Raw genomic sequence first — 57671 nt, 5'->3', positions numbered from 1 at the left:
CGGTACCAGGTTAGAACCTAGATACGATCAGGGTGGTATCCCAACGTTGCCTCCACGCAAGCTGGCGCTCACGTTTCAAAGGCTCCCACCTATCCTGTACAGATCGTACCCAAATTCAATATCAAGCTGCAGTAAAGCTCCATGGGGTCTTTCCGTCTTGTCGCGGGTAACCTGCATCTTCACAGGTATTAAAATTTCACCGGATCTCTCGTTGAGACAGCGCCCAAGTCGTTACGCCATTCGTGCGGGTCAGAATTTACCTGACAAGGAATTTCGCTACCTTAGGACCGTTATAGTTACGGCCGCCGTTTACTGGGGCTTCGGTTCACAGCTTCGGATTGCTCCTAACCACTCCCCTTAACCTTCCAGCACCGGGCAGGCGTCAGCCCGTATACTTCGCCTTACGGCTTCGCACAGACCTGTGTTTTTGCTAAACAGTCGCTTGGGCCTTTTCACTGCGGCCCCCTCGTGCTATTCACACTACCGGGGCACCCCTTCTCCCGAAGTTACGGGGTCATTTTGCCGAGTTCCTTAACGAGAGTTCTTCCGCGCGCCTTAGAATACTCTTCTCGCCTACCTGTGTCGGTTTGCGGTACGGGCACCTTCACCTGGCTAGAGGCTTTTCTTGGCAGTGTGAGATCATGACCTTCGCTACTACAATTTTCGCTCCCCATCACAGCTCAGCCTTACAATGTGCGGATTTGCCTACACATCAGCCTTACTGCTTAGACGGACATCCATCAGTCCGCGTCACTACCCTACTGCGTCCCCCCATTGCTCATAACGGCTTACGGTGGTACAGGAATTTCGACCTGTTGTCCTTCGACTACGCCTTTCGGCCTCGCCTTAGGTCCCGACTTACCCTGAGCGGACGAGCCTTCCTCAGGAACCCTTAGGCTTTCGGCGGATCAGATTCTCACTGATCTTTTCGTTACTCATACCGGCATTCTCACTTGTATAATGTCCAGCGCTCCTTACGGTACACCTTCAACCCTTATACAACGCTCCCCTACCCCTGATGCAAAGCATCAAGCCATAGCTTCGGTGGTGTGTTTAGCCCCGTTACATTTTCGGCGCAGAGTCACTCGACCAGTGAGCTATTACGCACTCTTTCAATGGTGGCTGCTTCTAAGCCAACATCCTGGTTGTCTGTGCAACTCCACATCCTTTCCCACTTAACACACACTTGGGGACCTTAGCTGATGGTCTGGGCTGTTTCCCTTTTGACAATGGATCTTAGCACTCACTGTCTGACTCCCGGAAGTAAGTCTATGGCATTCGGAGTTTGACTGAGCTTGGTAACCCTTGCGGGCCCCGCACCCAATCAGTGCTCTACCTCCACGACTCTGTTTTCCGAGGCTAGCCCTAAAGCTATTTCGGGGAGAACCAGCTATCTCCGAGTTCGATTGGAATTTCTCCGCTACCCCCACCTCATCCCCGCATTTTTCAACATGCGTGGGTTCGGGCCTCCAGTGCGTGTTACCGCACCTTCACCCTGGACAGGGGTAGATCACCCGGTTTCGGGTCTACGTCCACGTACTATGTCGCCCTATTCAGACTCGCTTTCGCTGCGGCTCCGGCTCTTCACCTTAACCTTGCACGGGAACGTAACTCGCCGGTTCATTCTACAAAAGGCACGCCATCACCCCTAAAACGGGCTCTGACTTTTTGTAAGCACACGGTTTCAGGTTCTATTTCACTCCCCTTCCGGGGTGCTTTTCACCTTTCCCTCACGGTACTGCTTCACTATCGGTCGCTAGGAAGTATTTAGCCTTGGCAGATGGTCCTGCCGGATTCATACGGGGTTTCACGTGCCCCGCACTACTCGGGATCCGTCTCGGAGGGAACAGACTTTCAACTACAGGGCTTTTACCTTCTTTGGCGGGCCTTTCCAGACCTCTTCGCTTAACCGGTTCCTTTGTAACTCCATGTGAGACGTCCCACAACCCCAAAGAGCAAGCTCTTTGGTTTGGGCTTCTCCGCGTTCGCTCGCCGCTACTGACGGAATCACTATTGTTTTCTCTTCCTCAGGGTACTTAGATGTTTCAGTTCCCCTGGTATGCCTCTACACAACCTATGTATTCAGTTGTGAGTAACTGGAAATTACCCCAGCTGGGTTTCCCCATTCGGACACCCCCGGATCAAAGCTTGCTTACAGCTCCCCGAGGCAGTTTCGTTGTTCGCCACGTCCTTCATCGGCTCCTAGCGCCTAGGCATCCTCCGTGTGCTCTTAGTAGCTTAACCATATTGCTCCGGTTTTGACTGCTCGCTTCCCTTGTTTTGGACTACGTCCAAAGCCAAAAGTCGCTCCCACCCAATACCATCGCAAAAGCAATTAAGTACCAATTTATTAAACTTGTTTAACACAAGTTCAGCTAAAAAGGAATGTTCTAATTCGCGTTTGTTTCGTTTCGATATCTAGTTTTCAAAGAACAAGCTCCATGCAAAAGCAAGCTGTTTGAGAGTTTGAGCTCTCAAAACCGAACAACGAGTGAGTGTTTTGTAGCTTAGCTACATATTTGAATGTTTCCGTTGCAGGAAACGATTCTCCATAGAAAGGAGGTGATCCAGCCGCACCTTCCGATACGGCTACCTTGTTACGACTTCACCCCAATCATCTATCCCACCTTCGGCGGCTGGCTCCTTGCGGTTACCCCACCGACTTCGGGTGTTATAAACTCTCGTGGTGTGACGGGCGGTGTGTACAAGACCCGGGAACGTATTCACCGCGGCATGCTGATCCGCGATTACTAGCAATTCCGACTTCATGCAGGCGAGTTGCAGCCTGCAATCCGAACTGAGACCGGCTTTGTTGGGATTGGCTCCATCTCGCGATTTCGCAGCCCGTTGTACCGGCCATTGTAGTACGTGTGTAGCCCAGGTCATAAGGGGCATGATGATTTGACGTCATCCCCACCTTCCTCCGGTTTGTCACCGGCAGTCTATCTAGAGTGCCCACCCGAAGTGCTGGCAACTAAATATAAGGGTTGCGCTCGTTGCGGGACTTAACCCAACATCTCACGACACGAGCTGACGACAACCATGCACCACCTGTCTTGAATGTTCCGAAGAAAAGGTACATCTCTGCACCGGTCATTCAGATGTCAAGACCTGGTAAGGTTCTTCGCGTTGCTTCGAATTAAACCACATACTCCACTGCTTGTGCGGGTCCCCGTCAATTCCTTTGAGTTTCAGTCTTGCGACCGTACTCCCCAGGCGGAGTGCTTAATGTGTTAACTTCGGCACCAAGGGTATCGAAACCCCTAACACCTAGCACTCATCGTTTACGGCGTGGACTACCAGGGTATCTAATCCTGTTTGCTCCCCACGCTTTCGCGCCTCAGCGTCAGTTACAGCCCAGAGAGTCGCCTTCGCCACTGGTGTTCCTCCACATATCTACGCATTTCACCGCTACACGTGGAATTCCACTCTCCTCTTCTGCACTCAAGTCACCCAGTTTCCAGTGCGATCCGGGGTTGAGCCCCGGGATTAAACACCAGACTTAAATGACCGCCTGCGCGCGCTTTACGCCCAATAATTCCGGACAACGCTTGCCCCCTACGTATTACCGCGGCTGCTGGCACGTAGTTAGCCGGGGCTTTCTTCTCAGGTACCGTCACCTTGAGAGCAGTTACTCTCCCAAGCGTTCTTCCCTGGCAACAGAGCTTTACGATCCGAAAACCTTCATCACTCACGCGGCATTGCTCCGTCAGGCTTTCGCCCATTGCGGAAGATTCCCTACTGCTGCCTCCCGTAGGAGTCTGGGCCGTGTCTCAGTCCCAGTGTGGCCGATCACCCTCTCAGGTCGGCTACGCATCGTCGCCTTGGTGAGCCGTTACCCCACCAACTAGCTAATGCGCCGCAGGCCCATCCCCAAGTGACAGATTGCTCCGTCTTTCCAGTTTCCTTCAGGCGAAGAAAACAATTATTCGGTATTAGCTACCGTTTCCGGTAGTTGTCCCAAACTTGAGGGCAGGTTGCCTACGTGTTACTCACCCGTCCGCCGCTAACTATCAGAGAAGCAAGCTTCTCTTCAAGTCCGCTCGACTTGCATGTATTAGGCATGCCGCCAGCGTTCGTCCTGAGCCAGGATCAAACTCTCCAATAAAGTATTGAAAAGAGCGATAAGCTCATTTTGAATCTGACGAGATTAAAAATCTCATTTATGCTCCAGCCGATTCAAGCCAAGGCTTGTCTCAACTTTCGCGTTCATTCTGCAAGCAGAATGTTTACTCACTCGTTGTTCAGTTTTCAAAGATCAAACATGATTTGTTTCACTTCTTTTTCGTCTCAACCAAGTTTCGGCGGCGACTTAAATAATGTAACACATTTCGTTTGTTTTCGTCAAGAACTATTTTTGATTTCTTTTTTTGAAGCTTTAGTTCTTCACTTTTCCTCTGAAGAATTTATCGTTTGTTGACGATAATCTCGTTTGAGGAACGAAATATAATGTATCATATATCGTGAATCAGAGTCAACCTCTTTTTATAAATTATTAAACAAACAAAAAAGGAAGGTTTCCCCTCCCTTATGTGATCAATATAATGTCAGGCCTCTGGAGAAGGTTATGCCTCAATCCAATACCGAATTTCCCTACCCTCTCCTTCGATCGATGGCCATCCTGCCGATTCTTTTACAATAGAACGAAAGACCAGCTTACGTATAACCAAAGGCAGATCTTCTCGAACAAATCTTAACTGCGGATGATGAACAAGTTCATTCATGCTCCACGGCTCCTTGCGACTTCTTAACACACGCAGCAGCAGTTCTGAGCATTCACTCATTTTGGACATTACGGAAAACTCACAGGCAAGCAGGACAAGTTCTACTCGCTGCTCCAGCGTCTCCGAGCTTACGGTAAGCTCTTGATATAGTTTCCATAAAGCGCGATCCAGATTCTGCACATGTGTCCAGACGGCATGATCCGGGTATATCCCCTGTTCAATCAATACAATTCTTGCCCAGTTCCCCAGAGCCTCTAATACATTGTAGTAGGCGTCTACAACATGACCTTCCTGAATATGACGTTTGGCCTCCACATACATTCTCAAGAAACTGGTGAATTCATGAAGCAGCTTCTGCTCACGCAATTCTGCCCCAAAGGTAGACAGTTCTTCTCGCAAATCACTTAAGGCGCTATCCGCTTCCCAGATAATCTCACCTTCAATCAGACACTGGGTGAGATTATTATGATTCCCGGTTACTACACTACTCTTTAATTCATGACGGCTCGCATAGATCATCTGATAACGAAGATCACCATATCTGTAATGTCCCACCGCCGACTTCAATTGATCATCATTATGAACAACAAGTACTAATAATTCGAAATCTTGAATTAGGGAGCCGTGGAATCGCTCTCCCGGGTGGGAATAAGCGATAGCCCCAACTGCCCCTGTCTCTTCCGACTGTTCGGACAAAAAAGCAAGGTTCTTTAATTCCACGATTCCCTCCATACATTTCATGGCAGATAAGCGCCAAGTCAGTTATAATGTAATTCTACATCCAGACTGAAGTTTCCTTCTTTTCCAGGTCCAATACTACTCATACGATAGGAGCATTTTTCATGATTTTTAAATCAGCAAAAATTAATGCTTTTCGCACTTGGGGATTACTACTGACCATGCTAGGTATGGGCCTAATGATACTGGGAACAGCCGGGATTGTATTCTGGGGACATGCAGGCAAGGTATTCGCAGCTGTAGGACTTGTCATCGGACTGATTGCCATGATGGCCAGTCTAGCCATTTATTTCTGGGCGGGTATGCTCTCCACCAGCGCAGTACAAGTCGACTGTCCGGAATGCGGGAAGTTAACCAAAATGCTTGGCAAAACAGATCGTTGTATGTTCTGTCATACCATCCTCACCCTAGACCCTAATAAGGCCAATATGACCAGTCAACAACTGAAAGCGCCTTCTACACAAGCTCCCCCCACCGATGGTTAGCACAAAATGATCTCCAACGTTAAATGTTTTACCTTAATTTCATTGAAGAACAAAAAAAAGGCCCGGTATGTCTACCGGACCTTTTTTGACTTGGATTATAAATGTCACCCTTGTTACTGTTATGACTAACTATGTTACGAAGTTAAGTTATAAGTCCTATGGTCAATAAAGCATTAGATTGCACGTATGATGATATCAAACAGGAGAAACTTTTGGCTTTGCAAAGCAAAAACAAGGGAAGCGATGATTCGATATCGGCGCACAAGGACTTTATTTCTGGTAACCGGCCTGCTTTAATACCTCCCATGCAGAAGCATTAGCAAAACTCCGATTCCATGCTGCTACTCCGCCCAGCTTCAACGAAGCAATCAAATCCACTCGCGCCTGAAGGGACACGGCATCTTCGATCCATATTTTCTTGGTAGCTCCGTCTTCCTTATATTCCACATAGTTCTGTCCACTTGCCTGATCCAGTTCAGGTTTGAGTTTCTTTTCTTGGATCAGCTCCACGATGGTATTCATGCCCACCGCTTTGGAAGACACTTTAACCTCACCCTGATCATTCGTCTCTTCCGTCCATATCCGGGTATAGAGCGGAACCGCCATGATCAACTTGTTAGAAGGGACTTCATCCTCCTCAAGTATGCGTCTCATGGAAGCCTCGGTCCAAGGCAGAGATGCAACCGAACCTGCCTTAGGACTGGCCGCCCAATGTTCATCATAAGCCATCACAATAACATAGTCTGCAAAAGAACCTAATGCACGGCGATCCAGAAAGGCAGACCACATCTCACTGTTTGATTTTGGTGTTACATCGATTGATAACATCAATCCATGTATACGAGCCATCGCCTTGATCTCGCGCACAAACTGCGTAATATTCGGCCCGTCATCGGTATACACGTTCTCAAAGTCGATGTTGATACCATCCAGTTGATACGTCTGTGCATACTCTAACATCTGCTCAATAATATGCGTGCGTGTCTCGTAAGAAGCTACAGCTTCTTTGGTAACGTCAGGATCAAAGCTGTTATCCATGAGTCCCCATACTTCCATACCCGAACGGTGAGCCCAGTTCACATAAGCTTGGTTCCCCTTGCTTTTCACAGTGCCCTGTCCATCCGTAATATGAAACCATGTGGGGCTGACCACATTCACACCAGGCATTTTACCGATAGAGCCCACATCAGGCTGACGATTGTACACGGCTTCCCAAACCAGATTTACCGGTTTATTCTGCCACTTCTTCTCTGCTGCAGTCAGCGTATACTTGGGCAAGTCCACCTTCTTTTTCTCGGTGAGGACAATATAATCATTATCTACATATCCGGCATATCCATTATCGAGTTGAACAAAACTCTGTTTATCACCCGTCTGCCATACACGTACCCTTGCATCCTTTTCCATATCGGCAATGATTGGTGAGGATTCTCCCCCACGTTTATATAACGGTACCGTCTTGTCCGCTTTGGATGATAATGTATCAATCTCTGCATACTGAATCATGTCTCCTCCACGCATCAGCAGCACGGCACCTGTTACTGAATCTTCCTGTACGGTTATGCCATATACTTCTTTCAAAGGTTTGAGCGGAATATAGGCTTCTCCGTCCTTAACCTCAGGCTTAACTGTCATAGGATAATCTTTGTGGTTAAGTTCTGCTTGTGTGCTTCCATCTTTCATATGAAGGACTCGCTGAGGAGAGGCAATGATGATATCTCCCGATTCTGATTCATAACGTATGCCTGCATCAATCGCTTCTTGCAGCACATCTACAGGCAACTTGAGTTGATCTCCTGTACCCAGAGCGTCTCCATCCATCAGTTGCCCGTCTACAAAAATAGGCTGGCTTCTTCCTACCCAGTCGGGGTCTTCATGGGTCTGGTTCAACCATACATTTGTTATAAGCCAGTAAGCCCCCCCGGCGATCAGACAAGCCCCCAGAAAACCGGGCCAAAATGAACGTCGCTTCTGACGTGTATATCTGCTTTTTCTACCCAAACGTCTACCTCCGTTAATTATGCTGATCATAAGGATGTGCGCATAAGTTGTTATAAAGATGAGCCTTTTGCATAAATGCTAAAAAAAAAAACGTGAAGAATCCATACTGAATTCTGCACGTTAATATTGTAATTCAACTCTCTTAATCCCTGCAACTTTTGCAAACGCCGTATACTTCCAATCGGTGACCGTGTACTTCGAATCCTGTACTAGACTCCGCTTGAAGCTCTACACTTTTGAGTGAAGGATAGCTGAAGTCTTCAATCTTGCCGCATTGATCACAGATAACATGATAATGATCCGTCACATTGGCATCGAAGCGACTTGAATTATCTCCGTATGTCAATTCCCGGACCATGCCAGCTTCCAGAAACATCTTCAAATTATTATATACCGTTGCCACGCTCATACTGGGAAATTGGGGTTCAAGGGCTCGGTAAATTTCATCGGCTGTCGGATGCCCCATGGATTCCATCAGATAGTTCAATATGGCATGACGCTGGGGTGTAATACGGACACCGGTCGTTTTCAGATGCTCCAACGCATGTTGGACACGTGTTGCCATAAAACCCACCGCCTTACCTTTCATTCTCTGGTGAAGAGTAAGTTACTGTCTCCTCGCTCAGAGTTGATTCCCGGCCATTAAGAACGACAATCCATCTTTCATGCCGTGTAATCTTGCCAGTGTACATTTATTGTACGGCGATTACAAGTTTATTGTCAACGCGGCAGTCAAGGAACCTCTGTAGAATCCTCCTGGGAATTTGGTCCGTCCTCGGTAGTCTGTTCCAGATTCTCAGCCGTATCTTCAGAATCAGGTGTAACTGTTTCAGGCGTAGATACAGCAGGGTTGCTCTGAATGGTGAGATCACTGTTGCCTTCGATTTTCACCCTGTACTCGCCCTCACCGAGCTGGCCTTCTATGGTTTTATTCTGTACTTTGAACGGCAGATCCGTACTTAGATCTCCATAACTGCTGGAACCCGTAAGACTGTAGTCTCCACGATCAGGAAGTAATACGTTAATGGCTCCCACCGCACTGTACACATCCCAGTCCCCTCCGACTTTGGTAGATACGATGTTAATACTGCCATTAAGCGATTGGGCTTTGATTCCCAGATTGGCTCCATCCAGCGTAATATTGCCGTTGCGTGTCTCTGCGATGAATTCACCAACGGAGTCCGCAATACTGATACTTCCCACTTGTGTAGCAAGATCTACATCGCCGGAAATACCGCGAGCCTTCATATCTCCACGGTTACTGTCCAGATCGACATTACCAATGGCATTGGCTACAATGACATCTCCGTTCAACGTTTTCCCAGAGATATCTCCAACAGCATTGGTAATCCGGATACGTCCGTTACCCGTTTCGGCCAGTATGGTACTAATGGCTTCCGGACGGTTTAATAATATGGCTCCATTGGAAGTTCGAATATCCAGATTAAAACGACGATCATCCGGGATCGTAATGGTAAGATTCATCCGTGGCTGCGTTTTTTCATTGTCTCCATACGTCTTGCCTGTAGCTTTGATATAAATTACTTTTGTACCATCGGCCTCTACAAAAGAGGCTGCTGCAACGGCCTTTGCCTGTACTTCCGTCGTCTGATCTACCCAGATCACCGTCCGTACTTCAATCTCATCCGTATCTCCGCGTTGTACCGAGATATCTCCGTTAACACCTTCGACCACCAGATCTGACGTATCCATGCGAACAGGTACACGAATCGTGCCCTTATCCTCCATATATCCTGCCGCTTGACTATAGTCCATGGATGCCGCTCCGAGATTTAGACTCACTCTATTCCATAAATGCATGTAGTGATCCTGCTCGGTGACGATAAATACGGAAGCCGCCAAAATCAATGAGGTTAGAATGCCTTTGGCATCGGGTCTGAAACGTACTTTGATTTGCTCATCAGGATTGCTCGGGTTATCCGATTGCACCTTGTTTCTTCTGCGTGTCCATAGGAACAGTACAATATATTCAACACCTAAAACAACGAGCAAAAATGGCCACCAGTCCACCATCTCATATACATAGTCAGTTCCCCACCGTTTATCCAAAATCAACAGCACACCGACCGCTATGATTAAGGCGGCAGCCGTATAGCGGCCAACCCGGACTTTACGGTTCATCACGTTCCCTCCTTGTGTCGTTTCCACTACAATTTTTTCTTGTTCAACATAACCCAGAACTCACGACCAAACAGAAGCAAACCGCCTACGATCATGAGAACCGCAAATGAATATCCGCCGTACATGGCGAGAATCTCTTGAAACCAACGTGGTTTGCGAAAAAACAGCACCATCAAAGACCCTCCCACAATCAGAAGTAATCCAAACGATATGCCTCTCTCCCAAACCATCATTGCATCTCTCGTAGAACGTTCATTGGATATCGGCTTGTCCGAAGTTGCCTGGGTTACGGCTCTACGTCTGCGCATCATGACCCAATCTGCAGATTGCAACACATCATATACATTGTAAAAGTAAATAACCGGAATACACAAAGCCAGCAAGATGAGCAATGGCACATTGATCTGTATACCAATAGATGAGAAGTACAACACTGCTGACAGATCAAGCAAAACAAGCAGCATAAAGGTCAAACCCCTCATGTACAATCTCAGATAAATATGACCCAGACCAGGAATAATGGCACTCAGTAATCCCGCAATAAACTTGTGAGTCCGATTTCTGACCGGTTTGGTCTGAACTGTACGAGTCTTTTGGTTCAATTGACGTCTCCGTTTCATAACATACTCCTCTCTTCTGATCTGACCTTCCGCTCTTCATGCATTTGGTTAGATAGTACCCTAAAGAGCAAGGAGAGTAACTGGAAGAAATATGGATATGACCAAAAACCCTCCGGCACTACTGGCCTGGGGAGGGTTGTAATTCATTATTCGATCGACACCTTGGTAACGTGTTCCCATTGTCTTAACTTGGATACCAAGCCTACCGTTTGGAAATCATGCGGTACCTGAACATGTAACACAATCTCAATTTTGCGTTCAACTGACACCATCTCTGCATAAGCCAGGTCTTGTTCATTCACAGTGATTTTTCGAATTTTGATCTTCTCCTGCTCCATACATGAAGACAGTTGTTCGAGAAAACCGGGTTCTGACAAGGTATGAAGTGTAACGACATGCAGTTTATTCCCTCGTAAATACCTCAGCTCTAATTTGTTAAAGACCCAGAGATTAAGCAATACCAGAACGGTTGATACGATAGAGGCAAAAAAGAATCCCGCACCTGCTGCGAGCCCAATGGCTGCAACAACCCAGATTGAAGCAGCTGTAGTCAGTCCGGTAATGGATTTTCCCGTGAAGAGAATTGTCCCTGCTCCCAGGAATCCGACACCAGTAATTACAGCAGTAGCCAAACGCGCTGGATCAATCCTTACATTTAATTCATTAGCAAAATCTTTAAAGCCATAAACAGACAACATCATAATCAGTGCAGAGCCAAGACATACCAGGATATGGGTACGCAAACCGGCAGCATGATTGGACCGTTCCCGCTCCAGGCCTACGAGCCCTCCAAGCAGCATAGCCAGCAATAATCGTAATAAAATGTGCCACTCATCAATGAACCAGGGATCGCCCAAAGTCGGTATTCCTCCTCAAGTTGTTAATATTATTAAAGTTTATTCTTGTGAAAAGTCGTTAATTCCACTCCAGGTGCAATCTGTGTGACCTCCACGGGATTAAAACCAAATTTGGTGTACAGATTGACTGCGGGTTGGTTCAGCGTTCCTGTGGAGACGATATAACGCGGAAGATCCGCATGCTGTTCCAACACATACGTCATCAAAGATGCCGCAATTCCCTTGCGAAAGTGATCCGGGTGCACCATCATTCGTGTAATGGTCAGTGTATTCTCCTCTTCCTCTGCTACAGCAACAGCCCCGATAAGCTCTCCGTCATCATGGATACAACCATAAAAGCTCTCTCCACAATCCCGCAGTGTCTCCATCGTATCCATCAAAGGAGGAATCTCCTGAAATCCGATGATTTCGGCTTCCAATCGATAAGCTACATGTTGTAGTCTCCATAACTGTCCCAACATCTCCAGATCACTCAGTGACAATGGTTGAATGTTCATATCCGTTCCCCCGTCCGAAATACATTTGTATCTTTCAATACCAAAAAGAGGCTGTCACAGGGACGAGCCTCTTTCTGTCCGGCCTCACCGGAAGGATTAGCGGTTCAGTACATCTGCAAGCAGTTGGTTGGCTAGAGCAGGATTTGCCTTGCCTTTACTTTCTTTCATAACCTGACCAACAAGGAAGCCAATGGCTTTTTGTTTACCAGCTTTATAGTCTTCCACGGATTGAGGATTATTCGCTACAACCTGCTCAACGATGGCAAGAATGGCGCCTTCATCACTAATCTGCACAAGACCCTTCTCTTCAACGATCTGCTGTGGAAGCTTGCCGCTCTCCAGCATTTCCTTGAATACCGTTTTGGCGATTTTGCTGTTGATTGTGCCCTTCTCAAGCAGGCCAATCATCTCACCCAAGCCTTGACCTGTCAGTGGAACTTGAATCACTTCAAGGTTGCTCGTATTCAGGTAACCCAGCAAGTCGCCCATGATCCAGTTGGATACGGACTTCGCATCCTGAGTGTATTTCAGACTATCTTCAAAAAGATCAGCTATAGCCTTGGATGAAGTAATAACCTCTGCATCATAACTAGGTAATCCGTAATCAGCCGTGTAACGAGCTTTACGTTCGTCTGGGAGCTCAGGTATGGTAGCTTTGATGCGCTCTTTCCAGGCTTCATCAATATGCAGCTTCACCAGATCCGGGTCCGGGAAATAACGGTAGTCATGCGCCTGTTCCTTACCACGCATCGACAGTGTTTTTCCTTGCGCTTCGTCCCAGCGACGCGTCTCCTGAACTACTTCACCGCCATCATCCAGAATTTCAGCCTGACGATATTGTTCATATTCCAGACCACGCTGAACACCACGGAAGGAGTTCATGTTTTTCAGCTCGGCTCTTGTTCCCAGCTTCTCCTGTCCATGTGGACGCAAACTGATGTTGGCGTCACAACGCAGTGAACCTTCTTCCATCTTCACGTCCGATACATCACAGTACTGCATGATCGCGCGCAATTTTTCAAGATACGCACGTGCCTCTTCCGGAGAAGAAATCTCAGGTTCGGATACAATCTCCACGAGTGGAGTACCGACACGGTTAAAGTCCACCAAAGACGCGTATCCGCCATCGATATGTGTAAGCTTACCTGCATCTTCCTCCAAGTGAAGACGTGTGATGCCGATTCGTTTCGTTTCACCATTCACTTCGATATCAATCCAGCCGTTCTCACCGATTGGTTGATCGAATTGTGAGATCTGATAAGCTTTTGGTGAATCGGGGTAAAAGTAGTTTTTACGGTCAAACTTGCTGACATCAGCAATCGTACAATTCAGGGCCATCGCTGCCTTCATCGCGTAGTCTACCGCCTGACGATTCAGTACTGGCAGTACGCCCGGATGTCCGAGACAGACCGGGCAGGTATGCGTGTTCGGCGGAGCTCCAAAAGCTGTGGAGCAGCCACAGAAAATTTTGGAGTTGGTATGCAACTCCACGTGGACTTCAAGTCCAACGACCGTTTCATATTTAGATGCGGACATTTCTATATTCCTCCGTTCCGGGCAGTCTACAGCTGCGGACGCTGCTTGTGGAATTCTGTATTTTGTTCAAACGCATGCGCTACACGCAATACGGTTGTTTCATCAAAGGCTTTACCGATAATCTGCAGGCCAACAGGCAATCCATCCGAGAATCCACATGGAATGCTAACGGCAGGTACACCAGCCAGATTGACTGGAATCGTTAGAATATCGTTCAAGTACATTGTAAGAGGATCATCCACCTGTGAACCCAGTTTGAACGCCGTAGTTGGTGCAGTTGGTCCGATAATCACATCATATTTGGCAAATACATTGTCGAAGTCCTGTTTGATCAATGTACGTACTTTCTGTGCTTTCAGGTAATAGGCATCATAGTAACCCGAACTGAGTGCATACGTTCCGAGCATAATACGCCGTTTCACTTCGGGACCAAAGCCTTGGCTGCGGGACTGATGATACAGATCCAGCAAGTTGTCCGGATTGTCTGCACGCACGCCATAACGCACGCCATCAAATCGAGCCAGGTTTGAAGAAGCCTCTGAAGATGCCAGCAGGTAATACGTTGCCACCGCATATTCGGTATGCGGAAGGGATACTTCTTCCCATGTTGCCCCGAGTCCTTCAAGAACTTTCAATGCAGACAAAACCGTTTCTTTCACTTGTGGATCGACGCCTTCACCGATGTATTCTTTCGGAACAGCAATACGAAGTCCTTTGACATCACCTGTCAGTCCGCTCAAATAATCCGGGATTTCTACTTTTGCAGATGTCGAATCTTTGGCGTCATAACCAGCAATGGCTTGCAATACATAAGCAGAATCTTCAACATTTTTCGTCAAAGGACCAATCTGATCCAGGGATGATGCAAATGCAACCAATCCAAAGCGGGAAACAAGTCCGTACGTCGGCTTCAATCCAACAACACCACAATATGAAGCAGGCTGTCTGATGGAGCCACCTGTATCTGATCCAAGTGTGAAGTACGCTTCTCCCGCAGCCACAGCTGCTGCAGAACCACCGCTGGAACCTCCTGGAACACGATCAAGTGCCCATGGATTACGTACAGGGGAGAAACTTGAATTCTCATTGGAGCCGCCCATGGCAAATTCGTCCATGTTGAGTTTACCAATAGTTACGGTGTCCGCAGCTTTCAATTTCTCGACAACTGTCGCGTCATACACCGGGTCGAAATTACGAAGGAATTGGCTGCCACACGTCGTGCGCAGTCCATTCGTAACGATGTTATCCTTAATACCTACAGGCAGACCAAAGAGCAAACCTTTCTCCTCGCCGCTAACCAGACGATCATCCAGTTGACGTGCACGAGCGCGTGCTTGTTCTTCATCCAGTGCCAAATATGCCTTAACTTTATCATCATGCGCGCCAATGTTCTGATACGCCTGATCCACCAGATCGCTGACCGACAGCTCTTTGGCATGCAGCTTGTTATGTAACTCAGGCAACGATTGTTCAAATAAACTCACAGTTTTTGTCCTCCTTCCGGTTATCCGTTATTCCATTACAGCAGGCACTTTAAACTGCCCGTCTTCTTCTTCCGGTGCATTGCGCATCACCTGTTCAATCGACAGGCTTTCTTTGGTCTCATCTTCACGCATGACATTGCTTACGTGCAGAACGTGAGTGGTGGGTTCGATGTCTTCTGTATCCAGCTCATTCAGCTTTTCTGCATATTTTAAAATCGCGTTCAGCTGACCTGTCAGGGTCTGTTCTTCTTCAGCAGTCAAGTTGAGCCGGGCCAGCTTGGCCACATGCTGAACGTCATTATTCGAAATACTCATTAGCGGATGCCTCCTTCATTCGTTCTGATTCCCGAAACGACCTGAAACGAATCGCTCGTTTAACGGGCTAAAGTCTCAAGATAACTTTTTTCATTATAGGTGAGATAGTTCGACAATTCAATGCAAATGACCCGACTAGCTTCTGGGAAGCTAAAAACGAACTTATAAAATAAAAAAGAGCCGGCATCAGCCGACTCTTAAAATTCTAAATCCATGCACGCAGATTAACCTGCTTTATAAAATCCGCCTGTGACATAACATCGTTCGCGGTTTCCTCTTCCTCTTCCACAGCTTGAAAATCTCCGTTCATCAGATGATGAAACAGCTTCTCATTGTGTGTCGCAAGGGCGTAATCTATCAACGCTTCTCGCTCGACCCGCTCAGCTTCCTGCTTCAGCAGAACCTCTTCCAGATCGACGTCGCCGGATGGAACAAAAAAGTTCCGGTTTACCTGCGGCACTCGAAGCACGTAATCGAACGCATTGTCCGGATTCCGGTCATAAGCGATGATGAAACCATATTCCCCCACAGGAAGATTCTGCTCAAACGCATCCGCGACGATGACAACCTTCTCTCCTAATCGCAGCATCGTCTAACCTCCTGGTAGTCTATCATTAATATTTATTTGTATAGTCTACTAGAAAAGAATAACGATGTCTAGGAATACTAGAATTAAACAACATATTTGTGCAAAATCTTTTTTTCCATTTTTAAAATGATGTTATTTCTGATTTCGTGCACCTGGCTTGCGCTGTGATCGAATTACGACAAACCAATATATGATGAGTGGCGTGGGAAATCCTGTGATGCCCCATAATCCCCATAACCAAGGGAAATGTCCACGTCTGCGTGCGTCCCGAAAAATCCATGTGCCCTGAACCAGAAGAAAAATGCCAAGCAATGTAAGCCACAGTGGAGAAATTTCATCCAATGAATAATGCATTTTATTCATGACGAACCTCCTTACGGCGCCGTCCGGCCCAAATCACAGCTAAAATCACCGCAACAGCTGTACCAAGCGCCTGGATTCCCAGATAAAGAGCTGGAGCAGATACTAAAAATAATGCCCCGAAGGTAATGGCAAACAATCCAACCAACCAGAAACATATCATCTCGATCCAATTGGCTCGACGTCTAATCTGTCTCCGTTCCCTGACTTGGGCTTCAAGTGCACTCAAAGAAGGAATACTTGTCGGCTCAAATGCATCATCCAGCACTTTCATGTGTTGCTGTAATCGTTCTACAACTTCTTGTTCTTGTGCATCATCTGATCTGCTCATCCTTATTCCAGCTCCTTTCTTAACTGACGGAGACCATAAGCTGTGCGTGACTTCGCCGTTCCCGCAGGAATACCCAGCATTTCCCCGATCTCGTCATACCCGTATCCATAATAATGCTTCAGTAGCACTGCAACACGATGTTCGGGTGTCAGTCTTGTCATCGCATCCATGACATCTGTCCATTCTTCATTCCGAGTCTCAAGCTGCCAGCGGAATCGACGTACGGCCTGATCCCGGATGAGAGCAAGCCAGTTCTGTTCTCTCTTTTTACGTCTTGTCTTATCGATATAGATGCGGGTCGCAATGGTGATCATCCATGATGAAAAGGCAGACGTGCCGTCATATCGATGGATATTTTCCATACAACGAATCATCGTATCCTGCACCGTCTCTTCTGCGAGGTTAGCATCCATCGTAACTTTGACAAGATACTTATATACAAACGTGTAGTGACGTTGCAACAACGCTGCGAGCGCGCTATCATCTCCCGATACTGCTCTCCGTACTTCTTCGAGTTCAGCTGCCTTTATCATGAAATCACCTGCTTCCCGTTCAATCTGGAGTTAATACGACAGGCTCTGCAGAAACGTTCAATGGGATCAAAAAAAAATTAAAACCCGACAATTTCCCGGGCAATCAGACTTGATTCCGGTAATCTTGCAGCTTGTCGAACCACGGTTGGTTACGGGCCCCGTTTCTTAAAACACGGCTTGTCCATATATTCTGCTGAGACTTCACCACTTCATTGGTCACGCTAGGGTTATGTATTAAAGCTTGCTCAGTACCTGTTTCTCTTTTCCCACTTTCCAATATACGACGGTTTTCTTCAACGCTCGGATACTCGACACGCTGTCCCAACGGAATAACTCTTGGTTTCTCCACTTTGATATTCCCCACTCTCATGATCTATATAAGTTGAACTAAAGATTATTTACACTGACACTACGATGACAGAATAACCTTCCAATCGCTGTTATCCCCTGATTTTTGATTCCCTTTTCCGAAGGGGAAAATCCGGGGATAGCTTATGCTTCCGATGCAGCTTTCTTTCAGAAAGCTTTTAGGCGAAGTTTATGCTTTCGAAGTAGCTTTCTTGCAGAAAGCTTTTAGCTTCGCTTTTTCAGGTTCTTTCTGTCCTCTCCGTTATCGTGTAAATGATTAGTTCAACTTATATACTATTTTCTTAAACTCATCATTTCTAAACAATCTGTTCTTGTTGCTAACTTGTTATTGGTCTCAAACTGGCTTGTGATGAAGCGCATCTTACATCTCTATGTAGCGTAAAAAAGGCTAATTCTGTGATAAAAAGGGGCTGAAAACAAAAAAAGAACGCAAACCGGGTATAGACCACAGTCTGCGTGCTTCGCGAGGTTGGGTGTTTCTTGGTAATGCTTCAGTTAGATGATGCCTTAACGCTTGTAACAACTAATTGCTATTCTAATGAAAAAGTTGTCACTTGTCCAGACTTTCTTCACATATCATGTCGGATTATCTTGCGGACACGTAAGGATTGTTCTGTTTCTCATAACCAATGGTCGTTTTGGGACCATGACCTGGATATACTTTAACCTCATCAGCAAAGGTGTAGAGCTTGTTCTGGATTGAATCAATCAGATCCCGTTCACGCCCTCCTGTCAGGTCCGTTCTGCCCACACCCATGCGGAACAGCACATCCCCGGCAAACAGGTCGTTATCACAAAGCAAACTTACACTGCCTGGTGAATGTCCAGGTGTATGGAACACTTTAAACGTATGACCAATCAGATTCAGCTTCTGCCCTTCGTCCATGGCATATTCAGCAGGATCTGTCGAAAGCGGTGGTGTCGCCTGCGGCCAATTCAAAGATCCATTTAATTTCGGGGTGGTAAGCCAGTCGCTCTCCAAGTCATGAAGATAAACGGGACATCCCTTCAATTTACGAATCTCATCTACCCCGCCCATATGATCAAAGTGAGCATGAGTAAGGAGAATGGCTTCGATCTCCAAGTCTTGGATCGCCTTAAGCAGCGGCCCTGGATTCATGCCTGGATCAATAATGACGGCTTTGCCCGGATCATCTCCTTGTAGAAGATACGCGTTGGTCTGAAGCGGGCCTAGTGTAAACGTACGAATGTTAAGCATATCGGCTTAGTAACCCGAAATCAGTTCACGCAGCTCACGGATAATGGCCGCATGTGACTCCGTTCCTTCCCCATAACGTTTACCAATCTCTTGACGCGCTACAGCCAAATTTTCTTGATAATCTGCTGCTTCACGATCCGGATTAAGGCGTTTGAATTCAATCATGACTTCTTGTACATGCTGCGGACGAGGTCCCCACTGACCTAACACATGACCACCTGTATCTGCAAAAATAACGACTGGCACGGAACGGCCACCCATCGTCAGGAATTCATCCATCACTTCGGGATGGTTCTCCATAATCAGAACTTCAGTTGGGATTCCTGAGATTTCAAGCGCCTGGAACACAACCGGAATATTACGGACAACATCCCCGCACCAGTCAGCAGCCAGAATTAACACACGCAGATCATCGCGATGGTTCAGGCTCTCAAAAAACTCACGATCCTCTTCGTTCGACCAAGTAAAGCTATCATAATTGGCCTGGAATTCACTTTGGTTCTTGGTCATACTCTCGATAAAATCCTTCGGTGGCAGACCTTTACCGAATTTGTGAGACAAGTTGGGTTTACCCATGACTAGACACTTCCTTTCTTTTTACGAACATTCATCCATTTAATAAGTACATAAACGATCATAAGGGCGAGAGCGACAAGCAAAATAGGCATTACATATGGCGCCGCTTTCTCATCAATATGCTTCCATTGATCTCCAAGAATCATCCCTAAATATATAAACAATGCAGTCCAAGGTATAACAGCGAGTGTAGTAAGCAAGATGAATTTGCCTGTGTGCATTTTCGTGATGCCAGCCGGGATGGAGATTGCATGTCTTACCACCGGAACAAAACGCGCCGTGAAAATGACACCTGTACCATACTTGCGGAACCACTCCTCGGAATGGTCGATGTGTTTTTTCTGGATGAGTATGTATTTACCGTAGCGTTCAAGTACAGGTCTGCCGCCATAACGGCCAATCCAGTAAATAAATAACTGGGCAATCACACCGCCCACCGTACCAAAAATCATAGCACCGAAGAAGTTGATATTACCTTGTGAAACGAGAAAACCTCCATACGCCAGCACAATTTCGCTTGGGATAACTTCCACCATTAATCCAAGCATGATTCCAAAGTACCCAAGACTTTGAATCCAATCGAACAATTGGCCAACAAGGTTATGAATAAAGTCCATCTCAACCCTCTTTCTCCATCCTGATTGGCGGTGCCCCTCCGCACCATGGATGTTCGTCCCTATTTTATCACAGGGCTGTGGACGTTGCTACTTCACGAGGTTGGGATAGTGTCCCGTTCGCAGCAGTCCGCATATGGTATGGGGAGAGGAGCGTGAGAAGATGTCACACAAGTCAATACCCGGTTCTCCGCCGGTCAAACATACGCAATCTGGTCAAAACCTTCCTTCTGCTAGAGGAATTCGCCGGGCATGCAGCAAGGAATTGTACCGGACAGCCAAAAGGCTAAAAGTATATGTCTCTCCCGAACGGATGAAGCAGGCAGAAGAATATTATTACGGTAAGGTGATTGCTAATCTGCTCTGGATTGGGGAGAATCGCGACAACCGTAAAAAATTATGTGAGTGGTGGAACACGGATGTCAGTGCAGAGATCGCGGCGATGTGGGAAGTAGATGTTGAACCATTAAAAGATGCGTTTCAGCACGCATTTGGCGGTTATCGTCTGTAGATATGGAGGAATGAGGCAGGTAGCTGTGTTTTCAAACCTACTGAAAGAGGCAGCAAAGCTGAAGCGAATCTGAACATGTTAGGAACAGGCGCGGGCACTTTGTCCTTAACGTGTGATGTTAATGCCACCTTCACGCACGAGCAAGCGATAGAGGCAACATAAATGCGAATTTCTCTTTCCGATGTAAAGCTTCGCTCCAGGTGTAATTTGGGGGCGACCTCTGGCTTGCGGTTGGAGCAGAGCATGGAGCCGACCTCCAGGTGGAGCATGAATATAAGCTGAGAGTATGAACATAAGCTGGAATTATATTTTCATGCTCATACTCAAGGCCATGAGCGGTAACGAATCTGAGGCGTCTTATTCAAGGATTTGAAGCACTCTTAGAAATCTAAGGAATCTGAGACACGTTATATCGGAATTTTGGCCTTTTATAGGGTTTTTGTTAGGGAATTTCGAGAAATAACGTGTCTGATGTTCCTTACAATTTAAAAAGAGGAGCTAGAGGCGATATAAGAAGTCCTGTGTTCCTTAGAAAATTGCATACCTATCAGCCAAGAGCAGCCAGCTTGGACTCCCAGAATTTTGAGACGCTGACATCCATCATCATATAGCTTGGGTAAACGACAAGATCCAGTAGTGATTCATGGGCTCCGCTTGGTCAACTCTGGAGTAAACGATGGAGAAGAAGCCGAAGCAAGCCTGCGCAGGTTCTCTCCATAGCCTGGAGCATGTTCCTCCAATACAAAACGGCGATCATTGCGAACGTTTCCTGCTTCCACTTCCTCAGCCAACAGTTGATACCGTTCATACATCTGGACACCAGCGGCAGCAGTCTGTCGGGCTCGCTCTCTATATCCTGCCTCCCATTCCCGCCGCGCTGCCTGCTCCATCCAATACAAAGCCGCGGATTGGCCAATGGCATCATACCGATTCAATGCAATCGCTTGTTTAAAATATACTCCAGCCTGCTGTCCTTCGCCGAATTGTGCTGCCAATCGTCCCAGTTCGATGTAAATCTGAGGGTGCATCGGGGAATGGGACAGGTTGTTTAAAAGGAGTGATTCTGCTTCTCGTCCTGGGAGCGTTCGCGCAAGAGATATCACGATATCCGATCGATTCGGGTTAGACCGAAGGGCAGCCATAAGATGCACCTTCTGTGCTGGAGTGCCATAAGGTTCAGACATCGCCTGACGGTACTGCACTTCTGCTACGGCATATCGGGAGGTCAGCCAGACTGTTCCACCAAGCCAGAAAAAGATGATCATCACTGTGGATACCCTTATTAGCCGAGCAGTTACTCGCTGAAAAATATGAAAGTAGGAGCGCATCGGGACAGCTGATGGGTGGGATTGGGTTGGTAAATATCGCAAGAAAAGAGAACTGGATTTAGATCTCATTTTGGATCTCAATTTAGATCCCGATTTGGATCTGATAGGAGTGTATTCCACAGTTCCGCCGGATCGTTGGATTCCCTCTGCTTCCATCTTCAATGCGGCTGCCCAAGCACCGAGCCAGATGAAGAGCATCCAAAATAATGTGAAGCTCCAATCAAAGTCCATCGCCCCATGCAGACCAAAAACAAGCACGGATGGAAAGAGCTGCGGTGCAAAATGAAAGATGCATCGCTGGGTGAGGAGAAACCACCCTGCGACAAGCACGATGCCGATCAAGCCCGTGTCCAGGGCAAGATCGAGCAAGCCGTTGTGAACCTCGCCTCCAACATAAGGCGAGGATTGAATGGCGCGAAACATGTTGCGCCATGTATCCCCACCATGGCCGAGCCATGCGGCCTCGGTCCACAGCTGGAGGGCGTCCCGCCACATCTGTAGGCGGGACACCCCAGTGCCGACACCCGCCGCGCGGCGATCGGCGGTGGAGGCCACGGCCATCAGTGCGGCGGCGGCTCCCGCCAGCACGATGGCCGTCAGGGCAGCGGCGCGCGGAGCCTTGGCGGCGCCGCTGTGCCATAGACGGCACAGCAGCAGCGTGCCGAGCAGCGCAGCTGCCCATGCCCCGGCCAGGGCCAGCAGGCCGGGCACGGGTGCAGGCGCCAGCTGGGCAGCAGCCAGCTGGCGGTACAGCCAGGCCGCGCACGCCAGTGGCGCGGCCATGGCCAGCAGCAGCGGCAGGCGGGCACCGCGCCGCTGCAAAGCAAAGGCGGCGACCGCGGCGCAGCCGGTCGCCAGCCAAGCGCCGCGCGACTCGCTCAGCAGGAGCGCGGCTTGCGCGGGCATGAGCGGCAGCACTGCCGCGATGAGTCGCCCGACCGGCACAGGCCGGGCTATGACTCGTGCGGCGGCTATGAGCCGCTCCAATGCGTACATGCCAGCAATGGCACCGTACGCATTAGGGTACTGCAATAATCCGCCGAGCCTTGCTCCGGCGGAGCTGATCTCGGGGTCAGCAGTCCGCATCACCCCGAAGGGCAGCGGCAATATCCCGCACACGGCAAGGATGCCGCTTAGCACAAGCAAGCCGCCTGCCATCTGCCAACCGCAGGCTAACCAACGTGCACCATCCGTGCGCGCAGCCAGTATTGCAGTGAGCAGAGTAAACATCGCAAGCAGGCTCCATCGCAGCATCTCATCCATGCTGCCCTGTTTACTCACCGAGCCTGTCAACGCATGTACCCCAAAACATGTCATCATCCCCAGCGGCCACAACACCCGCAATATTCCCGGGATTCGAATCATTCGCCAAACCATTCGTTCATTGTTCCCTAGCCAATGTACCCGTGACAGAGGTACTTGTTTTCTTCCTTGCTCCTGCTCTTGCTCTTTCTCTAGACGAATACCGACAAGAAATAGCACAATCATGATCAATATGCTTCCTGCTGCGATCATAATGACAGGATACAGATCCGCCGAATAATATAGTCCCCGACTCAGACACCCTGCAAGTAGCAAGATAATTGAGAGTATGCCCAGCCCAACAGTCCCTCCCGACCCTGAATAATGTTCACTTCTCAAGATCCAAGGAAAACGACTTGACCCATCAATTTGGATAACTCCATTTGTTTGATATGTATCATCTTTTTCATACATATCATCTTTGTTGTATGTATTTTCCCTATGATATGCACTGTCTCTACTGCCTTTACTGTCTCTACCGTCCCTCTTGCCCCCATTACATAAGTCCCCGTTATCTATATATTCTGTACCATTTGCATGGTGAGAACCTTCAAACACCTTTTCCATCATTTCCTCATTCGCCGCATACCCTCGTCTATACCTTACAACTCCCTTATGCATTGTCCTATTCTTCATCCTTATCCACCCTCCTTCCTTCCACCGCTCCATATGCATAACAAAAAGACAGAAGATCCCGATAACGGGTCCTTCTGCCTGATATACATCTGACAGTTATGATGTTGATTGCTACGAAGTATGTGCATTGAATATCATTTTACATTCAGAGACCCTTATTGCAGTATGTCCCTGTATTGTCATTGGCACACTCAGCAAAGGTCGCAATTTGCGGAATCTTGAACGGTTTCTTTGCTCGAATTTGATTTCCCGTTGGCCTGCTTGCCATAGCCAGGAAGCAAATCGGCACAAGCCCGCTCTAAATATGGATCGGCATGAATGAAATCACGGAAAGCCGTATATTCATTCCACATTTCCGTCACTTCGCCCGCCTGACCGCGAACAGCACGAATCAATATGTTTTTAGGCGTATTCTCCATATCGATGAATTCAAGCAATTGTGTCTTGTATCCCATCAGATCAAGCAACTTCGCACGAATCCCATCCGTAGCCAGTGCGGAAAAACGTTCCTTGAGGATGCCATGGGATAACAACGGATTCATCACGGAAGCCTCTACTTGATCAAACAGTTCATGCTGACAGCAAGGCACAGACAGAATAACAGAAGCCCCCCAACGAACTGCCTTCTCCAAAGCAGCATCGGTAGCTGTGTCACAGGCATGAAGCGTGACAACCATATCCACTTCATTCAATTCATCGTAGTCCGCGATGTCTCCAACCAGAAACTTCAGATCGCCATAATGCAATCGATTAGCCAGATCATTACAGTGTTCAATTACATCTGCCTTCAAGTCCAACCCAATAATTTTGAGTGAACGCCGTTGTTGTACAGACAGATAATGATATAACGCAAATGTCAGATAAGACTTCCCGCAACCAAAATCAACGATGGTCAGTGGACGTCCCTCTGGCAGATGCGGAATGACATCCTGCACCATTTCGAGGAAACGGTTGATCTGTCTGAACTTGTCATACTTGCGGGCCAGCACACGACCTTCTTCGTTCATAATACCAAGTTCAACGAGGAACGAGACGGGTACTCCCTCCTCCAATACATATTGCTTCTTGCGATTATGCGACAGATCCACTGCAGTTTTGGAAGCAGATTTGGTCAGAATGGATACTTTATATTTTTTGCTGATCAAAATTTGATAGTCTGCCTCAGTCGTACAGAGCAGGCCTTGACGAAACGTCTCTTCGCATAACAAAGTCATACGCTCTGCCGCTTCAGCCGGAGTCAAATTCTCGTGCAGCACTTTGTTGTTATAGTGAAATGCAAATTGATAATGCAGCTGATTTTTCAGTGTCACCGGCTTGACTTGCACTTTGGTATACGAGACATTGTCCCGTCTGCGCAGCTGGCTCCAGGTCGCTGTAATCAGCGAATTCTGTTCAAAGATGTCTTGTATAAGCTTTCGCAATGAATCCACGGGGTACATCTCACTTTCGGTTTGGTTTGGTCAACCGTTACCATACCACAATTACGTTCCCTCTCCAAGTAAGGGCATGTAACAGGACTTAATCCTATCCATATTTAGGAGCTCATCTCTTGACGACTTAGTTCGGCTAACCCCTCTTCAACTTCGTTCCGTGGCAAACCACCCTGCTCCAGCTGTTCATTCGTGAGTTGGCTCAACCTTTCGTAGAATACCTGTACATCATCTCGGTAGCTCACCGGGAACTCATCACCAAGCTGGAGCAGTCTGTACCAACTGTTCTCTGCCTGGTCGTAACGTCCTTGTTGTTCACGATAGAGGGCAAGCTGTCTTTCAGTTCGAGCAGGAAGTTCATATTCTTTGGTAAGCCCCAATACACCCTCCACCCGTTCCGGTGCATTCAATAACTGGGGATTAGCACCATGATTCAATGCATATAGGTAAAAATGAAGTGATCTCATCAATCGAATGACAGCCTCATCCTCTGCGTCCATTCTCTCCTGATCATCGATGCCTTCCACTTTGGCCTTCTCTTGATAAATATAAGCCTCTTCTTCAATCAGCCTCGCGGCTTGCTGCAGATTGTCTACCTCAATCATTCCGCGAAAACGGAACATTTCAATAACATCCTCTGCAGGCAACGAGTTCAGTAGCGATAAGTTCATCCCAAACTGCCTGCGCATCAACTCATCCAGTTCAGACAATGCCTCGGTGTGCTTACGTTGTTGTTTGAGCGTGAACACTTTGCCAATTGCCTCTGTCATTTCCTCCATCATGCGGAGCAGATAATCTTTTCTGAACATGCTGTATGCCCCCTCATCATTCGACCCTATATATCCCAATCGCCCTAATATCGTTCCTTTATATTTATTTTAATTCATGCCATGACAAAAAGCCAAAAACAAGACGCACAAGTCTTTGCTCTGGCCATGAACACACCAAGCCCCCGCCTATCCCATAGGGACATTGCAGGGGCTCGGTTGGAATGGAACTGGTTACTCCTCCTCCACAAGAGGTTGAATCATCCAGAAACCAAACTATATTCTAATATCTAATGAAATCAACATAAATTACTTCATTAATTACTTCGATAATCCAGCCATAAATTGTTTAATGACCTGAATTAATTCTTCAGGAGCTTCATACATGCTCATATGACCCGCACCCGCAATCACGGCCTGTACGATATGTGGCTTGTCACTTGTAAATGTACGTTCTGGCGGGATAATAGCATCCTTCTCTCCCGCAACCAGCAATACAGGTAAAGGTGTAGCCGATAACACATCGCGGCGATCCGGGCGTTCTCGCATAGCAAGTGCAGCACCAACCGCACCTTGAGGAGCAGTCTGGTAACCAATTTCCTTCACACGTGTGATATGCTTAGATAGCGATTCCACATGTTCCGGTGCAAAGAGTCCGGGAACCAGTCCATCTACAAAATTTACGATACCTTCAGTTTGAATAGTGGATACAGCGCGAAGGCGTTTCTCCTTGGCTTCTTCACTGTCCGGATAGGCTGTCGAATGAATCAGACCAAATGCATTCAATCGTTCCGGGTGACGTTGTGCAATCGAGAGCGCAATATATCCCCCCATCGAGTGTCCCAGAAGGACTGCTTTTTCCACATTCAACTCATCCATCAACTGTAGTACATCGTTGCCCATCTGTTCGATGGTATAACTTCCTACAGGTGCATCTGTTTTTCCGTGTCCACGCAGATCAGGTACGATACAGCGATAGCTGCGTGCCAGTTCAGGTACGACCTCATCCCAATACGATGAACTGCCACAGTATCCGTGGAGCAAAATGAGTGCTTCTCCCTTACCTTGTTCGGCATAACAAATCGTCGTTCCATCACACATCACTTTTTCCATATGAATCCCTCTCTCTGCGCGAATTAAATAATTCAGGTTGTATATTATTAAGCCTACATATCATGAATGAAACGTTTGTCTCCATTTCCATGCTTCAATTGCGGCGTCTGCAATCGTCCGGGACATCCCCATGACCAAGTGGAGCGAGGTCATCTGCAAAATGGAATAGGGCCTTGGTCCATTCGCATTAACCACAGCTGCTACACTGTATTGTCCAACAGGGGGTAGCTTGCCTCCGACCGATTGGGCCGGAATGAGTGGGTTATTCGAGAGATAGTATGTACCTACCGCATTTTTTGGACCCAGACATGCATCAATCGCTATGATGGCATGGTGTGCAGGAATAAGTGCCAATTTCTTTTCCAGCGTATCTGCATCACAAGGGGAAGACAGCGTGCCAATCACGTTCTCCATTCCACTCTCTTGCAGTAAACTTCCTGTCAGTGGACCCAGAGCATCCCCGGTGGAACGATCAGTACCGATGCAGACAAACGTGATTTCAGCTGGAGAATGAAGTTGAACGATGTTTTTGAAAAATAAGACCAGATTCTCTGCAGGCACACCTTTGCGGACTTCCCTTCCTTGATGGCGAACCATTTCTCGCTTATACGCTGCCAAGCTGTATTCCCTCCAGTACACTCAGGTTTCCGTTAAATCCTGTTGTTGTATCCATCATTGTAACCGATGCTTGGTTTCCCCGCAAAAGCATTAGCCTGAGCGCTTCCAATCATGATACAATAACAAGAGTTTCCGATACGGAAGGGATGAACTTAACGATGGATTTAACACAAGCAACAGCAGCCAATATGGAATATATGATTGAAGCGATCAAAACCAAACTTCGTATGGCAAGCGGTGCCGCCATGCAAGCTTCTTCATTCCCACTTGAGAAATATGAAGATCTGTTTGACCTGTATGAAATGATTCTGAGCAAGGAACATCTCAGTATCTCTGAAGTGGAAGCTGTCGCTTCGGAACTGGGTAATCTTCGTAAATCTTAAGCCAAAAAAGGACCTGTTTCCACATCACCGTGGGAACAGGTCCTTTTTCATATGTTTATATTTCCAGACTATCTTTTAAGGAATACATCCCATCCTTAAGGCAGGTCAACCAAAACAAATTCGGCAGGTTCACTGGCTGTGCTCGTGATTTGCAGATCACAACTTTTGCGAATTCGTGCAGCATCTCCCGGCTTCAGGTTGAAGTTACCATCCGAACAATGAATCTCCACATGCCCACTGATCAGGAAAAGATGTGTCCGTCGATCTTCGTGTTGTGGGTACATCAACTTCTTCCCGGACTCCAAATGGGACAGGTAACAGGTCACATCCTGGGAAATAGGCAATGCGCCTTCGGTTCCCTCTCCCCCTTGCCCGGATACAATCGGACATAGACGATTTAAATGCTCCTGCGGCTCTATTCTCCGATTCGCATAGGATGGTTTCAGCATACGCTCCGATGGCAAAAACCACATCTGGAGGAAACGTACCGGTTCATCCGCTGACGGATTGGTCTCAGAATGTTCCACTCCCGTACCCGCACTCATCACCTGGACCGTACCCGGTTCAAGCAATTGCTCTGTTCCCATACTATCCGTATGTTTGAGTGTACCTGATATGACATAACTGACAAGTTCAAGATCATGATGTGGATGTTTCTTAAAGCCTTCTTGCGGCATCAGCGTGTTTTCATTATGAGCCAACAGACAGCCAAAATGGGCATTGCTTGGATCATCATAATCCGCAAAGGAAAAGCTGAATTCACTGTGTATCCAACCTCGATCCGACGTGTGCCTTTCTTCCGATGTCACCACTTTAATCATGTTCATCCACCTCCAAGGGTTTAGAGCTGCCACATTACCGCGGCAGTCCGTGCGTGTATATGAATTGTATAGATGAATACCAGTTGGTATGTCATCTTTACCCGGGGTCCGGCAACTCTAATCACGCCCCTTCTTAAGGTTATACGCTATCTTCAAGTGAGTGAAGAATGAACTCACTATCTGCATGACCTACAAGGGTACCCGCATCATTTCGGATGTCCGAAGGGAATACTTCAGCCAATCGCGCAATGGTTCTCTCATTGGAGTAACCAATCTGTTTCAGGATGGATTGGGTAATAAAGGCCCACTCTTCCTCAGAACCATCAAGGACCTTGAAGGTGATTCCCAATCGTTCTTTTTTCAGACCAAAACCGAATACCCCTTTGAATCCACCTTTCGCTACAATGTTATCATCTTCCAGCAGCACTGAATCTACACGCTCCGTGCCACCTACCATTAACGGATATTCATTCATAGCTGATGTTATGGTCTCTACAGCTGTTCTTGTGGAAGAATCAGCGATAAGATCCGGACAGGCGAGCTTCAGATAAGCGTTCGACAATGCCGACAACGGCAAAGAAAATACCGGAAAGCCGCAGCCATCCGTCCCAAGCTCAATCTCTTTTTCCTCAATACCTGCCAGGTCAGCAAAGGTTTCAAGAATTTCACGTTGTACCGGATGATCCGGTTCAGCGTAACTGCCCAGATCCACCTGCTTCATCTGACTGTACCCCAGAATTCCCAGATGTTTTCCGGAGCAGTTATGCAAGATGCGGCGTTTCTCCCCTTGACCACGTAACCATTGATTACGGCTTTCTTCATTAAGCGGATAGCTTGGTGCACAGATCAGGCATTCTTCTCCCAATCCGATCTTACCGGATAACTGCTCCAGCACCCGAATGTGTTCCGGTTCCGAACGATGCGAAGAGGACATAATGGCGATCTCCTGTGATGATAGGCCATAGTGACTGGCAATTCCTGCCCGAATACCTGGAATGGCTTGAAAAGGTTTGGCAGATGAACGAGTGAACGCTCTAAAATGAGGGTCACCAGCCGAGTATACGATTCGGCCATACTCATCCGTAATACTTATGTGTCCGTAATGGGCGCATTCTATGACGCCTGCACGGTATTCTTTAATTAACAAGGCACTCTCCATGCGAGTTCTCTCCTTTGTGCTCCCGATTTCATCTCTGCTTTGCGTCACGACGCCGCATGGGATATCTTAAATAGTATAGTACAAAAGCGACGTTTTTACAGTTTTTTCGACAGGCATTTCGGGTATAGCTTTATCATCTATGTTCATCTACTACAATAACTGAAGGAGAAACTCATTATGCAGCGCAAAACGTATTCATCAGCCTCATTCAGTTCAACTCCCGGCACGTTGTTACGTCCACTCCTCAACTGGGGTTTGGCTGGTCTGGCCCTTAGCGCATCGGTCGTATTCATCCTGGCAGGTCTGGGTGCTTGGTTGGGTGCTGAAGTTATTATTCGTCTGGATGATGAAATTCAACAATTATTTTATCTGAATTCAGATTCACGTCTTCATCTATTCCCTTACACTGCATTCATAACCGCACTGGGCTCATTCAAAATCTCTGCTGTGGCTGCAGGAGGTTTTGCTCTTCTTTTCTTCATTCAACGCAGTCCAAGGTTTGTTATATATGGATATGCGCTCACGGGAAGTTTTGCCATGATGTGGATTCTGAACACGTTATTGAAGGAATTTTTCAGACGAAGCCGACCTGAACTGGATCATCTGCTGGTCGTTCACGGGTACAGCTTTCCCAGCGGACATGCCATGATCTCCATGGGCTTCTACGGCATGCTCTTTGTAATCTGGGCCATTGAACGGCAGCGACATAACACTTCCGGTGTGTGGCTTCCTGTTCTATGTGGCATTAGTTTTATTTTCTTGATTGGCCTCAGCCGGATCATGTTAGGCGTTCATTATCCTACGGATGTATTTACTGGGTTTACTGCTGGATTGGCATGGATCTTCTGCATGGTTAAGGGCATTAAACAAAGCCGCTAAAGAATGAATTCCTCTGATTTCCAGTTCATTCATCCTCATCTTTATTGTTTCACAGGGTTGCACGGGGTTTATATACGAAGTAAGCAAACGCGAACAGACAACATCCTACATCAAGTTTAAAGGAGGCGGTTGTTATGTGGGGCATCATTATCAGCATTGTGATGGCTGTCATCATCGGTTTGATCGGAGATGCACTTGCCGGTCACAACATGCCTGGAGGCATAATCGGTGCAATGATTGCCGGATTTGCCGGAGCCTGGCTGGGAGCACTTTTGCTTGGTAACTGGGGACCAGTTATCGGTAACTTTGCCATTATCCCTGCTATCATTGGTACAGCGCTCTTTGTTTTCTTGCTGGGGCTTGTGTCCAGACTGCTAAGACAGGCTGCCTGATTCGGGCAACAAGGTGTTCGTTGTTTCGTATTTGTTTCTTAATTTGAAGAAGGAGTGATTAGACATGAATAAAGCAGAAGAGCAATATCCTGTACAGACGGGTTCGACTTTCGCAAAAGGTATTTTCATCGGGGGTTTACTTGGAGCTGCAGCAGCACTACTCTTTGCGCCTAAACCGGGACGTGAATTGCGTGGTGACCTTTCCGAGAAAGTGGGCATCGTTACTGACCGCACCAAAGAAGTGGCAACTGTTGTAGGTGACAAAGCCTCTGAACTGGCTAAAACGGTCTCTTCCAAAACTTCCGACATTGCAAAAACGGTAAATCAAGGCCGCAATGATGTAATGGACTCTGTGAGAAAAGCATCCGCTGATGTGGCTAACGAAGCATCCCGTGCATCTGATGAAGTGGCTGCCGCTTCCATTGAAGCGAAGGAAGATGCACGCAAAGAACTTAACTCGACTAGCCTGTAAGGCGATACAGATCGAGTGACCAATAGCCAGCTGCACTCCAGCTGGCTATTTTTTATCCAATGTGAGTTGAGGAGGACGAATAACATGAGTAAAGTTACAATTAACGGTAATACTCCAATTACGGGAGGAACACCGGCACAGCAGTATGATACAAGCGAGCATCCGTTTGAATTGCGTCATGAGGTAAAGCGATTGAACACCCGTCTGGACCAGATTGCAGACAGTCTGGAGAGAGCACAGATTAAGGATATTATTGAGAATTACAGCAGTCCTAAAAAGCGGATTATTACCAACTTTACAGCAGGCATGGCACGAGGTCTCGGTCTGACTGTGGGTACCTTTGTTGTTCTCGGTTTGCTGGCATTCATTCTCAGCCAATTCGTGAATATGCCGATTGTGGGCCAATATATCGCTGACTTGCTTGGTTATATTGAAGATTACAAAAACTAAGAAACAAAGAAACTAAGAGGACTAACCAACAGTAGGCTTACCCTTACGTTTTTCCGCTGCTCCTTTTTTCTCTGTCTCTTCAGCTGAAGGCTGTGAGGATTTCACTTTGAGCAGATCTCCTGTCCAGCCTTTCATCATCAGCCATACATACATGCTGATCATGCTTAAGATAATAACAACAAGGACCAGTACAACTCCCCATGATTTATCAATAAAGGGCAGGTTCTCAAAGTTCATCCCCCATATCGCGCCAGCTGCTGTAGCGGGTATGAACACAGCGGTAACAATGGTCAGTGTTTTCATGATCTCATTGCCACGTACACCGGAGATTGCATTATCAATGGAGATTAATGTATCGATCTCTTTCTCGTAATGACTAAACAATCGTTCCATTCGCTCTACTCGATGTTGGAGCTGTTGGAAGTATCGATTCTCATTTATTTCATCAAGGTAAGCCTCATGTGAAGCGGCCATCAGTTCCGAATAAGGGATGAACAGGTTACTCCAATACAATAATTCAAATCGAGCAGCGAGAATCTGGTCCATCAAGGTGCGAGCATTGCGGGATTCCATCTTCCGTTCCAGATCACGCAGGTTCATCTCAAAATGATCCATTCCCACATGGTAGTAATGCAGGATAGCTCGAAAAAGTACAAACATTCCGTCCCTGGCCTCACTACATTGCTGTAACATATACGCTCGTTCATCCGTCTTCATAATCCCTCGGGTATTGTCATCCATATTTAAAGTAACCAGGTTATTGCAATCGACATAAAAAAACATCTGATTATCTTGGCGTTGGTCATCTCTCTCATTCTTGATCGCATACAACAATGAACCAAATATAACTGGTTCTGTACCATTCACAAAACGCACAGACAGATAATTCGATTCAACTTCCGGAATTTTATGAAGCCAATACTGCATATCCGGAAATGCCTCTGTCAGCTCCTTCACAGCATCCTTCATGCTATCGGTGTCAGGTGCAACCCAATCCCACCATTGCCAATGGTCCGAGCAATTTAACTTGTCACGGCGGGCTTCCAACTTGATATGGTTCACAATCACTTTATCCACTCCTGCACTTATGTTCGTTCATTGCATACACATCTTTTTTTTGATCCCAAAAAGGACACGTATGCATTTCAGTGCAATGACGTGTCCTTCTTTATGCCGTACTCAACAACATTAGGGTTCCATTTTTCATAACATTGAAGCATTCGACATGATCTGTTTCAATTTCTCTGTAGCACGTTTCTGAATCCGAGATACACTCATCTGTGAAACACCAAGCTTCTGGGCAATTGCCCGCTGAGATTGGCCATCCTGGAATGCTAGAATAAGTACCTGTTGTTCTTGTTCCTTCAATTGTCCCAATGCCTGTTGCAAGTCCATCCGTTTTTCGACCGAATCATAGTCGTTAACATCTGCACTGATCAGTTCACCCAATGTAGCTGCACTGTCATCCTGAGATAAAGGAGAATCAAGTGATACATAGTGATAACATTCCCGACCAGCCAGAACTTCAATCGTTTCTTCTGCAGTCAAATCAAGGTATTCAGCGATTTCATTCACACCGGGTGAGCGCTCCAATTTCACGGTTAACTCATCAATGGCATGTTGCACAAGTGCTCCCTTTTCCTTAATCCTCCGGGGCACCTGAATATACCAGGATTTGTCTCGCAAGTAGTTCTTCATATGACCAATCATGCTCTTCATGGCATAAGGTTCAAACGGAATACCCAAGTTGATATCGTATTGCTTAAGCAAACGAATCAAGGCCATCTGCCCGGTCTGATACAAATCTTCGTATAGATCGGGGCGATTCCGAGCGATTTTACCTGCTGCCATCTTGACCATCGGTTCATATTTACGGATGAGAACTGTTGCAATTTCATTATCTTGGGTCTGCTGGTATTCCCAGATCAAACCTATAGCTTCAGACATGGACTCTGGGGGAGTCACTTTTTCATTCATACTTTCTCCTCACTTCTTGCAAGACGTTTTACGAGTACTACTTTCGTACCTTTGCCCGTCTCACTTTCCACACTGACATCGTCCATCAAGGCTTGCATCAGGTAGAACCCAAGTCCGCCAATCTGTGCTTCTGTCAGTTCTTTGTCGTGAAGACCAGCGCGTGACACAGCAGGGTTCATGTTCTCGAAGCTGGCACCTTCGTCCTTGACAGTAATGGACAATGTTTCGCCATCCACTTCGAATACAACTTCTACCATGCCGCCTTCGTGTGAGTAGGCATACAGTACAGAGTTGTTACAGGCCTCGGATACAGCAACTTTCATATCCTCAATGTCTTCATAAGAAAATCCCATTTTGGATGCAACTCCATAGAGATTAAGTCTTACAATATCAACGTAATCAGCTGTCGCCGGTAAATTAAGGGTGACTCTTTGAACTTCTGCATTCATTCCTTTTTCGATCCTTTCCTATTGGGAATTCTTCTGTGTGACAAAGAATTTGGCGATGCCCGTCATGTCAAAAAGTTTCTGGATTTGCGCAGGAACTTCCTGTACTTCAAAGCGAGCTTCCATTCCATGTCTTGCCTTCAGAACAGATAACAGGATACCAATCCCTGTACTATCAATGTACTTCAATTCTTTCATGTTGATTACAAGATCCTGTTCCTTGTTATCCACGAGCGGCTCCATCACCAAGCGGAAGTCAGGAGCAACCGACAAATCCAGTTCGCCAGTCAGATACACCGTGCATACGCCGTCCTGAGTTTCAGTTCTTGCATTGAATTTTTCACTTTTATTTGTATTCATTAGACATCTCTCTCCTGATCAATGGTTTCCTTACCTAATAACCCAACTTCAGCACGAGTGAAACAAAAAGAAGTTTGGCAAATGTTTCAATTGGCCTGATTCATGGCTGAAGGGCCTGGGTCTAGCATTTGTCGTTGTTTCTGAAACTGGGCTATTTTCTGTTTTACATTGCCCATTTTCACCGGTTTACTAATATAATCATCCATACCGGCAGCAATACAGCGCTGCTGAATACCTTCCATCACGTTAGCAGTCATGGCTATAATGATTGGCTGATCAGACTGGGACAGACTCTCTCGAATCCGCCGTGTACATTCCAAACCGTCCATAACAGGCATCTGCAGATCCATAAACACATAGTCATAGGGATAACGGCTGCCGTTTACCATATCAAGTGCGCTCTGCCCATCTTCAGCAATGTCAGAGAGCAACCCAAGCTTACCGAGCATAATCGCCATCAACTTCTGGTTAATAGGATGATCATCCACTATTAATACCGTAGGATATTTATTCTCATTTTTCACATCCGTTGGCTTCTCTTCCCCGTTCCTCTGGACCAGTTCAGTTTCTACATAACGTTTCGCCTGAATTGTAAATACAAACGTCGCTCCCCGTTGCTCTGTTGTATCCAGATAGATCTGTCCACCCATCATTTCAACCAGAGTCTTGCATATTGCCAGTCCTAAGCCAGTTCCACCGTATTTACGTGTCATGGATGTATCCAGCTGGGAAAACGGCTGGAACAGGCGATCAACTTTGTCTGAAGCGATACCTATCCCGGTATCTTTAACAGCAAACTCCAATGCTATTTGTCCGTCTTTTTCTTCATTCACTGACACGATCAGATATACTCCACCCTGGTCAGTAAATTTGATTGCATTGGCAATAAGATTCAAGAGAACCTGACGTAGCCTTGCCATATCTCCATAGATTAATTCAGGGACAGAATCTTCCAGAAAATAATCCAGTTCCAGATTCTTTTTGCCTGCTTCTGCAGCAAACAATCCCAACACTTCCCGAATACAGGAGACAAGTTCAAAAGGATGCTCTTCAAGTTCCATTTTGCCGGATTCCATCTTGGTAAAATCAAGAATGTCGTTGATAACCGTAACGAGTGCATCTGCACTGCGACGAACAATGTCTGCATATTCCTTCTGATCTTCCCTCAGTTCCGTCTCCATCAGCAGATCAACCATGCCGATAACTCCGTTCATCGGTGTACGAATCTCATGGCTCATCATTGCCAGGAACTCAGTCTTTGCATTGGCTGCAATTTCTGCTTCTTCTTTAGCCTGAATGAGTTGTTGATTCATCTTCTCCAGTTCCTGTGTCTTCTGGTGAAGAAGCATGGTCTGTGTCTTCAAACGTTTATTGGTGATAAACATCTCCACAAAGCCCTCGATTTTGGATTTCAAAATCTGAGGAATAAATGGCTTAACCATGTAATCAATGGCCCCGGCTGAATATCCGGCAAACAAGTGCTCCGCTTCTCTACTATTCGCAGAGATGAATATAATCGGCACATCCTTGGACTTGTCCCGTGCCTTAATTAACTTTGCTGTCTCAATTCCGTCCATTCCAGGCATCTGCACATCGAGAACGATAACCGCAAATTCGTCTTTTAGCAGACAGCGGAGTGCCTCTTCTCCGGAAGTTGCCTTAACGAGTTTATATTGTTCCGATTCCAGAACTGCTTCAAGAGCAAGCAAGTTCTCAGGGCGGTCATCTACCAATAATATGTGGATTGGTTCATTGAGCCCCATGGCTAACCCTAACCCCCTATTTGATCTTCCGGTATATTTTTTCGGTCCGGTCTAACGGCTCATAGGTATCACTGAACTCTGTAAAATGTATCGATTCTTTCGACCCCAGAACCAGAATACCAAAGTGGCTCAAGCTCTCATGAAACAGCCCATGCACATGGTTCCGCAGTTCATCATTAAAATAAATCATGACATTACGGCAAAAGATAACATTAAACTCGTTAAATGACCGGTCTGTTGCCAGGTTGTGCTCGGCGAAAATGATGTTCTTCCTTAGAAAAGGATGAAATATCACCGAATTGTATTTCGCTGTATAGTACTCGGAGAAGGCTCTGGTACCCCCTGCCTCCAAATAATTTGTAGTAAATAGTTTCATTTTCTCAATACCGTATACGCCTTCTTTGGCCTGTTGCAAAGAACGATCATTCATATCCGTTGCGTAGATTCTTGCCTTGTCATACAGTCCTTCCTCATGCAACATGATTGCCATGGAATAAACTTCCTCTCCCGTAGAGCATCCCGCATGCCATATTCGGATATACGGGTAGGTTCTCAGGATAGGAATAATCTGTTCCCGAAACATTCGGAAAAGCGAAGGATCTCGAAACATTTCCGTTACAGGGATGGATAAGTTCTGTACAAAACGGTCAAACGCGGAACGGTCATGAAGAACACGTTCCTGCAAGCCGGATATGCTTTTAACACCTTCAGCATGTGCATGATGCCAGATTCTTCGTTTCAGGGATGGCAGTGCATAGTTTCTAAAATCATATCCATATAAACGGTGCATGCCTTCCAACAGCAACTCAATCTCGATCAGCTCGCGTTCTTCATCTTGCGGCATACGGACCAAATCTGCCCCCGTCTCGGTAGGTTCCCACGGTGTCATAAGTTCTCTCCACTTCTTCATTTGTTACTTGCGTATTCGTCGTATTGTCTTTCATTACCCAAACAATGAGCATACGAATAATGAACTTACGAATACAGCCATACGCGCATTAGGGATAACAATTGATCGGTCTGGATCGGTTTTTTCACATAATCAGATGCTCCGGCCTCAATACATTTACCGCGATCCTCTTTCATCGCTTTGGCCGTGAGCGCAATAATCGGCAACTTTTCAAACTGCGGGATCTGTCTGATTCGTGTCATTGCTTCATAACCGTCCATTTCTGGCATCATCATATCCATCAGTACCAGATCAAATTCAGGATTTTTGTCCAAAATCTCCAAAGCCTCTCGGCCGTTCTCAGCAAACGTCACATCCATCCGATAGCCTTCAAGGACACTTGAAAGGGCAAATACGTTACGGATATCGTCATCTACAAGCAATATTTTCTTGCCTTCAAACAACGTTTCTTTGTTGTGTAGTTTCTGTAAGATTCGACGCTTGTCTTCCGGCAAATTGGCTTCTACCCGATGCAGGAACAAAGTGGTCTCATCCAGCAGACGTTCCGGTGACTTCACATCCTTGATAATGATGGATTCCGCATATTTGCGCAGCTTCATTTCTTCTTTGGAATCCAGTTCTTTGCCTGTATAAATTATAATCGGCAGATCGTTCAGATATTCATCATCGCGAATCTGGTCGAGCAACTCAAACCCGGTCATATCCGTTAACATCAGATCCAGTACCATACAGTCATAACGCTGGCTGTGTAATTCATTCAAAGCCTCACTACCTGTCGATACAGCGGTGATTGCAACATCATCATGACCAATCAATTCAATAATGGCTTTACGCTGAATCTCATCATCTTCGACGATCAACAGTCGTTTCAATTGATTCTCGGTATATGATTTGATATGCGAGAATGCTTTATCCAGTGAATCCTTGCTCGAAGGTTTTTTCAGATATGCAATGGCACCCATCATCAGCCCTTGCTTCATATCATCAATGACTGAAATCACATGTACCGGAATGTGACGTGTTGCCGAACTGCTCTTCAGCTCGCCCAGAATGGTCCAACCATCCATCACCGGCAGTTGAATATCCAGGATAATGGCATCCGGCAGATATTGACGTGCCATTTCAAGTCCTTTATCACCTTGAAGGGCAACAAGTGCTTTGAATCCTCTTCCTCTCGCCATATCCATCAAAATATGTGCAAAGTTCACATCATCCTCAATGATGAGGAGAATTTTGTCGCCTTCCATGATATTCTCACGATCATCTTCGATCTGCGTGACATCTGGAGTATGGGAAGGAGACAGATCTTTACCCACGCTACGCTCCGGATCAGGAGAGAGAATGGACTGATGACTTGAGAGCATGGTCCGTGTTTCGATGGACTGTTCATAAAGATCCTCTGAGGATACAGCCGCTTCTCTTGAAGCACCTTCCTCTGCCAGGGCTTCCTCTTCATGATTATCCGGCAGATACAAGGTAAAGCAGCTACCTTCCCCTTCGGATGATTCCACCTGTATTGCGCCACCAAGCAAACGTGCCAGCTCCCTGCTAATGGACAATCCCAGGCCAGTTCCACCGTATTTCCGGCTTGTAGTCCCGTCTACTTGCTGGAACGCTTCAAAGATCAGATCCGTCTTATCCGATGGAATACCAATGCCGGTGTCTTTTACACTAAATCCGAGATATTCCTGATTGGTGTTCATATAACCCGGCAGTTCTTCCGGTTTCATCCGTCGTCCAATCAGACTAACCGAACCCCGATTGGTAAACTTAAAGGCGTTCGACAACAAATTCCGTAAAATCTGTTTGACGCGATGACTGTCGGTGTATACCCATTCCGGCAGATTGCTGTCGAAATCGATATTCAAGCTAAGTTCCTTTTTATTCGCCATCGGTCCAAAGTTCTGCTGAACAAAGCTGGTCAGCTCTTCCATTCGAACTGTCTCATAATTGATATCCATCTTACCTGCGTCCACCTTGGACAGATCCAGAATCTCATCAATCATCTTCAGCAGATCCGCGCCCGACATGTAGATGGTTTGCGCATATTCCTGCTGTTTGTCAGTCAGATTTCCACCTTTGTTCTCCGACAATAACTGGGACAAAATGAGTAGACTGTTCAATGGTGTACGGAGTTCATGTGACATATTCGCTAAAAATTCGGACTTGTACTTGCTTGTCATCGACAGCTGTGTAGCTTGCTGTTCCAACTGTGTCTTTGTTTTCTCAATTTCGTCATTCTTCTCTTCGACTTCACGCACCTGCTCTTCAAGCGCACGCGTCTTGGCCATGAGCTCCGTATTGAAATGCTCCAGTTCTTCCTGCTGACGCTGCAACAATTCCTCGGAACGTTTAAGCGCTTCTGTCTGCTCCTCCAGATTCTCATTGGAACGACGGAGTTCTTCTTGCTGTGTCTGCAATTCTTCTGATTGAACCTGCAGTTCCTCAGTTAATGCCTGGGATTCACGCAGCAGCTCCTCCACACGCAGACGACGTCGAACGTTGTTCAAAATTACGCCCAGGTTCATAATCAGTTGTGTGAACAACTGCTTGTGAAGTTCGTTGAACCCTTCAAAGGAAGCCACTTCAACTACACCAATCAGTTCATCTTCAAACACGACAGGATAGATCATGATACCCGCAGCACGTGTTGAGCCTGAAGCTGAACCAATATGCACGTAATCTTCAGGCGTATTTTCCAGAATAATCGGTGTCATATCCAGCGCGGCTTGACCAATCAGGCCTTCACCGATGCGATACATTTCTTTACCAACATCTTCGTTCTCTTCAAATGCGTATGCACCGTAACGTCTCAGTTCGTCGGGATGTTTCTCCTCATCAATCAGATAGACGACACCCAACTGAGCGCCAAGCACAGGTGTGAATTCACTGATAAACATCTGTGATATTTGGCGAATGGAGCCAATCCCCCGAAGCAGCTCCGGGACTCTTGCAATATTCGAACTCATCCAGTTTTGATCCTGCTGAGCCTGTACATAAGCCCTCTCGATCTCCAGTTTTTCTTCCAGATCACTGGATACATCTTTGAACACACTGGCAATCTGACCAATCTCATCGGTTGATTTGACCTGTATGCGCCGAATGGTTCGGTAACGCCCTTTACCAAAGCTGGTAATCATCATAGATACAGTGTTCAGACCCCGTGTAATACTCGGCAGCACCCACATAATGACACCCAATGCAAGCAACAACCCCGCAATCATGATACTTATCGTGATCTGTACGGCTCTCGTATACGCTGCGTTAGCGTTCTTGATCTCAGCATCAATCTCTTGGTCCTGATAACGGGAGAGAGCATTCAAACTATCAACAGCTTCTTTTTGCACCGCGAGTCCTGTTGAATTGCGGTAGTTATTCGCATCTTCTACCCTGCTTTGGGACATCAGGTTGATCTGTCTCGTTGCATAAGAAGTATAAGCGGTCCACGCCGTATTCACACGATCCACCAATTGATGTTCAGGTGCACTGTCTGCTCGGTTTCTCACTTCTGCGAGGTAGCCATCCCCCCGATCCTTCATCTCCTTCAGGTCACCTTCAGCAGCACTGATCGAATTGTTCGGATTTAATAACAAGTTAGCCAGCACTTTGGCAATATCGTTAACTTCTCCACGTGCAGCAGAAGTGAACCTTACTTTGAGATAACGTTCCTGATACATCTGATCAATCTGTTGATTACTGCTGTTTAGCCGTTCATAACTCACAAATGTGAGCACGATCAGAATAGCCATCAGAGCGGTAAAACCAATCAGCAGTTTATTCCTGATCTTCATTCATCCCCCGCCCCTTTATCCAGAGTAATCCAGACCAGACATTTATCATCATCCCGCTCCTGGGGAATTTCGTCGTCAAAAAACATGGCCTGCATGGCAGCTTCATTCCACTGATGCGAGCCGGTCAGTTTTTCGATCAGGAATTCATGTTGTTCCTCCTGCCCGCCCTGAACAGCTTCCAATAATCCATCCGTATAGAGTGCAATATGCCCGTCACCCTCATAATGGATCGTTTGTGGTTCAATATCCATCTTGTCAAATAAACCGACAGGACAGCAGACGCTGTCAAATGTGGTCACACTGCCGTCGTTTCGGAAAAATAAAGCAGGTGGATGCCCTGCGTTAACATAATCAATGCGCTTCATCCGTGTATCAACGACCAGATAAATTGCCGTAAAATAATACTGCACCAATTGTTTCTCCAGATGGAGCTGGTTAAAACGACGGTTCAACTCCTGAATGACCTTCTCTGGATCCACATAAGTGGTAACCGTATCTTTCAACACGGAAGCGATAAACATCGTAAACAAGGATGAAGATATCCCATGTCCCATCATGTCGAGCAGCAGTACTCCGTAACGGCCTTCCCCAAGGGGGTACCAAGAATACAGATCACCCGCAAGCTCAAAGGATGGTTTATAGATGGCATGCACTTGGAACAGCGGGTCCCTAATTGCCGGACTTAAAACAGCATTTTGGACCATTGCTGCCAACTTGAGCTCATCCTGAATACGTTGATCACGCTCTTTATGCCAATCCTTCTCCTGTTTCAAACGAAGTGCGAGTCGAATTCTGGCCATCAGTTCGACTTTATTAATCGGTTTGGTCACATAGTCAGATGCACCAGCATCCAATGCTTCGGCAAGTTTCTTGGAATCTCCGATGGCAGTCACCATAATAATCGGTATATCCTTCAGGTTCTCAAATTTCTGCACAATACTGCAGGCTTCGATACCGTCCATCTCGGGCATCATCATATCTAGCAAAATCAGGTCAATATCCGACAGTTTTGGACGAAGTTCGTTGCTTTCCTCCCCAATTCCCAACACTTCAAACATTTCCATGGCGGAACTCGCCGTTACAATGTCACGATAGTTCTCTTTTTTCAGAATTTCTCGAATGATAATGACATTCGTCGGATTGTCGTCAACAATAAGTATTCTCATTGATATCTCCTTATCTGTGGCGTCCGGGTTTGTCGATTCTTATTAAGGTAAAACGAACGTTGATTATACAAATTTTGCATACAAAACGGCAGTAGACATAATAATTCCTAGTATAACTATAATCGTAAAAACAAAAAAACTCTATCAGTAAATGGCACCATCGCAGGGGAAATAGCCCGCTTGTTACCCTGTTTTTGCAGCGTTCTGATCCCGCTTCCAAACTTGCAAAAACATAGATAAGGAATGGGGAAAGCCCCATTCCTTATCTATGTTTTTGATTAAGCATTTTACTTAAGTGATACAGAAGCTTGTCTTGTTCAGCAAACTTCCATTTGCACTGTTATATGGATCAATCTTTCTTTTTGGCAATTACGAGTACTTTACCTTTGTCTAACTCACTCTCGTAGAAGTCAGCTTCGGCTTCGGTAAAGCCCATCGAAACAATTTTGGCCCGGAGCTCATCACCACGTGAGCGGAACAAATTCGCCAAGGAATCAAATACGCCTTCTTCCTTTATGCCAATTTCTTTGGCATCTGCTGTATCAGCAATGCGATCTGTACGATCCTTCTCATGGGCGAGAACAAAGATTTGATCAGCAAGGTATCCGGTAATCTGCAATTCTTTCACCGCTTCTACCGCCTGGACTCCGTTTTCTACCACTTTTGCATAAGCTTGCTCATTGGTTGAATTCATCGTTTCCACTCTCCTCTGATTTAATCTTCTGTATCGAGCTACTTAATATATAACCATACTATATGGGATTGAAACGATTCGTTAATAACCAATCCTAGGAAACTGTGTCATCAAAAAGATCAATGCCTTCAATCTGCTGAGATCCTGACTTCATATATACCTTCAGAGCCTGATCTCCACGTAGAAACACTTCTCCGTCCTCTGCCACATAATAAGGTTTCCCTAGAGCATGATGGATCGCTTCAATATTCATCTCAATTCTCTTTCCGTTTAACATGATGTGATTCTCAGATGCATCGATATGCACATATTGAATGACATCCGTATCTTCACACAAACCAACCTTCACATCATGAAAGTGATATTCAGGACACCCCAGATAAGGATCTTCCTGCTTATGCCCCGGCTGGCCCTTTTTGGCCAACAAATCATCCATGGTGTCATCCAGAGAAATGCCATTCAGAGTCCGAAAATGCTGGAAAGTCTCGGATCGATCAACAGCCAGAGTTACCTCTGACGCCTTCTCTTCCATTGCCGTCCATTGCATATCGTGAGCAGCGGGTACCGCTGCCGGTTGAACGGAAAAGGGAGAAATTACGCTAAACATCACAAGCAGTAGTTTCATCATGATTCTCACCCTTTCATCAGGTTCATCACCGCTCTGAAGGCTTCTTCATGGGTTACAAAGCGGTCATGTTACTTGCGCATCCGTTGCCATACATTCGCTGCAACATCAACATACTTCATCCAGTTTTTCCCGCCCTTAGCTTCACCATTATATGTAGCTTCATAGGATTGTAGGGTACGATCCGTTGATGTAGCAGGTGGTGCAGTTACATGAACCGCTTCAGCATGCTTCGTCTGTTCAGCGTTGTTACGTTTGGTCTGAAATTTCGCCATCAGCGTTGTGGAGACTTGTTTGGCTGCTGCCGTCACTTCATTCAACACTTCTCCCAGATTCTCAACAGATTCCATAACAGGATCAATTTTTTTCATTTTGTGCTGTACATCCACCGTAATATCATTGGCATGCCTTACCGTCTGCTTCACTTCATAACTAAGTTCATCAATGGTTTTCTGTACCTCCTGCAATGTCTGTGAGACATTGTCCAAAGAACCCTGAGCGGATTTCAAGGTACGAATTAAAAAGAAAACCAGTACTGCAAATGCCACTGCAATCAGGGCCACGCTAATTTGATAGATCATAGAAGAACCTCACTTTCCATATGTGCATCAGTTTGTTATTGCTATAGTTACCCGGCGATTTCCCGGACGAAACAAAATTATATATCCCTTCATATATGCCTTCGCTTGGAAAAAAAACCAATGTTTCAACAGGATAGCCCCCGGTTAAAGTTAGACTACACAAGGCGGTGAGGTGAACACAACTCACTCCACAATCAAGTAAACGAAAGGATGAATACTTATGTTGAAATGGTCTGTATTATTTCTAATTATTGCACTGGTAGCAGGTATTTTTGGATTCTTCGGTATTGTTGAAGCAGCTGCTTCAATCGCGAAAGTACTCTTCTTCATCTTTGTTGTACTGTTCGTAATCTCCCTGATTACGGGACGCAGCCGAATGCGATAACCTCAGGCTCTGATATGACTGAGCAATATTAACGAATACATACAAAAGCCGATCGTGCTACCCAGCCGATTGGCTTTTGTGCGTTTAGGCATAGGTCAACTTTTCTATATTATGTATTGCACTCCTTCCTGCTTTATTCCAAGCTGCTCTCCCATGAATTTAAAAAAAACAGGACCTTTTTGAGATAGCCAACCCGGTTTTATCCCACCGAAGTATGATATTTACAGGCTTGCTATATACCCACATATGATCCAGTTGACACTGGAGAATGCAAGAAAATATTGTTATAATTTGTGATTCATAAGGTAGCTTGCTTGGTTACTTTTAACACAGGACAACAAATTACATAACAAACCGAGGAGGAAAAAAAATGAAAAAAATCGTAAGTTTCGCCGCTGCTTTAACGTTGATGGGTTCGATGGCTGCCGCTGCAGGTGCTGAGGAAGCGGTTACCGGAACGGTGACTCCGGAAAAAGGAACAGAAGCTACGACGACAACGACAACAACAACTCCGGCTGTTGAAGTGAACAAACCTGCTGTAGACACAGTAGAAGGTACTGCTGAGACAGTAACCGGTACAACAACAGACACTACAGGTGCAGAAGGTACTTCAACTACAACTGAAACACCAGCTACGACTACAGATGACAAAATGTTTGAAGAGCCACTCGTAAAACCAGGCGATGAAGTACTGGCACCTACAATGTTGCTGAACCTTCTGGAGCGCACTTGGTTCTATGATGCACCTAACGGTAAACCAATCGGTGCATTAGGCTCCCAAGTCATCGATACAACAGGTGAAGTGGTTGACGGATTCGACGGTGGCGAGTGGGTGCAAGTGTACACTTGGAAAGGCAAAGCGTGGATCCACGTTGCCATTCAGTAACATCGTATAATCGTTCTAACGATAAGTAAAGAGGACAGCACGCACAATCGCGGCTGTCCTCTTTTGATTTTCCAAGATGTTCACGCCCTGTTCAAGTGTTCCCTATGACTTCTTCTGTCTTCGGTTCCACATGTACATGTACATGCATGATATTATGCGATCGCTTCAAACGCTCTTCCACTCGGTCACAGATCTGATGGCCTTCAATCAAGCTTAAACTTCCGTCCACTTCAATGACCACATCCACAAGTACATGACTGCCATGCACACGTGCCTTCACATCCTTGATCATCTCAACACCGGGAACACGTGCTACTGAGGATCTGAGATCCGTCAGTTCCTTCTGGTCAAATCCATCGGTAAGACGATGTGTAGAATCCCGAAAAATCTCCCAAGCCGTCTTGCAGATCAACAGACCTACAGCAATGGCAGCTACTTTATCCAACCATGGAAGTCCAAACTGCGCACCTATAATTCCAACTGCAGCGCCTATGCTGACCCAGGCATCCGAACGATTATCTTTCGCCGCTGCCATCAGAGCCTGACTATTAATTTGTTTAGCCAGACGGTGATTGTAACGATATACGCCTAACATCACCACAGCACAGACTACAGCCACCGCTGCCGCCCACAGGTTGGGAGCCACAAAGGCTCCTTCATACCAGGAGCGAACGGCTTCAACCAATACTTGCAGCCCAACCATAGCCATAATAAATGAAGCCACCAAGGCAGCAACCGTCTCCGCTCTAAAATGACCATAGGCATGATCCGAATCAGGTGGTTTCTGGGAGATTCGAAGCCCAATCAATACAGCAACGGATGCCACAATATCCGTAAGGTTATTGAAACCATCAGCCAGCAAGGCACTGGAAGCAAATAAATATCCACAGATCAGCTTAAAGGCGGATAAGACGAGATAGGCTACGATACTAACCCAAGCCCCTCGCTCCCCTTTTCGAATTTCTTCATAAGCGTTCAAACCGGGCGACACCCCTTTAACGTTTCGTATTACGGTTTTTCCATGTTACCAAATGCGGAGCGTGTGGGTCTACAGAAACAGTGTTGCCAGGCTGCATTGCTGTAGGCAAGCCGAAACAAAGTTGCCAGACGGCAGGGCTGTAGTTAATGAGAAAAAATGTTGGCCTGGGTAAAACCAAAGGTTTTGAGCATTTTATCAGGTTGCCCTTGTGGGGCTTTTATAAAACGTATAAAATAGGTACATCCCGTCCAATCTGGACGGCTCACTGTAAGACCGGGAGGGAAATAACGATGAGCGAAAATAACGAACCGAAAAAGGTCAGTTTGCAGGATGCTATACGCCAAAAGCTGGCGCAAAAGAAAGAACAAGCAAATTCCGGTAACCAATCCAGCGCCTACTTTGAAGGCGGACCTAAAGCGATGAAGAGTCAAAACAACAAGAAGCCTAACAACCAACGTCGCCGTACTGGTGGATCTTAGGTCTTAAAGCCGCAGAGAAACCCATTGAATTACAAAAAGAACCGCAAGCCCTCTTCACAGAGGCTTGCGGTTCTTTGGTGTTCCTATAATAATGTGCAGTAGGTGATGCTTGGTTTAAGCTTCTACCGGATACATTTTATTGCGCAGTTCTTTGATTTCATCACTTTCCAGATATTCGTCATAGCTCATTTGGCGATCAATGATGCCATTCGGCGTAATTTCGATAATCCGGTTAGCAATGGTTTGAATGAACTGATGGTCATGGGATGTGAACAGCATGGTGCCGTCAAAATCAATCATACCATTGTTCAGCGCTGTAATGGATTCGAGATCCAAGTGGTTCGTAGGCTCATCCAGAATCAATGCGTTAGCACCAGTCTGCATCATTTTCGCCAGCATACAGCGAACTTTCTCGCCCCCGGAGAGTACACTTGCCTTTTTCAAGGATTCCTCACCTGAGAACAACATACGTCCCAAGAATCCACGCAGATACGTTTCATCCTGATCTTTGGAATATTGACGGAGCCAATCCACAAGAGTCATGTCTACACCGTCAAAATATTTGGAGTTGTCTTTCGGGAAATAAGCTTGAGTTGTAGTTACACCCCAAGTGTATTCGCCGCTATCCAATTCCGTTTCACCCATAAGAATATCAAACAACAGTGACTTGGCGTTCCCGTTCGGGCCAACAAATGCGATTTTATCCCCTTTGTTCACGACAAAGCTGATATCATTCAGCATTTTCACACCATCAATGGATTTGCTGATGCGATCTACGGTCAACAATTGTTTACCGGCTTCACGCTCAGGTTTGAAGTTGATAAACGGATATTTACGGTTCGATGGACGAAGGTCATCCAGCGTGATTTTGTCGAGTTGTTTCTTCCGGGAAGTCGCCTGTTTCGATTTCGAGGCATTCGCCGAGAAACGTTGAATAAAGGCTTGAAGCTCTTTAATCTTCTCTTCTTTTTTCTTGTTGGCATCACGTTGTAACGCAAGTGCCAATTGGCTGGACTCGTACCAGAAGTCATAGTTACCTACGTACAACTGGATTTTACCAAAGTCGATATCCGCAATGTGCGTACATACTTTGTTCAGGAAGTGACGGTCATGGGATACCACAATAACAGTACCTTCATAGTCCATCAAGAAGTTCTCAAGCCATTGAATGGATTCGAGATCCAAGTGGTTGGTAGGCTCATCGAGCAACAGGTTGTTTGGACGACCAAACAATGCTTGTGCAAGCAGGACACGAACTTTTTCGTTACCACTTAGTTCATTCATTTTCTTATCGTGCATGTCACGGTCGATACCCAGACCGATCAGGAGTGCCGCTGCATCCGGCTCAGCATCCCAGCCATTCAACTCGGCAAATTCACCTTCAAGCTCACCTGCACGCAGGCCGTCTTCTTCAGTGAAGTCCGCTTTGGCATACAGCGTATCTTTTTCTTTCATAATGGCATAGAGACGACTATGACCCATAATTACGGTTTCGAGAACCGGATACTCATCATATTCAAAGTGGTTTTGCTTCAAAACGGCCATACGTTCGCCCGGGGTGATGTGCACCTCTCCCGAGTTTGATTCAATTTCACCGGACAAAATTTTCAAGAATGTTGATTTACCGGCTCCATTGGCGCCGATGAGGCCGTAACAGTTTCCTGGTGTGAATTTGATATTTACATCTTCAAAAAGTGCACGTTTTCCGTAGCGGAGCGTGATGCCGCTTGTACTGATCATTAAGCATACCATCCTTTATTGGTTAATCTGCATACTGCATGAATAGCAAGTTGCGTAAATCATGGATTCAATATCCCGATGCCTATTCTGGCACCATATTATAACACAAAAAAGCGGCAAATTCGAAAATTGGCCGCTTTTTACTTATTAAAGATTTGGTAAATGTACTGTTCATGCAGGCATATCCCTACATTAACATATTTGGCTCGCTTTTGTTAGTCCTGTTTGTTTTTCTCGTGGTGAATGCGGAGCGTCTCGCCATGACCAAGCACCCTAATCCGCTCTTTACCAATGCCTAGTCGTTCACGTTCAACTTCCAGCCGATCCAGTGCTTCCTTGGGCGTATCATCCGCCAGCTTGAATGTGCCGTAATGCATTGGCACCATGAGCTGTGAACCGGATTCAACGAACCCCTGCAGTGCTTCTTCAGGTGTCACATGCTGAGAAGTCATGAACCACTCCGGATCGTAGGCACCGATAGGCATCAGGGTAACACCAATGTCAAAGCGTTCTCCAATCGTTTTGAATCCCTGGAAGTAACCTGTATCACCCACAAAATACAACACAGGCGGACCGCCTGAAGTTTTGGATGTTTCGTTCTTCCCTGATTCCGTGGATGACTCATCCTGATTGCTCGTTGTTGCAGCACTCTCCGCTGCTGAAGTCGTTGCAGGATGGATTGATTCCAATACATAACCGCCCCAATGGGACGTGTTGGTATCAAACAACGTTCGGCGCGTCCAGTGCTGTGCAGGGACAAAAGTTATTTTGACTCCGCCAAGTGTCATATGATCCCACCATTTCATCTCCTGACATCGATGGAACCCTTTGCGAATCATCTTGCGCTTCAGACCATCGGGTACGATCAGCAACGTCTTGGCTGTAATCAGCTTGCGCAAGGAAGCCAGATGCAGATGATCATAGTGGGAATGGGATATCAGAATGACATCCAAAGGCGGAATATCCTGAATCGGAATGCCGGGGGCACCGAGCCTTCGTTGAAATCCCATTTTTTCGGCCCACACTGGGTCAGTCACGATGTTCAATCCATAATATTGAATAAAAAACGTGGAGTGACCAATCCAGGTAATACTTGTGTCATCCCGGTTGGCATGCAGATAATCCAGTTCAGGCGGGTGTTTGGGCACGGTGTAGGAGTAGTCCTTCACTTTATTGCGCCGCTGCTCCCTCCATTGCTTGAATTCCTTCAGCGTTTTGTCCGTACTTACATTATCGATATTGTTATAACGGATTTTCGGCATGAAAGGGCCCTCCTCCCTTCCTCATTTCTTAACAAAAGATTACCCCAAACGGGAATGGACGCACCAACCAATCAATCCTTTGGGTTCTTACATACCGCCAGATATACAAACAGAAAGACAATAGCAGCCGCAATGATCAGTGGAGGGGCGTACATAATGGTGAATGTCTCAAAAAAGCTCAATCCGGTTATACCGGGTATCCCCGTGACTCCCTCAGTAGATAGTGGATCCAGCAAGGGAGTCATGAGTAAGAACATGTTTGGGTGCATGAACAGACTCATCCTTTCTTTTTACCAGAATTACCGCGCACATAATTGGCATCAAACAGGAACAGCTTCATAATCAGCACAAGCGAAGGAATGAGCACAAGTAGCCCCAAACTAAACGCTGTAATGAGCGCAATTCCCATCGTCCGATTCGTAAAGCTGTCGTAAATATTAATGTAAGGATACAGAATGTACGGAAGGTGGGATCGCCCGTAACCATACCAGGCAAAGGCAAACTGAAGCATGACAGCGACAAAGCACCAACCTAGATATTTACTTTTCCACACCAGCGACACGGCAATGACAAAACAAATAAACGAAGCGATGAACATCCACGAAATATTCACCATCTGCTCAAAGTGTTCGGGATTCTGTTTGTTAATCTGCAGAAAAGCCAGAAAGCTCGCAAAAATGGTAGGCAAACTCCAGAGCAGCGCGTACTCTCGAAGCACCTCATATGCTGGCTCATCCCCCGCCCGTTTTGCATAATAGGATAGAAACATCGCCGAGATGTATAGCACACTAACCAGTGCAAGCAAAACAACCGACCAGGTATAGGGATTCGTCAAAAATTCACGCCAGCGAAAAAACACCTGATCGCCCACCTGCTCAATAATCCCACCTTCGGATATCGCCAAAATGGTTGAAAATACGGCCGGAATCAGCAACCCCGTCGCTCCGTACAATGCCATGTAGATCCGGCTGTTCTGCCCATGGTTGCCATAGGTATTGTAGGCGTAATATACGCCCCGGATCGCAAGCAGTACAATGGCCAGGGAACCCGGTACCAGCAAGGCTGTCCCGTAATAAAAGGCGCTGTCCGGATAAAATCCGACCAGTCCAACCACAAAAAAGATCAAAAACACATTCGTCACTTCCCACACGGGAGACAGGTAGCGCTGAATGATGTTATGAATTTTGTTCTCGTGCCCGGTCAAGATGCTGTAAAAGCTGAAGAACCCGGCGCCAAAATCAATCGAAGCAACGATCAGGTAACCGAACAAAAACGTCCACAATATTGCGATGCCTGCAATTTCGAAACTCAATGCACGATCCCTCCTTCAAGCCCCAGCGTTTCCAGTTCCTTCTCTGCTTCCTTGTTACGGAACAGCTTGCTGAGTACCCGAATGCACGAGAAACACAGGATCAGATACAGCAAGATGAACAACACTAACATCCAGCCTACCGAAGTTGACGTCGTGGCTGCTTCCGCCACCTTCATATACCCGCGTAAGATCCAAGGCTGCCTGCCAACTTCAGCGAACATCCACCCCAGCTCGATCGCAATCATGGCCAGAGGCCCCAGCAAAACAATGCCGAGCAACAGCCATTTGGGATATGGTTTGCGCCCGGGCAACCAGCGCCGCAGAACATATAACACAGGAATCATCAGGATGATTACTCCCGTTGTGACCTTCAGGTCGAACATATAATGAATGGACAGCGGTGGCCTCAGATCCGCAGGAAACTCTTCGAGCCCTTTTACTTCCGTATCTGGACGATTACCCGCCAAAATGCTAAGAGCATAGGGAATCTCAATGGCGTATTTCACCTCATTGTTCTCATCCAAAATACCCCCATAGACGAGCGGTGCCTCTTTCATCGTCTTGAAATGCCATTCTGCGGCAGCCAGCTTTTCCGGCTGATATTTCGCCAGAAATTTACCAGAGGAATCGCCGATCATGACGGTACTGATGGCAAATACAAGCGCAGATACCGTCGTGAGTTTCAGTGCTTTTTTGTAATACACATGATCCCGTCCCCGAAGCAAACTGAAGGCTGCGATCCCTGCCAGAATACCTGCACTCAAGGTGTAGGATGAGGCGAGTACATGGGACACTTTGGTTGGCGTTGCCGGATTCAACATGGCAGCAATCGGATGAATGTCCTTCATGATGCCATTAATCAGGGTGAATCCCTGAGGCTGGTTCATGAAGGAGTTGACCGTCGTAATGAAAATCGCAGATGCAGATGAGCCGAGAGCTACCGGAATCAACAGCAGCATATGCGTATATTTCTTTTTGAAACGATCCCACGTATAGAGGTAAATCCCAAGAAAGATCGCCTCTATAAAAAAGGCAAACGTCTCCATGAACAGCGGCAGGGCGATTGCCTGGCCCGCTACCCGCATAAACATCGGCCACAGCAGACTGAGCTGTAATCCGATCGAGGTGCCTGTAACGACGCCAACGGCAACGGTGATGACAAAACCTCGCGCCCACCGGCGTGCCAGCAAGGTGTAATGCATATCATTGGTTCGGAGTCCTCGCCACTCGGCCAAGGCAATCATAAGTGGCACGCCTACACCAATAGAGGCAAAAATAATGTGCACAAACAGGGTAAGACCGGTTAGTATCCGGCTGAGCAAAACAGGGTCCAGGGATGACATGGTTACACTCCTCTTTCACATAATCGTTATGTACCACAGCAGTTACTCTGCTTGAACGTGTATCTCAATAACTCATGATTCGGATGATGCTCTTCACAACGGCATACAGCACAACCACAGCTGCAACCAGACAGACGATGATGAGTGTTTTCTCTTGTTTACGGAACATATACCTGCCGTCCTCCTTTTGCATGGGATGCAAATTATGGCTCTATAGACAGTTTGCAAAAGAAGTTGTTTTTTTATCCGGGGAAATTGAAAAACAAAAAAAGCCTTTCCCCTTATCACGCTCACACGCTGAAGGGCAAAGGCTCTATCCGTAGGTCTCATACATAATTATTATTATTCATAAAAAAGTGAAATACATTTCTTCATCCATCCTTAAATCTACACCAATACGTCCTGCTTGGGCAGTCGAACCTTGAACGTACTTCCTTTGCCCGGTGCAGATATAAAGGTCAACGTACCCTTGTGATCCTCTACAATTTTACGGGAAATGTACAACCCGATTCCTGTTCCACCAATCTGCCGATGATCCGAATTATCGACTCGATAGAATTTGTTGAACAGCATGTCCTTCTCTTGCTCCGCAATACCTATTCCGTAGTCACGCACATCAAGACATAACCATTCCTCTTCTTCCCATAACGTAACATCGATACGATCGGCTCCCGGCGAATACTTGACTGCATTGCCCACCAGATTATGCAGAACCTGAACCATCCTGTTCTGGTCAGCATAAGCAAAAAAGTCTCCATTAAACGTATGCACGTAGATACGTTGGGCAGACTTCATATTCCACTGTTCCGCAACCCCTTCTACCAACTCAATCAGCGGCACATACGTCATGTGGTAAGTCATACCTTCGTTGTCGAGGCGCTGAATATCGAGTACATCATCGAGCAAACTGCTCAGCCGCTTGCCCTCCGAAGAGATGGTCTGCATGAATTCCCGCTGCTGAGCTGCTGGAAGATCATACATCATCATTAATTCCACATATCCCATAATGGTGGCTACAGGCGTTCGAAGCTCATGAGATACCACACTGATCAGCTCATTTTTCATCCGATCCAGCCGTTCTTCTCCTGTCCGGTCACGGAACACCAGCAGAAACCCATGGTTTTTACCCGGGACATCCATCTGCTTCATGTATAAGGAAAACACACTTTTATCCACATTATTGAATATAAATTCGGTCTCGATAAACGCTGTTTCTCCATTCAGGAATGCTCTCGTCTGTTCCATCAGATTGAAGTTGTCCGTTAATACCATCGTATCAATTGCCTGCGCCAAATCTTCAATGGATCTGCCCATAAAATCACCCAAACCAAACATCTCTTCTATCCTTCGGTTGACGATGGTTATGGTCCCTGATCGATCAGACATCACGAGCCCTTCTCTTACGGATTCAATAAATTGCTCACTGATATCTCGCTGTTCCTGAATGGCAATCTTCTCATTGAACAACTCCGAGTTCAGCTTCTCCAGCGCAAGGGCATGACGTACACGATCTTCTTCTGCTCTGGTCCGCTCCGTAATATCCTTAATAAACAGGTTATATAATGTCTCATTTTTGCCCAACTGGATCTCAACAATTTTGTACTCAATCGGAAATACGGAACCATCCCGTCGGATACCTGAAATTTCTTCAACGATGGTGTATCTTTTACCTTCAACATATTCAAATCGCTCCAGCAAATTTTTGATCTCCTTGCAGCTGGCCCCTTGAAAAAGAGTCGGCGCTTCCTTGTGCAGAATCACTTCTTCCCGACGCAATCCAAACATTCTTTCAGCCTCCGGATTAAACTCAACGATCAGCCCACTGGAGTCCACAGCGATAATCGCATCAATAGAGGATTCAATAATGGCACGTTTGACCTCTTCACTGTTCTTGAGTTCCTTGGTACGCTCAATAACCCTGTCCTCCAGCGTTAACTTGTCGTGACGAATCTGTTCGAATTGTTCCAGCAGCACATCAGCCATTTTGCGCAAATTACCAATCAGAATCTGTACTTCGGTTACATGACTGGTTGGCCACTCCATCTTCCCATTTCGAAACAGCAGTCTCGGAAGAGAGCCTGTCATCCTGGTCAGTCTTAACAATGGGCTAACAACTTTACTGCTGAGGGGAGCCGCTACGATCATGGAAGCCACGATGATGATGAACAGGGATTGCAGCGTGGTCAGATAAATGGATTCGATTCGGGGGTAATAATTGGACGAGTCGGTCACAATGAATACCCGATAAGGTGTTATATTTGTCATTTCTGCTTCATAGATAAAAGAGGCTTGTTTCCAGTGATTCAATACATCGCTGTAATGGATATTTGCGGAACTTAACAGAAAAAGGTTATCCCTTGATTTCAGAAGACGGAATCTGTCCATGTCCAGGTAATCGCCCGCCTGAAGTGTGTTCAATCCAGAAGCAACGACTGTATCATCCCTATTCAGCAGAATCACATTCACACCCAGTAGATGATGATAACGCGCCATATTCTGATCCATGTTCTCGGAGGTAACATACTCTTCATCAATATCCTGAACAACCGCAGTCGCTGCATATTTCATATCACGTAATATGGCATCATTCATTTGACCCAATTGTCTACGGCTATCTGCGGATAACAGTACGAGAGAAACAAATACCACAAAGGCGACTACGTATTTAAACGCAATTCTTGTTAGTGGGATGGTTCCCGTCCGCTTTGATTTGTGTTCACCCGTGGTGATCCAGAAATCGACTACAATTCCCGCGATCAGCGCATTCACCATACCAATGACAGCAATATACATATACTCATACTTCAAATCGTCTATATTTAAACCCAACATAAAATGCCCGGCATAGATAACTGGAAGTAACATGACTACCCAAAAGACTGCATTAGCCTTGATTAAGCTGCCATTCTTCCAACGGATCTGCCAAACGAGCATCCAGATTAATTCCAAGAAGTGGGCAAGCATGACAGTTAAATTGTGCGGCACAAAGCCGACAAAGACGGTATTTAGCAGATGGATGACTGTAAGGGTGACAAATCCATAGATGGCCCCATGCAAACGAAGAGCAACGAGTGCTGCCGCGCTACCAATCATAAACTGTACACCATAGAATAAAGTAAACGGAAAAATAGTACTTAGTGAGCCCAGAATGATTAGAAGACTGGTCCCAATCCAGGGTATTCTCAGCTTCAACACGAGCCAATCCAGCATTTGTCTTGCCTTTATACGATCCATAAGCAATTGCCCTCATGGATCATTGTTTCTTCTGTTTTCAACAACAACGTTGGTTCCCCCTATAAACTTAAGCGGATACAATCTTACTTTTTTCCCCTTAACTCGTTCTGATCCATTATACTGTAATTAGTACTTGGTGTAGCTTTGGGAAATTCTGATTGATCGGCAACCAAACTACATTCATGCTAGAATATTGAAGTTCATCAAAAAAGCTTATTCTTTCTCTACATATACATCCTATATTTTGGGATAGAAACATTAAAAAATTTGCAGCATTTATTCGCAATTCACCTTGTTTTTTTAGCATTTTCTTAACATATTATTTTCACCAGGAGTGTGACCCTATGACTATCAAAGTACTTCTTATAGAAGATGAGAAAAATCTGGCCGACATGATTGCTTTCTTTCTTGAGGAGGAAGGATATATCACTGAACGGGTTCATCATGCCCGCGAGGCACTTCAACTGTTTCCACAATTCCAGCCGGATATTGTTGTAACGGATCTCATGCTTCCTGAAATGGATGGAAATGATCTCGTAGAAGCCTTTCGCCAGCACTCCACTGTGCCCATTCTGATGATCTCGGCAAGTACCATGCTGAACGATCGACTTCGCGCATTGCATAATGGTGCGGATGACTTTCTGTGCAAACCGTTTAGTTTGAAAGAGTTGGATGCCCGGATTAAAGCACTGCTGCGAAGATCCATCATTTCCTATAAGGATAAACCGGTAAAAGAAGACAAGCAGGCAGAGGTTACGGGACATGTGAATGTGAATGAATACAGAAGAACTCTGTTTGTGGATGGCGTTGAAATCGAGGTCACTCATATTGAGTTTGAGATTATGAAGGAATTGTACCGAAATCCGGGTAAAGTGTTCACCCGCAATGAACTGATGGATCGGATCAAAGGCTCCGAACGCGCCTATCTGGATCGTACCATTGATGTTCATATCTCAAGTCTGCGAAAAAAAATTGAGCCTGACCCCAAAAACCCACGTTATATTAAGACGGTTTGGGGAACAGGCTATAAATATGTGATCTAATACGATCGTAACGATTGAAGTTAAACACTTTTGGCCATATCTCTCTTTTATCTCATGGATAAGATGGGCGGTATGGCTATTTCTGATTTATGGATAGACGACGAATGCAACCAGCTTTCCATATCCTTGATGAGCTGATCAGGGTCATGCTCGTTCCAGAGAATCATCTTCATCTCACCTGTACCTGTAATCTGTTGCAGGTGACGCTTCCGAATAAGGGATTTGAAATCCGTAATGACCAGTAACGGAAGTTGTGGCATAAAAGCCCGAATGGCATTTGCTGCTGACACCGCTTCTTCGGCAACCTGATAATCAACAATACAATAACGGGCATTTTCCCAACTTCCCCGATGTGTTTCTATGGCAGAACCAGATGTTGAGTCCTCAATCCAGTTCCTGAACAATTGAATAATATTCTCATATGCAATACGACGTTTTCCATCC

The 57671-nt window shown here is 46.3% G+C and carries 55 protein-coding genes and 2 rRNA genes (2 of these 57 cut by a window edge); 11 read left to right on the top strand and 46 right to left on the bottom strand.

Features of this window, described 5'->3' with window-relative positions:
- The 3 genes from MKX68_RS16000 to MKX68_RS15990 form a co-directional block, all read right to left on the bottom strand.
- A 23S ribosomal RNA gene (locus tag MKX68_RS16000) occupies positions 1 to 2244 on the bottom strand (it extends 682 nt beyond the left edge of the window).
- 311 nt (positions 2245 to 2555) lie between these two features.
- Positions 2556 to 4108 (bottom strand): 16S ribosomal RNA (locus MKX68_RS15995).
- Together the 16S and 23S rRNA genes form the textbook arrangement of a ribosomal RNA operon.
- Positions 4109 to 4565: 457 nt before the next feature.
- The gene (locus tag MKX68_RS15990; protein ID WP_240768309.1) at positions 4566 to 5444 is read right to left on the bottom strand and encodes a nucleotidyltransferase-like protein; all 879 of its coding nucleotides are present in this window, start codon (positions 5442 to 5444) and stop codon (positions 4566 to 4568) included.
- A 122-nt stretch (positions 5445 to 5566) separates the two neighbouring features.
- Between MKX68_RS15990 and MKX68_RS15985 the strand changes: the two genes are divergently transcribed.
- A complete protein-coding gene (locus MKX68_RS15985) occupies positions 5567 to 5947 on the top strand; it encodes a DUF2614 family zinc ribbon-containing protein (protein ID WP_017692307.1) in 381 nt (126 codons plus the stop codon).
- 270 nt (positions 5948 to 6217) lie between these two features.
- On the opposite strand, the gene MKX68_RS15980 is transcribed toward MKX68_RS15985, so the two are convergent.
- From MKX68_RS15980 to MKX68_RS15900, 17 genes are all read right to left on the bottom strand, one after another.
- Positions 6218 to 7948, bottom strand: coding sequence for a glycosyl hydrolase family 18 protein (locus MKX68_RS15980; protein ID WP_083677479.1), 1731 nt, complete (start codon positions 7946 to 7948; stop codon positions 6218 to 6220).
- Between the two features lie 142 nt (positions 7949 to 8090).
- Positions 8091 to 8513, bottom strand: coding sequence for a peroxide-responsive transcriptional repressor PerR (gene perR / locus MKX68_RS15975; protein ID WP_026081471.1), 423 nt, complete (start codon positions 8511 to 8513; stop codon positions 8091 to 8093).
- A gap of 167 nt (positions 8514 to 8680) precedes the next feature.
- A complete protein-coding gene (locus tag MKX68_RS15970; RefSeq protein WP_340912855.1) occupies positions 8681 to 10090 on the bottom strand; it encodes a DUF4097 family beta strand repeat-containing protein in 1410 nt (469 codons plus the stop codon).
- Between the two features lie 26 nt (positions 10091 to 10116).
- A complete protein-coding gene (locus MKX68_RS15965) occupies positions 10117 to 10710 on the bottom strand; it encodes a hypothetical protein (protein ID WP_339788935.1) in 594 nt (197 codons plus the stop codon).
- Between the two features lie 146 nt (positions 10711 to 10856).
- A complete protein-coding gene (locus tag MKX68_RS15960; RefSeq protein WP_017692302.1) occupies positions 10857 to 11567 on the bottom strand; it encodes an MgtC/SapB family protein in 711 nt (236 codons plus the stop codon).
- 32 nt (positions 11568 to 11599) lie between these two features.
- A complete protein-coding gene (locus tag MKX68_RS15955; protein ID WP_210110131.1) occupies positions 11600 to 12064 on the bottom strand; it encodes a GNAT family N-acetyltransferase in 465 nt (154 codons plus the stop codon).
- Positions 12065 to 12160: 96 nt separating this feature from the next.
- Entirely contained in the window at positions 12161 to 13600 is a 1440-nt protein-coding gene (gene gatB / locus MKX68_RS15950; protein WP_340912853.1) for an Asp-tRNA(Asn)/Glu-tRNA(Gln) amidotransferase subunit GatB, read from the bottom strand.
- Between the two features lie 26 nt (positions 13601 to 13626).
- Positions 13627 to 15084 (bottom strand): Asp-tRNA(Asn)/Glu-tRNA(Gln) amidotransferase subunit GatA, encoded by a 1458-nt coding sequence (gene gatA, locus MKX68_RS15945; RefSeq protein WP_036667997.1) that lies wholly within the window; start codon positions 15082 to 15084, stop codon positions 13627 to 13629.
- Between the two features lie 27 nt (positions 15085 to 15111).
- Entirely contained in the window at positions 15112 to 15399 is a 288-nt protein-coding gene (gene gatC, locus MKX68_RS15940; protein WP_036607033.1) for an Asp-tRNA(Asn)/Glu-tRNA(Gln) amidotransferase subunit GatC, read from the bottom strand.
- Positions 15400 to 15604: 205 nt separating this feature from the next.
- Positions 15605 to 15988 (bottom strand): hypothetical protein, encoded by a 384-nt coding sequence (locus MKX68_RS15935; protein ID WP_024631336.1) that lies wholly within the window; start codon positions 15986 to 15988, stop codon positions 15605 to 15607.
- Positions 15989 to 16120: 132 nt separating this feature from the next.
- Positions 16121 to 16351 carry a sigmaY antisigma factor component gene (locus tag MKX68_RS15930; RefSeq protein WP_339788923.1) on the bottom strand — a complete coding sequence of 77 codons (231 nt, stop codon included), beginning with the start codon at positions 16349 to 16351 and terminating at the stop codon, positions 16121 to 16123.
- The gene (locus MKX68_RS15925; protein WP_340912849.1) at positions 16344 to 16679 is read right to left on the bottom strand and encodes a YxlC family protein; all 336 of its coding nucleotides are present in this window, start codon (positions 16677 to 16679) and stop codon (positions 16344 to 16346) included. Before MKX68_RS15925 ends, MKX68_RS15930 begins: the two co-directional genes overlap by 8 nt.
- A gap of 2 nt (positions 16680 to 16681) precedes the next feature.
- The gene (sigY, locus tag MKX68_RS15920; protein WP_091038580.1) at positions 16682 to 17212 is read right to left on the bottom strand and encodes an RNA polymerase sigma factor SigY; all 531 of its coding nucleotides are present in this window, start codon (positions 17210 to 17212) and stop codon (positions 16682 to 16684) included.
- A 103-nt stretch (positions 17213 to 17315) separates the two neighbouring features.
- Entirely contained in the window at positions 17316 to 17561 is a 246-nt protein-coding gene (locus MKX68_RS15915; protein ID WP_340912847.1) for a hypothetical protein, read from the bottom strand.
- Positions 17562 to 18167: 606 nt separating this feature from the next.
- A complete protein-coding gene (locus tag MKX68_RS15910; protein ID WP_036607016.1) occupies positions 18168 to 18800 on the bottom strand; it encodes an MBL fold metallo-hydrolase in 633 nt (210 codons plus the stop codon).
- A 6-nt stretch (positions 18801 to 18806) separates the two neighbouring features.
- The gene (locus MKX68_RS15905) at positions 18807 to 19376 is read right to left on the bottom strand and encodes a thioredoxin family protein (RefSeq protein ID WP_017692292.1); all 570 of its coding nucleotides are present in this window, start codon (positions 19374 to 19376) and stop codon (positions 18807 to 18809) included.
- A 2-nt stretch (positions 19377 to 19378) separates the two neighbouring features.
- On the bottom strand, positions 19379 to 19993 hold the full coding sequence (locus tag MKX68_RS15900) for a DedA family protein (RefSeq protein WP_338588534.1): 615 nt from the start codon (positions 19991 to 19993) through the stop codon (positions 19379 to 19381).
- Between the two features lie 160 nt (positions 19994 to 20153).
- Here MKX68_RS15900 and MKX68_RS15895 point away from each other — a divergent pair, with 160 nt between their 5' ends.
- Positions 20154 to 20501 (top strand): dehydrogenase, encoded by a 348-nt coding sequence (locus MKX68_RS15895; RefSeq protein WP_091019351.1) that lies wholly within the window; start codon positions 20154 to 20156, stop codon positions 20499 to 20501.
- A 641-nt stretch (positions 20502 to 21142) separates the two neighbouring features.
- Here MKX68_RS15895 and MKX68_RS15890 read toward each other — a convergent pair.
- From MKX68_RS15890 to yyaC, 5 genes are all read right to left on the bottom strand, one after another.
- Positions 21143 to 23767, bottom strand: a complete 2625-nt coding sequence (locus tag MKX68_RS15890; RefSeq protein WP_340912843.1) for an O-antigen ligase family protein — start codon at positions 23765 to 23767, stop codon at positions 21143 to 21145.
- 191 nt (positions 23768 to 23958) lie between these two features.
- Complete coding sequence (locus tag MKX68_RS15885; RefSeq protein WP_340912840.1) at positions 23959 to 25206, bottom strand: class I SAM-dependent methyltransferase; 1248 nt, start codon at positions 25204 to 25206, stop codon at positions 23959 to 23961.
- 95 nt (positions 25207 to 25301) lie between these two features.
- On the bottom strand, positions 25302 to 26006 hold the full coding sequence (locus MKX68_RS15880) for a DUF6483 family protein (protein ID WP_340912838.1): 705 nt from the start codon (positions 26004 to 26006) through the stop codon (positions 25302 to 25304).
- Positions 26007 to 26285: 279 nt separating this feature from the next.
- Positions 26286 to 27077 (bottom strand): alpha/beta fold hydrolase, encoded by a 792-nt coding sequence (locus MKX68_RS15875; RefSeq protein WP_340912835.1) that lies wholly within the window; start codon positions 27075 to 27077, stop codon positions 26286 to 26288.
- 60 nt (positions 27078 to 27137) lie between these two features.
- Complete coding sequence (gene yyaC / locus MKX68_RS15870) at positions 27138 to 27695, bottom strand: spore protease YyaC (RefSeq protein WP_340912833.1); 558 nt, start codon at positions 27693 to 27695, stop codon at positions 27138 to 27140.
- 158 nt (positions 27696 to 27853) lie between these two features.
- On the opposite strand from yyaC, the gene MKX68_RS15865 reads away from it, so the two are divergent.
- Positions 27854 to 28078, top strand: coding sequence for a DUF1128 domain-containing protein (locus tag MKX68_RS15865; protein ID WP_017692283.1), 225 nt, complete (start codon positions 27854 to 27856; stop codon positions 28076 to 28078).
- A gap of 95 nt (positions 28079 to 28173) precedes the next feature.
- Here MKX68_RS15865 and MKX68_RS15860 read toward each other — a convergent pair whose 3' ends face one another.
- Together MKX68_RS15860 and MKX68_RS15855 are read right to left on the bottom strand one after the other, a co-directional pair.
- Entirely contained in the window at positions 28174 to 28899 is a 726-nt protein-coding gene (locus tag MKX68_RS15860; RefSeq protein ID WP_340912831.1) for a pirin family protein, read from the bottom strand.
- Between the two features lie 139 nt (positions 28900 to 29038).
- A complete protein-coding gene (locus tag MKX68_RS15855; protein ID WP_340912829.1) occupies positions 29039 to 30058 on the bottom strand; it encodes an asparaginase in 1020 nt (339 codons plus the stop codon).
- Positions 30059 to 30235: 177 nt separating this feature from the next.
- On the opposite strand from MKX68_RS15855, the gene MKX68_RS15850 reads away from it, so the two are divergent.
- From MKX68_RS15850 to MKX68_RS15835, 4 genes are all read left to right on the top strand, one after another.
- Positions 30236 to 30937 carry a phosphatase PAP2 family protein gene (locus tag MKX68_RS15850; protein ID WP_340912826.1) on the top strand — a complete coding sequence of 234 codons (702 nt, stop codon included), beginning with the start codon at positions 30236 to 30238 and terminating at the stop codon, positions 30935 to 30937.
- A gap of 134 nt (positions 30938 to 31071) precedes the next feature.
- The gene (locus MKX68_RS15845) at positions 31072 to 31329 is read left to right on the top strand and encodes a GlsB/YeaQ/YmgE family stress response membrane protein (RefSeq protein ID WP_017692278.1); all 258 of its coding nucleotides are present in this window, start codon (positions 31072 to 31074) and stop codon (positions 31327 to 31329) included.
- Positions 31330 to 31393: 64 nt separating this feature from the next.
- The gene (locus MKX68_RS15840) at positions 31394 to 31801 is read left to right on the top strand and encodes a YtxH domain-containing protein (protein WP_289390383.1); all 408 of its coding nucleotides are present in this window, start codon (positions 31394 to 31396) and stop codon (positions 31799 to 31801) included.
- Positions 31802 to 31885: 84 nt separating this feature from the next.
- On the top strand, positions 31886 to 32251 hold the full coding sequence (locus MKX68_RS15835; protein WP_017692276.1) for a DUF5665 domain-containing protein: 366 nt from the start codon (positions 31886 to 31888) through the stop codon (positions 32249 to 32251).
- Positions 32252 to 32272: 21 nt separating this feature from the next.
- Here MKX68_RS15835 and MKX68_RS15830 read toward each other — a convergent pair whose 3' ends face one another.
- The 11 genes from MKX68_RS15830 to MKX68_RS15780 all read right to left on the bottom strand — a co-directional run bounded on the left by MKX68_RS15830 (position 32273) and on the right by MKX68_RS15780 (position 44564).
- Positions 32273 to 33319: a magnesium transporter CorA family protein gene (locus MKX68_RS15830; protein WP_445671121.1), complete on the bottom strand. Its 1047-nt coding sequence runs from the start codon at positions 33317 to 33319 to the stop codon at positions 32273 to 32275.
- A 135-nt stretch (positions 33320 to 33454) separates the two neighbouring features.
- Entirely contained in the window at positions 33455 to 34228 is a 774-nt protein-coding gene (locus tag MKX68_RS15825) for a sigma-70 family RNA polymerase sigma factor (RefSeq protein WP_047841571.1), read from the bottom strand.
- Complete coding sequence (gene rsbW, locus MKX68_RS15820; protein WP_062836469.1) at positions 34225 to 34677, bottom strand: anti-sigma B factor RsbW; 453 nt, start codon at positions 34675 to 34677, stop codon at positions 34225 to 34227. Before rsbW ends, MKX68_RS15825 begins: the two co-directional genes overlap by 4 nt.
- A gap of 18 nt (positions 34678 to 34695) precedes the next feature.
- Entirely contained in the window at positions 34696 to 35034 is a 339-nt protein-coding gene (locus MKX68_RS15815; RefSeq protein WP_340912822.1) for an STAS domain-containing protein, read from the bottom strand.
- 86 nt (positions 35035 to 35120) lie between these two features.
- Complete coding sequence (locus MKX68_RS15810; protein WP_338588544.1) at positions 35121 to 36797, bottom strand: response regulator; 1677 nt, start codon at positions 36795 to 36797, stop codon at positions 35121 to 35123.
- 16 nt (positions 36798 to 36813) lie between these two features.
- The gene (locus MKX68_RS15805; protein WP_074096446.1) at positions 36814 to 37686 is read right to left on the bottom strand and encodes a CheR family methyltransferase; all 873 of its coding nucleotides are present in this window, start codon (positions 37684 to 37686) and stop codon (positions 36814 to 36816) included.
- Positions 37687 to 37772: 86 nt separating this feature from the next.
- Positions 37773 to 41498 (bottom strand): response regulator, encoded by a 3726-nt coding sequence (locus MKX68_RS15800; RefSeq protein ID WP_340912820.1) that lies wholly within the window; start codon positions 41496 to 41498, stop codon positions 37773 to 37775.
- Positions 41495 to 42664: a PP2C family protein-serine/threonine phosphatase gene (locus tag MKX68_RS15795; RefSeq protein ID WP_340912817.1), complete on the bottom strand. Its 1170-nt coding sequence runs from the start codon at positions 42662 to 42664 to the stop codon at positions 41495 to 41497. The genes MKX68_RS15800 and MKX68_RS15795 overlap by 4 nt, the downstream gene beginning before the upstream one ends.
- Before the next feature lie 349 nt (positions 42665 to 43013).
- Positions 43014 to 43358: a general stress protein gene (locus MKX68_RS15790; RefSeq protein ID WP_017692267.1), complete on the bottom strand. Its 345-nt coding sequence runs from the start codon at positions 43356 to 43358 to the stop codon at positions 43014 to 43016.
- A gap of 94 nt (positions 43359 to 43452) precedes the next feature.
- Positions 43453 to 43986: a hypothetical protein gene (locus MKX68_RS15785; RefSeq protein WP_091019329.1), complete on the bottom strand. Its 534-nt coding sequence runs from the start codon at positions 43984 to 43986 to the stop codon at positions 43453 to 43455.
- A gap of 68 nt (positions 43987 to 44054) precedes the next feature.
- The gene (locus tag MKX68_RS15780) at positions 44055 to 44564 is read right to left on the bottom strand and encodes a DUF948 domain-containing protein (protein ID WP_036606976.1); all 510 of its coding nucleotides are present in this window, start codon (positions 44562 to 44564) and stop codon (positions 44055 to 44057) included.
- A gap of 220 nt (positions 44565 to 44784) precedes the next feature.
- Between MKX68_RS15780 and MKX68_RS15775 the strand changes: the two genes are divergently transcribed.
- The gene (locus tag MKX68_RS15775) at positions 44785 to 44949 is read left to right on the top strand and encodes a DUF1328 domain-containing protein (RefSeq protein WP_017692264.1); all 165 of its coding nucleotides are present in this window, start codon (positions 44785 to 44787) and stop codon (positions 44947 to 44949) included.
- Between the two features lie 370 nt (positions 44950 to 45319).
- A complete protein-coding gene (locus tag MKX68_RS15770) occupies positions 45320 to 45835 on the top strand; it encodes a hypothetical protein (RefSeq protein ID WP_340912812.1) in 516 nt (171 codons plus the stop codon).
- A 91-nt stretch (positions 45836 to 45926) separates the two neighbouring features.
- Here the strand turns inward: MKX68_RS15770 and MKX68_RS15765 are convergent, their stop codons facing one another.
- On the bottom strand, positions 45927 to 46814 hold the full coding sequence (locus tag MKX68_RS15765) for a cation diffusion facilitator family transporter (RefSeq protein ID WP_338588549.1): 888 nt from the start codon (positions 46812 to 46814) through the stop codon (positions 45927 to 45929).
- A 290-nt stretch (positions 46815 to 47104) separates the two neighbouring features.
- Here MKX68_RS15765 and MKX68_RS15760 point away from each other — a divergent pair, with 290 nt between their 5' ends.
- Positions 47105 to 47293: a hypothetical protein gene (locus MKX68_RS15760; protein ID WP_017692261.1), complete on the top strand. Its 189-nt coding sequence runs from the start codon at positions 47105 to 47107 to the stop codon at positions 47291 to 47293.
- A 114-nt stretch (positions 47294 to 47407) separates the two neighbouring features.
- Here MKX68_RS15760 and MKX68_RS15755 read toward each other — a convergent pair whose 3' ends face one another.
- The 6 genes from MKX68_RS15755 to MKX68_RS15730 form a co-directional block, all read right to left on the bottom strand.
- Positions 47408 to 49033: an ABC-F family ATP-binding cassette domain-containing protein gene (locus MKX68_RS15755; protein WP_091038559.1), complete on the bottom strand. Its 1626-nt coding sequence runs from the start codon at positions 49031 to 49033 to the stop codon at positions 47408 to 47410.
- Positions 49034 to 49248: 215 nt separating this feature from the next.
- Positions 49249 to 50295 carry an MBL fold metallo-hydrolase gene (locus MKX68_RS15750; protein WP_340912810.1) on the bottom strand — a complete coding sequence of 349 codons (1047 nt, stop codon included), beginning with the start codon at positions 50293 to 50295 and terminating at the stop codon, positions 49249 to 49251.
- Between the two features lie 71 nt (positions 50296 to 50366).
- Positions 50367 to 50540: a cytochrome bd oxidase small subunit CydS gene (gene cydS / locus MKX68_RS15745; protein ID WP_340912807.1), complete on the bottom strand. Its 174-nt coding sequence runs from the start codon at positions 50538 to 50540 to the stop codon at positions 50367 to 50369.
- Between the two features lie 32 nt (positions 50541 to 50572).
- Entirely contained in the window at positions 50573 to 51607 is a 1035-nt protein-coding gene (locus MKX68_RS15740; RefSeq protein ID WP_307416099.1) for a cytochrome d ubiquinol oxidase subunit II, read from the bottom strand.
- Positions 51604 to 52950, bottom strand: coding sequence for a cytochrome ubiquinol oxidase subunit I (locus tag MKX68_RS15735; protein ID WP_338588552.1), 1347 nt, complete (start codon positions 52948 to 52950; stop codon positions 51604 to 51606). Before MKX68_RS15735 ends, MKX68_RS15740 begins: the two co-directional genes overlap by 4 nt.
- A 387-nt stretch (positions 52951 to 53337) precedes the next feature.
- A complete protein-coding gene (locus MKX68_RS15730; protein WP_340912805.1) occupies positions 53338 to 56184 on the bottom strand; it encodes an ATP-binding protein in 2847 nt (948 codons plus the stop codon).
- 344 nt (positions 56185 to 56528) lie between these two features.
- Between MKX68_RS15730 and MKX68_RS15725 the strand changes: the two genes are divergently transcribed.
- The gene (locus tag MKX68_RS15725) at positions 56529 to 57227 is read left to right on the top strand and encodes a response regulator transcription factor (RefSeq protein WP_036668013.1); all 699 of its coding nucleotides are present in this window, start codon (positions 56529 to 56531) and stop codon (positions 57225 to 57227) included.
- A gap of 47 nt (positions 57228 to 57274) precedes the next feature.
- On the opposite strand, the gene MKX68_RS15720 is transcribed toward MKX68_RS15725, so the two are convergent.
- Positions 57275 to 57671, bottom strand: the 3' portion of a protein-coding gene (locus MKX68_RS15720) for a hypothetical protein (protein ID WP_339788881.1). The gene runs 23 nt beyond the window's last position; the window shows 397 of its 420 coding nt (coding positions 24-420); the start codon falls outside the window, past its right edge; it ends in the stop codon at positions 57275 to 57277.

This window comes from Paenibacillus sp. FSL M8-0212, assembly GCF_038004645.1.
Taxonomy (GTDB): Bacteria; Bacillota; Bacilli; order Paenibacillales; family Paenibacillaceae; genus Paenibacillus.
The sequence above is the reverse complement of the archived record's forward strand: the minus strand, read 5'-3'. Positions and strand labels throughout refer to the sequence as shown.

Bases quoted from the DNA above. Each gene is read 5' to 3' on its own strand.
- MKX68_RS15985 (WP_017692307.1), top strand. From the start codon at position 5,567: ATGATTTTTAAATCAGCAAAAATTAATGCTTTTCGCACTTGGGGATTA.
- perR (WP_026081471.1), bottom strand. From the start codon at position 8,513: ATGGCAACACGTGTCCAACATGCGTTGGAGCATCTGAAAACGACCGGT.
- MKX68_RS15970 (WP_340912855.1), bottom strand. From the start codon at position 10,090: ATGAACCGTAAAGTCCGGGTTGGCCGCTATACGGCTGCCGCCTTAATC.
- MKX68_RS15965 (WP_339788935.1), bottom strand. From the start codon at position 10,710: ATGAAACGGAGACGTCAATTGAACCAAAAGACTCGTACAGTTCAGACC.
- MKX68_RS15955 (WP_210110131.1), bottom strand. From the start codon at position 12,064: ATGAACATTCAACCATTGTCACTGAGTGATCTGGAGATGTTGGGACAG.
- gatB (WP_340912853.1), bottom strand. From the start codon at position 13,600: ATGTCCGCATCTAAATATGAAACGGTCGTTGGACTTGAAGTCCACGTG.
- gatC (WP_036607033.1), bottom strand. From the start codon at position 15,399: ATGAGTATTTCGAATAATGACGTTCAGCATGTGGCCAAGCTGGCCCGG.
- MKX68_RS15935 (WP_024631336.1), bottom strand. From the start codon at position 15,988: ATGCTGCGATTAGGAGAGAAGGTTGTCATCGTCGCGGATGCGTTTGAG.
- MKX68_RS15930 (WP_339788923.1), bottom strand. From the start codon at position 16,351: ATGAATAAAATGCATTATTCATTGGATGAAATTTCTCCACTGTGGCTT.
- MKX68_RS15925 (WP_340912849.1), bottom strand. From the start codon at position 16,679: ATGAGCAGATCAGATGATGCACAAGAACAAGAAGTTGTAGAACGATTA.
- sigY (WP_091038580.1), bottom strand. From the start codon at position 17,212: ATGATAAAGGCAGCTGAACTCGAAGAAGTACGGAGAGCAGTATCGGGA.
- MKX68_RS15910 (WP_036607016.1), bottom strand. From the start codon at position 18,800: ATGCTTAACATTCGTACGTTTACACTAGGCCCGCTTCAGACCAACGCG.
- MKX68_RS15905 (WP_017692292.1), bottom strand. From the start codon at position 19,376: ATGGGTAAACCCAACTTGTCTCACAAATTCGGTAAAGGTCTGCCACCG.
- MKX68_RS15900 (WP_338588534.1), bottom strand. From the start codon at position 19,993: ATGGACTTTATTCATAACCTTGTTGGCCAATTGTTCGATTGGATTCAA.
- MKX68_RS15895 (WP_091019351.1), top strand. From the start codon at position 20,154: ATGTCACACAAGTCAATACCCGGTTCTCCGCCGGTCAAACATACGCAA.
- MKX68_RS15890 (WP_340912843.1), bottom strand. From the start codon at position 23,767: ATGAAGAATAGGACAATGCATAAGGGAGTTGTAAGGTATAGACGAGGG.
- MKX68_RS15885 (WP_340912840.1), bottom strand. From the start codon at position 25,206: ATGTACCCCGTGGATTCATTGCGAAAGCTTATACAAGACATCTTTGAA.
- MKX68_RS15880 (WP_340912838.1), bottom strand. From the start codon at position 26,006: ATGTTCAGAAAAGATTATCTGCTCCGCATGATGGAGGAAATGACAGAG.
- MKX68_RS15875 (WP_340912835.1), bottom strand. From the start codon at position 27,077: ATGGAAAAAGTGATGTGTGATGGAACGACGATTTGTTATGCCGAACAA.
- MKX68_RS15865 (WP_017692283.1), top strand. From the start codon at position 27,854: ATGGATTTAACACAAGCAACAGCAGCCAATATGGAATATATGATTGAA.
- MKX68_RS15860 (WP_340912831.1), bottom strand. From the start codon at position 28,899: ATGATTAAAGTGGTGACATCGGAAGAAAGGCACACGTCGGATCGAGGT.
- MKX68_RS15855 (WP_340912829.1), bottom strand. From the start codon at position 30,058: ATGGAGAGTGCCTTGTTAATTAAAGAATACCGTGCAGGCGTCATAGAA.
- MKX68_RS15850 (WP_340912826.1), top strand. From the start codon at position 30,236: ATGCAGCGCAAAACGTATTCATCAGCCTCATTCAGTTCAACTCCCGGC.
- MKX68_RS15845 (WP_017692278.1), top strand. From the start codon at position 31,072: ATGTGGGGCATCATTATCAGCATTGTGATGGCTGTCATCATCGGTTTG.
- MKX68_RS15840 (WP_289390383.1), top strand. From the start codon at position 31,394: ATGAATAAAGCAGAAGAGCAATATCCTGTACAGACGGGTTCGACTTTC.
- MKX68_RS15835 (WP_017692276.1), top strand. From the start codon at position 31,886: ATGAGTAAAGTTACAATTAACGGTAATACTCCAATTACGGGAGGAACA.
- MKX68_RS15825 (WP_047841571.1), bottom strand. From the start codon at position 34,228: ATGAATGAAAAAGTGACTCCCCCAGAGTCCATGTCTGAAGCTATAGGT.
- rsbW (WP_062836469.1), bottom strand. From the start codon at position 34,677: ATGAATGCAGAAGTTCAAAGAGTCACCCTTAATTTACCGGCGACAGCT.
- MKX68_RS15815 (WP_340912822.1), bottom strand. From the start codon at position 35,034: ATGAATACAAATAAAAGTGAAAAATTCAATGCAAGAACTGAAACTCAG.
- MKX68_RS15810 (WP_338588544.1), bottom strand. From the start codon at position 36,797: ATGGGGCTCAATGAACCAATCCACATATTATTGGTAGATGACCGCCCT.
- MKX68_RS15805 (WP_074096446.1), bottom strand. From the start codon at position 37,686: ATGACACCGTGGGAACCTACCGAGACGGGGGCAGATTTGGTCCGTATG.
- MKX68_RS15800 (WP_340912820.1), bottom strand. From the start codon at position 41,498: ATGAAGATCAGGAATAAACTGCTGATTGGTTTTACCGCTCTGATGGCT.
- MKX68_RS15795 (WP_340912817.1), bottom strand. From the start codon at position 42,664: ATGAGAATACTTATTGTTGACGACAATCCGACGAATGTCATTATCATT.
- MKX68_RS15790 (WP_017692267.1), bottom strand. From the start codon at position 43,358: ATGAATTCAACCAATGAGCAAGCTTATGCAAAAGTGGTAGAAAACGGA.
- MKX68_RS15785 (WP_091019329.1), bottom strand. From the start codon at position 43,986: ATGATGAAACTACTGCTTGTGATGTTTAGCGTAATTTCTCCCTTTTCC.
- MKX68_RS15780 (WP_036606976.1), bottom strand. From the start codon at position 44,564: ATGATCTATCAAATTAGCGTGGCCCTGATTGCAGTGGCATTTGCAGTA.
- MKX68_RS15775 (WP_017692264.1), top strand. From the start codon at position 44,785: ATGTTGAAATGGTCTGTATTATTTCTAATTATTGCACTGGTAGCAGGT.
- MKX68_RS15770 (WP_340912812.1), top strand. From the start codon at position 45,320: ATGAAAAAAATCGTAAGTTTCGCCGCTGCTTTAACGTTGATGGGTTCG.
- MKX68_RS15760 (WP_017692261.1), top strand. From the start codon at position 47,105: ATGAGCGAAAATAACGAACCGAAAAAGGTCAGTTTGCAGGATGCTATA.
- MKX68_RS15755 (WP_091038559.1), bottom strand. From the start codon at position 49,033: ATGATCAGTACAAGCGGCATCACGCTCCGCTACGGAAAACGTGCACTT.
- MKX68_RS15750 (WP_340912810.1), bottom strand. From the start codon at position 50,295: ATGCCGAAAATCCGTTATAACAATATCGATAATGTAAGTACGGACAAA.
- cydS (WP_340912807.1), bottom strand. From the start codon at position 50,540: ATGACTCCCTTGCTGGATCCACTATCTACTGAGGGAGTCACGGGGATA.
- MKX68_RS15735 (WP_338588552.1), bottom strand. From the start codon at position 52,950: ATGTCATCCCTGGACCCTGTTTTGCTCAGCCGGATACTAACCGGTCTT.
- MKX68_RS15730 (WP_340912805.1), bottom strand. From the start codon at position 56,184: ATGGATCGTATAAAGGCAAGACAAATGCTGGATTGGCTCGTGTTGAAG.
- MKX68_RS15725 (WP_036668013.1), top strand. From the start codon at position 56,529: ATGACTATCAAAGTACTTCTTATAGAAGATGAGAAAAATCTGGCCGAC.